This is a genomic window from Staphylococcus cohnii subsp. cohnii (assembly GCF_002902365.1).
Classification (GTDB): Bacteria; Bacillota; Bacilli; order Staphylococcales; family Staphylococcaceae; genus Staphylococcus; species Staphylococcus cohnii.
This window is the reverse complement of sequence record NZ_PPQC01000046.1, coordinates 57,672-115,342: the sequence shown is the minus strand read 5'-3', so window position 1 is coordinate 115,342 and position 57,671 is coordinate 57,672. Positions and strand designations below refer to the sequence as shown.

Genomic DNA, 57,671 nt, shown 5'->3' with positions numbered 1-57,671 from the left:
CTCAGTGGCTTAAATTTGCTTGGAAATTAATTTTAGTATGGGTAATCATATGTTGTATTGGCATGTCTATTGCCTTGATAATAGGTTATTAAGTAGTGATTTGCTAAGTCATTATACTAGCTTGAAATTCATGTTATTAGGAGTAGTCTCGGATATTAAAGGATTAATTAGATATCTGAGATGCTCCTATTTTTTATTTAATCATTAAAGTGTTGAAATATTCAGAAATTACAAATAAGATATGGTATAAGACATAATTATAGAAGGTGAGACAATGCAATATAGACCGTTTATAGAAATACTGCCAAATGTTTCATTAAGACCACCAGACCTTAGAATGGCTGAGTCATTATTTGAAACCATTCAAGAAAATTTTACACATTTATCGAGATTTTTAGATTTTATTACCGAAGATCTCACTGTAGATGCAGAAAAATCATATTTGAAAATGATGATACAACATCAAGCTGAAAGTAAAGGTCAATTATTTCTAATCTATTATGAAGATAAATTGATTGGCACAATAGATTTACATAAAATCGATTTAAAAAATAAAAAAGCAGAAATAGGTTATTGGCTGGCGAAAGGATATACAGGGAAGCGAATTGCGACGGAAAGTGTGGTGTTTATATGTCATTATGCATTTGAAATTTTAGAATTGAATAAACTCACGATTATTGCAGACGTAAGAAATATTGCTAGTAACAAAGTTGCAGAAAATGCAGGTTTTCATTTTGTCGCAACTGATATTCAAGACATGTTTGATGGTGAAAAATATCAGGATATGAATCGATATATTTTATTGAAAAATCATTTTGACTTGGCTGAAAGTAATTAAATGTTAGATTGATTGTCTGTATAGAACATGCTTAACGGTGTTTGGTGTGTCCAAGTCACAGACAATTGTTAGTTAACTTAGTGTATTGACTGATATTAGCTATGATATAAAGCAGACGAAAAATGATATATAAGGGGGATTACAACTTGATGACTAGAGGTATTAATCATATTGGTTTAACTGTACCTGATATTGAAATAGCAACTGCTTTTTTTAAGGAAGCTTTAGATGGTCGTATTGCTTATGATAGTCAAACTAAAATGGATGAACCTAGAGGTGGTCAATTTGTTGAACATGTATTGGGATTGGAGAATGGCGCTGAAATCGTTAAAAAGAGAATGATGGTGTTCAATGATGGACCTAATATAGAGATGTTTGAATTTGTATATGCAAATCAAAAAAGCGCTGTAAATTTACAAGACATAGGTTATACACATATTTCATTTTACGTGGATGACTTTGAAGCATCGTTTAATAAAATCAAGCAAGCTGGGGGACAACCTATTTCTGAACCGCATAGTAATACAAAATATGAAGATACAGATGGTAATCGAACGGTATATGTTAAAACTCCTTGGGGGAGTTTAATTGAGTTGCAAACGATACCAAATGGTTATTATTATCCTAGGGATAGCGAGGCAAGCGTATTTATTCCAGAAGTGTAAGAAATATTGACGCAGGAGGTTGAAAATAATGTTAAATAAAAAGTTAGATGTCGCCAACTTACCCACGCCTATTCATAAGTTAGAACACTTAAGTAAACGTTTGGGCAAAGAAATTTATATTAAAAGAGATGATTATACTGGCACTGAAATATCAGGGAATAAAGTAAGAAAGTTAGAGTATACGATACAATATGTAATTGATCATGGCTATGATACGATTATTACGACAGGTGCAATCACATCTAATCATGCTAGAGCAACAGCAGCACTATGTGCAAAATATCAAATTGAATGTCATCTCGTGTTAAAAGGTACAATGAAATCTTTTGAAGGTAATTTATTCTTAGATGCTATGCTTGGTGCTCATGTACATGTGATTGACGACGATCAGTCTCGAGAAATAGCGATGGCACAATTGAGCCATACACTAGAAAATAAAAACAAAACACCTTTTATGATACCAACTGGCGCATCAGATTGGATAGGTACGCATGGTTATATCAATGCTTTTGAAGAGATTATAGAACAAGAGGCTGAATTAGGTTGTCATTTTGACTCTATTAATGTAGCTGTAGGGTCAGGTGGCACATATGCAGGTTTATGGTTTGGTAAACACAGTCACAACCTACCTACAAAGATAATTGGATATGCAGTTAATGAAAGTGCAGCAGCCTTTAAAAATAAAGTGCAAACAATCATTAAACAGTTAGATGAAAGCATAGATACATTCGATACAATTACCATTAATGATAGTTATATTGGATTAGGTTATGCACAAGCAACTGATGAAGAATTAGCATTTTATATTGATATTGCACAACAAGAAGGTATTGTTTTAGATCCAACCTATACAGGAAAAGCTTTTAGAGGTATGGTTAAAGAAATTCAAGAAGGAAAATATGATGATCAACAAACAATTTTGTTTATTCATACAGGTGGGCTACAAGGTTATACTGAAGAAACGAGAACGCGTATTCAACGATTACTGCCAAATTTCAATAATGATTTGTAAATATATTTAGATATGATGATTACGTGCACATTTGGTAGTCGAAAGCATATAAATTGCGAAGCATGCTATATATGGTGCATAATATTAAACACTTTATAATTAAGGAGGGTGTTCTATATGACTCAAACATTAACTTCCATGGATGAATATCATTCATTTATTAACAAACAACCGCTCGTAGTCATTCATGTAATGAGAGATAATTGCAGTGTTTGCCATGCGGTGTTGCCGCAAATTGAGGACATGTTGCGTGAATTCCCAGGCATACCATTAGGTGTGATTAATCAAAGTAATATAGAAGAAATAGCTGGTGAATTATCTATCTTTACAGTGCCGGTTGATTTGATCTTTCTCAACGGTAAAGAAATGCATCGCCAAGGTAGATTTATTGATATGCAACAAATAGAACACCAATTATCCATGATGTATGAAAGTTTAAAATCATAAATGAATATGAAATAGTGTTGAATTATAAGTACTTAGACATCCTGTTGTTAGTTTATTAACATAAAAGTAATACTAATAATAGGATGTTTCAATTTTTAAAAATTTATAATTAAAAGTAAATTGTCTAAAATAAAAATGAGGTAAATTAAAACACAAGTATCATATATAATAAAAATAATGTATGATAAGATTAATCTATTGAATTGGGGAGGAGTATTTATGCGCATAGAAAGAATATGTCCGAATGAAGCTGAAGCGCTGTATACTTGCATGAAAAAGATTGATCAAGAGACACAATACATGCTCTATTTACCTGATGAAAGAAGTTTTAATAAAGATAGATTCGTTGATGATATTAAACACAACTTCTATATTGGTGTTAAAACTGATGAAAATGACATTCTAGGATATTTATCTGTACATATTAGTAGATTAGCAAAAATCAAGCATATCGGTTATATTGTAACCGGAGTGATAAACGAAAAACATCATCAAGGGTTAGCAACAAAGATGTTTCAAGAAACAATAAAATGGGCTGAGCGTAAGGGGTTAAGAAGACTAGAATTAACTGTCATTACAACTAATACTCCAGCAGTTAAATTTTATGAGAAATTAGGATTCAAAATTGAAGGTATCAAACATGAATCTATTTATATGGATCAAAATTTTTATGATGAATTATATATGTCAATGATGATAAACCAATCATTTTCAATAGATTCAGATATACTCGAGAGCTAACCTAATACAAATTAACATTACATCATTTCGTAATGAAATGTACAATACATATTAATAAAATGAGTTAACTATAATTCAACTTCGCTCTAGTTTTGGAAAATTGTATCCAAAAGGCGTTTTATAGCTTGTTCTTAAAAGGATTACTTGCTATTTTTTGATGTGTGAAATGCACTAATTATACAACTTATTTGAGCATGGCAAGCTTGTGTGTGATGTTTAAGTGCTTTAATAAACTTATGGATGAAGCACAATATAGAGTTTATCTTATTGTTGAGACTAACTCTATAATCACGAATTAATTGTTCACTGGAGGTAATATGAAATGCTAAAAAGAATAGTAAGCATTGCAAGTGTTAGTGTGATAGCTTCATATTTGTACGCTAAGCTTATAGAAAAACGTAGTTATAAAAGCTTTTTGTATGAAATAATGATTAGAGCAACAAAGATGAAACAACCATTTGAAAAGAAAGTAAACGCACAAAAAGCACTTGAATTTGTTAAAGCACAAACACAAGGCGAGTATGAAGGTACGAATTATCACTTTGACAATGCTGTTTATACTAAAAAAATTCACAATGTAACCAATTATATTGTGAATGATAAAGAAGATCGTCAACAAAAAGTAGTGATATACATTCACGGTGGAGCGTGGTTCCAAGATCCACTGCCATATCACTTTGAATATATAGATATGTTGGCAACAGCTATTGATGCAAAAGTAATAATGCCAATATATCCTAAAATTCCGCATGCCACATATAAAGAAACTTTCGAATTACTAGAAGTGATTTATAGACGTGAATTAGAACAAAAAGTGAGTTCAGAACGTGTTGTTATCATGGGAGATTCGGCTGGAGGCCAAATTGCATTATCTTTTGCACAGTATTTGAAAACAGTGAATATGTCACAACCAAGTGATATTGTGATGATTTCACCAGTACTGGATGGTACATTTAGTCATCCTGAAGTTTACAATTATGAAAAAGTTGATCCAATGTTAGGGATTGAGGGCAGTAAATATTTAATTAGTTTATGGGCTGGTGAACTGTCATTAACGGATTGGAGAGTTTCACCAATTTACGGAGCATTCAATGGATTAGGAAAAATGACTATTTCAATTGGCACAAAAGAAACGCTTTATCCTGATGCGGTTAAATTATCACAAGCGTTAAATGCTCAAGGTATTGATCATAACTTTATCCCAGGATACCAGTTATTTCATATTCATCCTATCTTTCCAATTCCTGAAAGAAAAAAATTTATCAATAAGTTGAAAAAAATTATAGACTGATATAATCACGTTCTAACGCGATAAAGAGTATAAAACATAAATCTCAGAAAAATAGCATTCAGATGATTGAATTCAATTCATCTGAATGCTTCTTTTTTTATTCAATATTTTTTATTGTTGGTTCGCTTTCTTTGGGGACGGATTCAACCTACAGTCTTCAACTTGTTCTATTTCCTCAAGCGTCTCTCCCCAATGCGTACATTATTGAATTCGAAAAATGTAGTATAGGTTAGAAAAACAAACACGTCAAAAGTGAACTTGGTTTTGACTTAATAGCACTTGATATAAGAAAGTAGTAGATTAAGGAGATAACTATGATCAAAACAATAATGAAAAAGACAAATTCTATACTTTTTCAATAGAAATTGTCTGTTTTTACTTGTCTCAGAACTTTATGTCCCAGAGTCTTTTGATTTTATACTATTTTATCAAAATTGTATTTATGATTGATTTATAATCATACTTAGTTTGAATTATTTAGGTAAGTTGAGAAGAAATCTGTAAATAAATCAACAAATGTCAGATATATATCCTTTTCTACGTGCTCATCTACTTGGTGTGCTTGACTTACAGCCCCAGGGCCATACATGATAAATGAAAAGTTTTCATCTTTGTCTACTAGTAAATCAGACGCGTCGGTAACACCAGGTGAAGCTTCAGTTGGTAATGTTGTATTTAAATATTTTTCTCCCATTTCAACAGCAAGTTCAGCTAATTGGTTTTGTCCTGTAGTATAAACAGGTGGTCTAGACATGTATGTGTCAATATCAATATCCGTTTGTTCAGTTTCGACTTGTTTTAAGATTTCATTGAAATATGAAATGAACTGTTCGTTATCATGCTCAGGAATCGTACGAATATTAAATTCAGATTCAGCATGTTCAGGAATGGAATTCACCTGATTACCACCGTTGAAAATTGTGGCATTCATAATTGCATTGCCTAATAAATCATTACTTTTAGTGAATTTTTCAAAGCCTTCATCAGCTTTATAAACAAATTTTACTAATGGTGAAATTGCATTGAAACCTAGTTGAGGCATAGAACTGTGTGATGCCTTACCACGGGAAGTGACACGAATATCCATTGATCCTTTATGTGCATAAATAATTCGATCTTGAGAAGGCTCAGCAATCACTAGTGCATCAACATCATCCATATATCCTTTATCTTGAAAAGCTTTTGCGCCTTCACCTACGATTTCTTCACCAGCAGTTGCTAGTAAACGAATTTTCCCATGTTGCAATAAGTTTTGGTCATGAATATCTATCATACTGATTACTAATGCTGCTAAACCTGATTTCATATCAGCTGAGCCACGGCCGTATAGTTTACCATCGACTTCAGTAAGTTTGAATGGATCATACGTCCATTTACTTTCATCGCCCGCAGAGACAACATCCATATGACCGGAGATACCTAATACTGGGCCATCTTTACCGATTTCAGCAACTAAATTTGCACGACTGTCGTTAATTTTAATGATGTCGGATTTTATGTCATGTTCTGCTAATAACTTTTGCAGATATTCACAAACTTCGATTTCATTGTCATTAACTGATTTAATGCTAATCAAGTCTTCTAATATTTGAATTTTTTCTTGATCAGTAAATTTACTCATAGTAAAAACCTCATTTCAGATATAATAAGAAAGCTAATATCTTTATTATATCTGAAAATTCAGACGCTTTGAAATTATACCCCTTTGTAAAAGTGCATAATAATGAGATTTTGAACAAATTGTCAAAAATAGTTTACAAAAAGTTAAACATGGTTTTTAGATGCATCATTATCTAAAGACCATGTTTTTATCGTGTTATATTGATTGATTGTTGGTTGAGTCATGTGTTTAGATTGCAAATGTTTAGGGATAGAGCGGTTTTCTTGTGTAGATGGTTCAGAAGGTTTTGAAGTATTTTTGGTCTCATCTACATTTTCAATATGTCTTGTATTATCTGTATCAAGTACTGCACCACGCATATCATTACCTTGGAAGCTACCTACTAAAATCATGATTAAATAACCACAAGTTATAAGTGCAACAATAATGAGATAAAGCGAAACAGTTAGCTTTACAGGTTTGCTCATGTCCATCCTCCTAGAGTATCTTTAATTCCTTTCATCCTTAAGATAACATTCGAATTTTAATAATGTGTAAATTTCAAGTAAATATTATATTTCATGTTTTCAACCTTTATTATTAATTGATGAAAAATTTTTAAAAAAATTTTTTACTTAAATTTTTTTATTGAAGAAAAATGAATAACGTTGATATGAAAGTATTTCATTTAACCTTTAATATAATTTTACATTGAATGTAAATGTGTATTTACATTCAATTAACAGTTAATTTATAGACTTTATATAAAATCAACAACTACGTGGTAGCATGTCAGTATTGAAAGGTATAAAGATTTGTTTATACACAAAGGCCATTTGTTGTGCTAGATATTTTCACTAGATTAATGATCTTTGCACGCAATTAATAAATACGCAGATGAAAAGAGGGACAGAGTTTGCTACTAATCATAATTTGTATAGGTGTAATTCTATGGTTAGGAATCGTCGAAAAACGAAGACATTCTGACAGATTAGAAAAGATTCCTATACGTATTAATATAAATGGTATTAGAGGTAAATCAACGATTACACGCTTGATTTACAGTATTTTGCGGGAAGATAAATACCGCGTGATTGGTAAAACAACTGGTACAGATGCACGCATGATGTATTGGTTCACACCGAGAGAATATCCTGTATATAGAAAACCTCAAGGTGCAAATATAGGTGAACAACGTGATATCGTCAGAAAAGTTGTGAAGCAAAGAGCTAATGCATTAGTTAATGAGTGTATGGCAGTTAATCCAGACTATCAAATTACATTCCAAAAAGATTTAGTGAAAGCGAATATTGGCGTCATTGTTAATGTAATGGAAGATCATATGGATGTGTTAGGGCCAACGTTAGATGAGGTTGCTCAAGCATTTACAGCAACTATTCCATACAAAGGGCACCTCGTCGTAATGAAGGATGATTATACTAAATTTTTTGCTAAAGTAGCCAAACGGCGTAAAACAAAATTAATTGTTGTTGATAAAGAAGAGGTACCAGAATCATATTTACGAGAATTTGGATATATTGTCTTTCCAGATAATGTAGCAATTGCAATGGGTGTAGCTGAAGCATTAGGCATCGACAGAGATACTGCTTTAAGGGGGATGTTAAATGCGCCACCTGATGTAGGTGCTGTGGAAGTCAAATACTTTAATGCAAATAATACAACTAACGTGTATGTGAATGCTTTTGCAGCAAATGAGCCACAGTCTACTAAAGCCATTTTAAATAAAGTAGAGTCATATAATTACCCATATCAAAGAATTGTGATTATCTTAAATTGTCGTTCAGATAGGGTAGATAGAACTCGACAATTTGCAGAGAATTTCATAAAAGATGTACCGTTCGATACATTAATTTGTACTGGAAAAAGTACTCAAATGGTTACGGAAGTAATGAGAGAATTACCCGATAAAAAATATTTGAATTTTGAAGGTAAAAATATAAATGAAGTTGAACGTGCGCTTTATGCAGAATCACACAATGCTTTGATTTTCTGTGTTGGTAATATTCATGGACCAGGAAAAGAAATCGCACAATATATAGAAGGGATACATTAATATGATAGGTTCAGAGTTATATTTTTCATTATTCGTGGGGATCGTTTTAAGCCTCATTTTTGCCGAGAAATTCGGTATTAGTCCTGCTGGATTAGTTGTACCAGGATATCTAGCACTCATTTTTGATCAACCAATCATGCTACTATCTGTATTAATCATTAGTTGCATTACATATTTTATTGTGAACCATGGTATTAGTCGCTTTGTCATTCTCTACGGGCGCAGGAAATTTGCTGCAATGATATTAACCGGAATGGTATTAAAATTTGTATTTGACTTAATTTATCCCTTAACCCCGTTTGAGATGGTAGAAATGTCTGGTATTGGCGTCGTAATACCAGGTATCATTGCAAATACTATACAAAAACAAGGTGTTGTAATTACTTTATCTACATGTATGTTATTAACATGTATTACATACATTGTTTTATTCTTTTATAGCTTTATTAATTAGTAAGGAGCAGATATATGAAGCAATCTAAACGATTCTCTATCGATGAGCGTGTTTTGAAATGGACAAAACGCCATAAAAGAAGGAATTCCATATATACCGGCTTGATATTAATTATAGCGTTGATTTTGTTAGTATTTGTGTTGAAGCATCAGGATTTTGAGCCTGTTAAAGCTATGAATAAAGGAAAAGATGAAATTAAGCTAACATATCTAGGTAATGTGGAATTAAACAAACATACAAGAAAAAACAATATTAATGATACTTTTAGTGCTGTCGAAAACATGTTGAAAGATAGTGATTATTCTACAGCAAGCTTGAATTTAACCAAGTTTTCAGATGATAGAAAAACAAATATTAATAAAAATTTAGAAAATGTAATGTTTTTAAAAAGTTTAAATATTAAAAGTTTAAATATTATAAATCAAGTTACTGATAACATTACAGCAAGAGATTTTAGTAAAGCTGTTGAGGCTCAAAATGGATATAATTTTTTAACTGGTAATGGTTCTAATCCTATCAACAGTAAAACAGTACAACAAACGGTAAAAGGTAAAAAAGTAGCTAATGTTTCCTTTACAGACGTTGAGTCTGATTACACCGATCCTTTAAAAAACACTACATCCATCAGCTTGGAACCTAATATTTATGTTCCGTTAATAAAAAAATTGAAAGAAAAAAATGATTATGTAGTCGTTAATGTCGACTGGGGTATAACCGATGAAAGGTCAGTAACAACAAGGCAAAAAAAATATGCACACTCTTTAGTAGATGCAGGTGCTGATGTTATCGTCGGACATAACACAGTTGTTCAGGAAATTGAAAATTATAAAGATGCCAGCATTTTTTATAGTTTAGGTAATGTAACTTCAGAAGGTTTTTTATCAAAGAATAAACAAGGTTTAGCTGTCCAACAGAATTGGAACGGTAAAAATTCTAAATTCATGATTACGCCGATCAAATCAGTGGGCGGTAAATTGACTAAATCTACACCTAACAAAATTGAAGAAACAAAATTATTAAATAACATTAAAGGTGACAATATAAATCTTAAAAAAGAGAATGGAGGTTATACGTATGAACATTAAAGATCATTGGGTAAGTATTACAATCATTGCAGTTGTGTTGATAATATTCTTACTAATTGTATTCGCTAGAGCGAACGAAGGTTTAGACCGTTATGAACAAAATGAACTTAAATCTTTACACCATCAATATTTATCTAAAGGAGCTTAGCTATGAGTATTTATAATAAAAAAACGCTCATCGTAATATTACTCCTTACTATTATCATATCCTTTGCATTTTATATGATTACAAAAAAGGATAATTATGATAAAGATGATTTATATGAAAATAAAATTGCGGATCATCAACAAGACATATCGGATAAAAATTACGGTGTAGCTTCAAATAATCCGATTGCTACACGTGTTGGAGAAAAAATATTGAAAGATGGTGGTAACGCAGTTGACGCGTCAATCGGAGTGTCATATGCTCTTGCTGTAACTGAACCACACTCTTCTGGCCTAGGTGGCGGAGGTGCGATGCTGGCTTACGATGGTCAAGAAAATGTTGCACCAAAACAATGGCAGTATAAAGATATTTCTTCTTTTAATTACAAGCAAAAAGATAAAATTGGTGTTCCAGGTTTCGTTCGAGGTCTTGAAGATGCTCATAAAGAAGCAGGGAAAATGGATAGAAAGAAAATCATGAACTATGTTATTCCTTTAGCTGAAGAAGGCTTTGAAGTTGATTCAGAATTAGAAAGAAGTTTGAAACTATATGGTTCAGATGTAGATAGAGATTCACCTTTCTTTGAAGGAGAACAAACCAAAAGAGAAGGTGATGTCATTAAGCAACCAGCTTTAGCTAAAACATTAAAAGGTATCAGAGATAACGGGCCTAATTATTTCTATGATAAAGTTGGTAAAAGTATCACTAAGCAAACGGATGACAAACTGACAGAAAAAGATTTCCAAAGTTATAAAACAGAGAAAAAAGAGCCAGTAAGTACAGACTATTTAAATAATAAAGTTTATGCTGCATCTAATCCTTTAGGAGGATCACTGATGCTACAAGGTTTAGAAATTGATGAAGCTACTAATAATCAAGCAGCTCAAGGTGATCGTTTGGATTATATCACTGGTATTTTAAAATCTAGAGATTTGATGTACCGAAATAGGGATATTGTAAATGGGCAAGATGAAGACTATGATGAATATCTTTCCCAAGATTACCTGTTAGGTAGATTAAATGAAATTAATTTTGAAAGTAATTTCAATACAAATAACATTGATAATACGAGCACAACACACTTTGTGGTTGTTGATAAAGATGGACAGTTGACAAGTACAACGAATACGTTAGCAAGCTTCTTTGGTTCAGGGGAGTATGTAAAAGAAGGATTCTATATGAATAATTCATTAAGTAACTTCTCTTCTAATCCATCTAGTCCAAACTATGGTGCCAAACATAAGCAACCACGCTCATTTACTTCACCGAGCATCGTAGTTGGACCAGATTATTACATGGGTATAGGAACACCAGGTGGTAACAAAATTCCGACTACGCTCAATGAGGTTATTATTGATTACTTACGTAGCGATGGTACACTACAAGAATCTATTGATAAACCACGTTTTTATAACGATGGAGGAAAAATCTTTTACGAAAATGCTACAGATCAGCAAGATATAGACATTTTCAAAAGTTTAGGTTTTGAAATTGAAGAAAAACGTAATGATCCTAACTTTGGAAGTGTACAAGCTGCGCTTTATAATAAAAATGATAAAACAGTAGAAATCGGTCATGATGTGGGTAATAGATAGTCTATTTTCAATAAACCCAATAAAAAAGGTCCAAGACATAAATTGATGTCTTGGACCTTTTTTTGAATTTTAACGGCTGTCATTTATGTACTACGTTTATTGACGAAATTATTATATAACGTACGCACAAAAATGATCACTACAACAATTGCTCCTATATAACCTACAAATGGATATATAATGGATACTAATTCTCCAAAAGGTAATGTACCACAAATAATAAAAACAATACCTAACACAACTGTTACAGGAACGCTAAGTTTTGATGGGAAAATCTTCATAAATTCATTTTTAACTAACCAATACATTGGTGCAGTTGTAGAATAAATCCCTAATAAAATACATACTGAAAATATAAATGCTATAAACGGTGCAATTGTAGTACCTAAATAAAGTACAGGGACTTCTAATTCAAATACATGATCAGAATGTACTAATAAAGCAATAATCATTACAATTACTGTTAACATCAACACAGAGCCTCCAACAATTCCAGTAATACCAGCTTCTTTTCTACTATTTGATTGTTGACCAAGTTGTGAAAAGAAGATACTGCCTGCTAAGATGTTGTAACAGAAAAACAATCCGCCAGATTGCCACCAATGTGTTGTTGGTTGTAAATTTTTAGCGCTTTCTGGTAAATAGAGCATATTAGATAAACTACCGATATTTGAGAAGAAAACAATTAAGCAAATACCAATTGTTAATATCACAATGATCGGTCCAACAGTACCAATAATATCAACTAACTTTTGTAATCCTAAAATAACTGTAATCATTGCGACAATGCCCATACCTAGCACACCCACTAGATTTGGGAGATGGAATTGTTCTGCTACAACAGCTCCTGTACCAGCAATCATGATGACAACAATGCTAAAAATAAAAATAAGTGTAAAATATTCAATTAGTGTACCTAATATATTGCCACAATAGTATTTAAATATTCTGCCTGGCTGTTTTAATTGAAGATCAAATCCCTTCATCATTAAAGTGGAGCCAAGTAAACAGAATAATAATGCGCTAACTAAAGCTCCGAATATACCATATATACCAAAGGATGCAAAAAATTGCATAACTTCTTGTCCAGTTGCAAAACCAGAACCTATGAGATAAGCGATGTAAGCACCGCTAAGTTTTATAACATTTGTGAGTTTTATTTGTTGTTGCATCATTGATCCCTCCAATTTTACCAACCTTGACCAGCAATGTCGTAATTGTCTAATTTTCCAGATGCTAAATCTTCAAGCGCAGATTCTAAGACATTTAATGCTGTATCAAGTTGGTTATACGTTATGACTAACGGAGGTTGAAAACGGAGTACATTTCCAGCTACTGCAATAATCACAACACCATTATCAAAACAGCGATTGCAAATTTTTAATGCGGCTTCCGCATCACGTGTCTTATTTTCTTTATCAGAAACAATATCTATACCAATAGATAACCCTTTACCTCTAACATCTCCAACAGCTTTAAATCGTTCGATCCATGAATCCATACGTTGACGTACATACTCACCTTTATCTGTACTCGCTTGAAGTAAATTTTCGTCCTCTATCATACCAATTGTAGCCAATGCCGCTTCACAGCTCACTGGATTAGCTCCAGTTGTAAATAAATGTGCTGGCGCTTCTAATGTATCCATTATTTCAGCACGACCTACAATTGCAGACATAGGCAGACCGCCGGCTAACGATTTTCCAAATGTAATCAAATCTGGTTCAATATGATAATGTGAAACTGAACTCCATTCACCGGTACGACCAAGCCCTTGTTGGATGTCATCTACTGCTAACAATATGCCGTGTTCCTTGCATAAATCTTGTAAAGCTTTAAAGTAACCATCGACTGGTTCTAATAATCCACCATCACCTTGTATCGTTTCAATCATGATACAAGCTACTTCTTCGGCAGGTACGTATTTTTCAAACATTTCTTTAAGCGGCGCAAGGTATTCATCAATAGTGTTAGCGTTTGGACTACCAAACATACCTCTGTAGCTATCAGGGAATGGAATATGATAGAATCCTGGTAACATTGGGCCGTATTTTTTTCTCATGTTTAAACTTATGGCAGACATCGATAATGATCCATATGTAGAGCCGTGATAAGCATTGACGAAACTGATGATATAAGGTCTTCCTGTATACGCTCTTGCAAGTTTAACGATGCCATCGTTTGCATCTGAACCAGAAAGTCCGAAAAGTACACGCTTTTCATAATCCCCTGGTGCAATTTCACAGAGTTTCTTAGCAAGTTTAACTAAAGGTTCATGATACATATAAGCAGGCGTATAGTGTATGAATTTATCTACTTGTGATTTAATAGCATCTGACACTGGTTGAGGTGCATGTCCTACATTTTGTGAACTAGCACTCGCAAGTAAATCGATATATGTATTGCCATCCATATCAACGAGTGTTGCGCCATACCCATGAGAAATAGCTAATGGATAGTATTTTATCCTTCCCGGTTTCGCAAAATACTGACTATCTTCATTGATTAATTGTGCGGCTCTCTCCATTTTTTCCATAAATTTCAATCCTCCCATGTATTACTTAATATAAGTCGGTTTAATAGTTATACAAATTAAATACACACCTTTTACTTCATATCCCGTTGTTTAAAGAGAAAGGTGTTATTAAATATTTTTCGTTTACTTCATTAATTTTTAAAAATGGAATGAAGTAGTGATACGTATGAATATACTAAGAAAATTCGAAATTGTAAATATATTCTGAAAATTTAAAGTTGAATAACACTTAAAAAATGTAATATAACACATATAATCTTGAGAAATGAATGGTATGATGATAAATATGTATTATCTTTGTTTTTAGAAATGACGTATTGATTTTTATGAAAAATGAGGATAAATGAATATATATAAATGTGAAATGGATAGTTCGTTTTTGAGAAGTTTTTCGTTTATAATATAAATAATAGGAGCTATGTAATACGCTGTAATTGATAATTGTTTTCAATTATAGTATTTTGAGTCTACAATGATGTTATAGCTTAGTTATGTATATTTGTAATATTAATATTTATCGTTATGTGTAAAGAGGGAGTTTTAGATGAATAATAGTAAGATAGAAGTTAAAGATTTAATAAATATAGGACTCTTTACGGCAATATATTTTATTTTTATAGCACCTCCTGGCATTTTAGGTATTATACCTATATTCATGTTATTGCTTCCTGCAATGGTTGGTTTAATAGGTGGCATACCTATTCTATTACTGATATCAAAAGTTCAAAAATTTGGAGCATTGACGATATGTGGTACGATTGTAAGTCTTATTTTAGCTATAATGGGGCATCCATGGATTGCGTTGATATTTAGTATACCAGTTATATTAATTGCAGATGGCTTAATGGCAATGAAACACTATAAAAGCTGGAAATACAATTGTTTAGGCTATATGCTCTTTTCATTTTGGCCTATTGGTACATTTATACCATTTTACTTTATGAGAAATTCATATTTATCTTTTATTCAAGACAAATACGGTATTGAATATGAGAAAACTGTAGCCACTTTATTTTCTGTTGAAATGATACCAGTTATTATTATTACTACAATAATTGGTGCATGGATTGGCGTTTATATAGCAAAATTAATTTTAAAAAAACATTTCAAACGTACAGGTATGATTTAAAATGTATAGTCAAACTATCCCACAGACCCATTTATTAAATTTAGACCCAAGAATAAAAATCGCGTTAATCTTGATGATATCTTTAGTTGCATTAACAGGTGGCGTTACAGGTGTTGAAGTGTATTTAAGAGCAATAATAATACTTGTTCCGGCATTACTATTATTATGTATTAAGAAATACACAATAGGGTTATCCGTTTTGATTTTAACTGTGATAGCGTGGTATGGAGAAGCATTTGTAACGATTGATGGTAACCAAGTTGCTACATTATTAATTTTTGTACCTTCAGGCATCGTAACACGTTTTTTACCTTCACTCGCAATGGGCTATTATATTTTTAAAACTACACAAATTGAAGTGTTAATAACAGGATTGGAACGGATGAAATTGTCAAGAAAAATCACAATTCCAATTGCCGTTATGTTTAGGTTTTTGCCAACAATTAGAGAAGAATCGGCTGCTATAAAGGATGCTATGAAAATGAGAGGTATAACTTTGAAAATCGCCTTCATACATCCAATACAATATGTTGAATATCGTGTTGTCCCATTACTAAACAGTATTGTGAAAATTGGTAACGAATTAACAATTGCTTCAATTACACGCGGTTTGAATTTAACGCATAGACGAACATCAATCATTTCACTTAAAATTCGTTGGTTAGATTGGTTGTTATTAATATTAATACTGTTACTTTGTATCATTTATTATGTAATGTGAGGGTAGAATATGATTCAATTTAAAGATGTATCTTTTAAATACGAAGAAAGCAAAAGCAAGATATTAAATAATATTAACCTTACTATTGAAGATGGTGAGGTTATTTGTTTAACTGGGACTTCAGGCTGTGGAAAAACTACCTTGACGAGGTTGCTTAATGGTATTATTCCTAACTTTTATAAGGGAGATATGGATGGCCAAATTTTAATAAATCATAAAGATACACAACAGCAAGATGTTTATGAGTTAACGCAACAAAGTGGCTCTGTTTTCCAAAACCCAAGATCACAATTTTTTTGTTTGAACACGACAAGTGAACTTGCATTTGAACTTGAAAATTATGGTGTATCAGCTAGTCGGATTATGACACGAATCAAAGAAACCGCTGAACAGTTTAATTTTAAACACCTTTTAGATAGGGATATATTTAATTTGTCTGGCGGTGAAAAACAATTGCTATCTTGCAGTGCTATTCAAGTATATGGTCACGAATTGATTATTTTGGACGAGCCATCGTCAAATTTAGATTTTAATACAATGTTAAAGTTACAACAAATGATCAAAACTTGGAAAGCGGAAGGTAAAACAATTATTATTGCTGAACATCGATTACACTATTTAACTAAAATAGCTGACCGTTTTATGATAATGGATGACGGAAAAATAAGTGCAATTTATGAAAATGAACAATTTAATAAGTTATCAAATAAACAATTAGCAAAGCTAGGATTAAGAGCTATTCATTTAGAACAATTGCAAGTAAAAACTAAAGTGAATAATAAAGTGGGTTACTTAAGTTTACAAAATTACTATTTTAGATATAAAAGAAGGCAAAAATTAACTTTAGATATAGATGATATCAGTATCAGTAAGGGAAAAGTGACAGCGATTATTGGCCATAATGGTTCAGGTAAATCAACATTTGCGCGCTGTTTAACTGGAGTCGAAAAAAAATTTAAAGGGACTATTAATACTGGAGAAAAGTGGGTAACACCACAACAAAGTCTTGCAGAAGCTTATTTGGTATTTCAAGATGTTAACAATCAATTATTTGCTGAAAGTGTGGAAGAAGAACTGAGGTTAAGTAATCCAACTTTAAATGATGAGACAATTAAGCGGTGTTTGCAAAACTATAGTATTTCTGAACATCTAGACAGACATCCTTTGTCACTATCTGGAGGTGAGAAGCAGCGTTTAGCTATTGCTAGTGCAGTAGAAACGAAAAGGGATATATTGATTTTTGATGAACCTTCTAGCGGTTTAGATGGTCACCATATGCGGGAAATGAGTACAATTATTAACCAATTGGCAAATGAAGGACACACAGTATTAGTTATAACTCATGATTATGAAATGTTACTCGCTTGTGCAGATGAAGTGCTTCATTTAGAAAAAGGAAAAGTAAAAAAGCAATATGAAATTAACAACGATACAATTGAATATTTACAATCATTTTTTAATATCATTTGAAAAATACAAGATGTAAATAATTAAACGAGATAGATATTATTGATATCTATCTCGTTTGTCATGTTTTTAATGTATTTTTGATAAATCAAGAATTAATCGGAAACATGATATATTTTATTTCTGATTTTGTAACTGTAATAGTTAGTAAATTATGATAACTATGCATCGTTAACTTAGAAAGTGGAGTATTAGCCTTGTTGATTTGTTCGAGAATTTTGGAATCAATAGCGCTTAAGTCCAGGTTATTTGGGATCAAATGTGAAATGATACCATGATTTTCGTTAAGCACTCGTGTGTAAACTGGAAAATCAGTGATGTAATTATGAACAATATTTGCAATTAGGTCAGATGTTGGTGTTGAATAGTTTAAACTATTAAATAATAGTATGTGAAAATGATGTTTAGATTTACCAATTAAACCATAAGGGAATTTAGCAATTTGCAAATTTAAAAAAGGTTTTAATAAACTGAAAACGTGAACGATTGGCATGGTACTACAATTATGATTAATCAGCATAAATTGTTCATCATCTTCAGAAAAATATGGAAATGCAAAGCCACCAATTAATGTTTGAAAATCAATTAGCAAATGCATCAGTAAGATATGTGGCGAAATGGACATATCTTTATAATAATGTTTTAAATTGGAATGTGTGAGATTATTAAAAACCACTTTTTTGGCAATAGTTGGATGTAATTGGTTTAAAAATAACATAATGGTCTGATGGGTATCAAAAGCATTATCAGCGTTGAACCAGTTTCTTGATATAATGTTTTTTAGTAAATACCAATCTGTATCAATGAAATAAAAATCAGCATTTAATGAACTAATATTTTTTTGAAATCTTGAAAAGTTTCCGCTGTTTTCCAAGATATGTCCAACATTAACCGCACATTTTATAGTGGGGAACTGTTGTTTAAAGTTATCAATTAATCTTTGGTCATTTTTAAATGTTTTATGATTTGTTTCAATAAGTAAACTAACATTTGAAATATGTTCATTAAGCAGCGTTAATGAAGTCAATAGTTTTATAATTTGGTAATCAATTGATTGTGAAAAGGATGGATTATCAACTTTCAAAGTTATTTCAAAACCTTTGATAAGCAATTGTTTGATTGCTGCAAATACATTGTGATGGTCTAATTTGTTTAAATCATCGAAATTAGTGTGAAGTAAAATTAAATTTGGTTTTGAAATTAGCGATAGCATATTAATTGAAAAAGTAGATTGATTAAATGAGATTAACTTATGTAAATCATTAAACGTGATAAAAGTACGTGTCATATTAAATTTCTGAGTATACTTCAGTTTATTCAAGACGATTTGATTAGACGAAATATGTTGATTATGAGAAAAATTATATAATTTGTTGATAGTCTTGCTTAAGTTGGGAGTGCTTAACGAAACTTGGTATAGTGAATTTAAATCATTTTTTCTGAATTGATGAATATAGAATTTTGGCGGCATCTTTATATAGAATTTGAAATTTTTAGAATATGTACTAACATTAGTGAAACTATATTTTAATGCGACGTCGTAAATGCTTTGTTCTTTCTCTAATAAATCAAATAAAGATAATGCAATTTTAAGAGAACTTGTATATTGTTTGAAGTCCATATTTAATATTTTGGAAAATAAAATAGATATATATGATTGTGATATATAAAAAGCATTAGATACTTGTTTTGTAGTTAAAGGTTCATTGATGTGTTTATGTATGTATTGAGTCAAACGTTGAACCAGAGGGTGTTTAGTATACAAAATAGGTAGATATTGATCGTCTAAATCAACTTTTGCTTCTTTAAGTAAAAACTCAATAATATTAGATATATAAAGATGCATACATTTTCTATTTTGAGTATGATTCTGTAATTTTTGCAAAACTAAGTTTCGAAATTGCTCTATATATTTAATTTGTTTGATATCAAACAAAGCATTAGCGATGGATTTATCTTTTTCTATAAATAAAGGTAATGGAATCTTAAGTTCTATTAAATTATCAATATCGATATATTGATAAAGGTCTGCATTATTGATTATACAAGCGTGATCAATAGTTATCATCGATCCATTTAAATTTATTTTACATGATTTATTTATAGGAATTAAAATAATAATTTCATTTATGCATCTTGCCAACTCAGTCATATAATGATTTTTTATTGATAGAGAGCTTATCACAAAGATCACCTTTACTTTATTTTGTTACACTCACAATTAAATGATTAACGTTATTGTACAACTGACACAGACAAAATAGTTAGGTTACAAATAAAGTTTGTTAAAATGATATTAAGAATTAATAATTCGTATTTTGGATATGAGTATAGATAGAAAAATCACTATTTTGGAAAATAAAATGCCTTTTGAAGTAATAAAATGATAGGTTTCTATTTAATTTACTTGAAAATGAAAAAATCTCAATATTTATGATAGCGCTTGCATTTATTGTGGTGAATATATATAATGAATCTAGCTGACATGAATAAGTCGAAGCAAATAACTTAAACGTTTAAGGTGAGTGGCATGGAAAAAAATAAACCTACACTTCATGATGTAGCAAAAGTTGCTGGGGTATCAATTGCGACCGTTTCCAATGTATTGAATAACAAAAGTACTGAATTAGGTAAAAAGACGAGGCAGAAAGTATTAGATGCAATTGATAAATTGCATTATGAACCGAATCAATTTGCAAGAAGTTTAAAAACAGGGCAGTCTAATTTAATTGTTTTTATTGTACCTGATCAAAATCCTTTTTTTACTGAAATACTGACAGAATTAAACAACGAATGTCAAAAACATCAATTGCATGTAGCTGTTGTGTCGTCTGAGGAAAACGAGTTAAGACAACAAGCGTTGATAGAAACATTTATCGCGCAAAATGTAAGCGCTATTATATTAGTTCCAGTGAAGTCTAAATTAAAATTTAAGAAAGAGTGGAGCCAAACACCTATCTTGACTATAGATAGGAAAGTAGATGGTACATATTTACCTTCTATAAGCGTGGATAACAAGAAAGCAGCGTTTGATGCAACTCAGAGAATTATTGATAGTACCTGTAAAAATATAGGGTTACTGTTAGCGAATCCTGATATAAGCACAACGTCAGAACGGAAATCTGGATATGAACAAGCGTTGAAAAAAAATAATATTAAGTTAGATGAGCAACTCATTTATTATAGCAATCAGCAATTGGGTACGGATGCACAAATTGACAGTGGGTATCATGCGACTAAATCATTAATTAACAAACAGGTTCAAGCTGTTGTGGCGACTAATCATTTATTGTTATTAGGTGCTTTACAAGCAATAAAAGAAAGTGGCAAAAAAATTTCTCAAGATATGATTATCATTGGTTTTGATGATAGTTACTGGAATGAAATTTATACTCCAAAATTATCTGTCATTTCACAACCTACAAAAGAGATAGGTCGTGTCGCAGGCGAAATGATCAATCATCTAATTCAAGGGGAAAATGTCTCTTCGATTGAACTAAATACAAAACTAATCATACGTGAATCTTGTTCATTTATAAAAGATAAGTCATTATGATAAAAACAAAAATGTATTCCAAGTCTGATACTTGTTGATTGTTGTTATGATTATATACATTGGAGTAGATATTGTATTATGAATTGTTTAAACAAGACGGGTTTTTGAAATCATTTGATTTTAATCCCGTTAACTTAATCGCTAAAACTTAATCGCTAAAACTTAAACGTTTAAGTTTATTTTAGTTATATTTTTAAATAAGGGGGAAATATTTTGAATAACATTACAATTTCTAAAGATAGTCCAAAAACATGGATGGGAATCCCGAAAATTATTTTTATTGCACTTATAGCTATATTTATTTTTATGACAGGAGATGGGATCGAACAGGCATTTTTATCAAAAAATATTGTTGATATCGGTTTTTCTGGTGGTCAAGCTTCCTTAGTGTTTACAGTATATGGCGTGATGGTAGTTGTGGGTTCTTGGTTAGCGGCCGTTTTATCTGATGTTTACGGTCCTAGGAAAATAATGGCTTTAGGAACAATAATATGGTTAATTTTCCACGTGCTTTTTTTAGTGTTTGGAATATGAATGGAAAATTTGCCTATGATGTTAGTGTTATATGGTATTAGAGGATTAGGTTATCCTTTGTTTTTATATGGTTTCTTAGTATGGGTAACCTATATCACTGATAAATCAAGATTAGCCACAGCAATTGGTTGGTTTTGGGCAATGTTCTCAGTTGGAATGGGGGTAATTGGTACTTATTTACCTAGTTTCACTATTCCATTTATAGGTTTTAATGGAACACTATGGATGTCATTAATATGGATTTTTATAGGAGGTTTAATTGCATTTATCGTTGTAGGAAAACGGGATGTAAAGCCGAATATAACGCTTTCGGTTAAACAAAGATATACTAAAGTATTAAAAGATATCGGCGTAGTTTATAAGAATCCAGAAATTATTAAAGTCTTTATCGTACGCATCATTAATCAATTATCTTTGTTTGGGCTAGTTATTATCTTTCCAGTATTATTCACGGAAACTATTGGATTTTCAATGCAACATTGGTTATGGACATGGGGAACAATGCATGTGACGTGTATCGTTGGTGATGTAGTTTGGGGTATTATTGCTGATAAAATTGGTTGGAAACGTCAAGTGATGTTATTTGGTTGTATCGGTTGTGGCATCACGACATTATTATTTTATTATTTACCAATACTTAGTGGTGATGTGTTTGCAATTGCAATTTTATGTGCAGTATTATTCGGTATTACACAATCAGCCTTTGTACCTATTTTTGCAATTTTTACAGCTTTAGAGCCTGATCATATTGGTGCTACACTTTCTTCACATAATCTTGCTGCTGGATTGAGTAATTTTATTGCACCATTAATTGCCACGCTTATATTACCGTTATTCAACGAAGTTGGCGTCGTATGGGCTTTTGCTATTTGTTATTTCATAGGTGCAGTAATCACTTATTATATTAAAGTTCATCAACCAGGCATTGGGGACGATAAAGTTGAAGCATTAAATGCACAAATTGAAAATTATTAAGAAAGGAAGATGTAAATTGGAACAGGTTGTACTTGGTATAGACCTAGGTACGAGTTCAGTGAAAATTATTGCTGTGAATAAAAGTGGTCATGTTATTGAACAATCAAGTATTCCTTTGAAATTGAGTCAGCCATATATTGGCTACAGTGAACAAGATCCTGAATCATGGGTGGAGGCAGTAAAAGAAGGTATAAAAAAGTTAATAAATACAGAAACAATGACAAATAAACGTATTAGTGCCCTTTCGTTTTCTGGACAAATGCATGGTTTAGTACCACTGGATAAAACATACCAACCTATTAGAAATGCAATACTATGGAATGACACTAGAACTACTAAACAATGCGAGGAATTAGAAAACAAATTTGGGAAGACACTTTTAAATAATCCTATACTTGAAGGTTTTACATTACCTAAACTTTTATGGATGAAACAGAACGAACCAAATTATTGGCAACAATTAGAAGTGTTTTTGTTACCTAAAGATTATGTACGCTATCGACTAACAGGTCATATTGCTATGGAATATAGTGATGCAGCAGGTACGCTTCTTTTCAATCCAAAAACAAATGACTGGGAAAAAGAAATTGGGGACAAGTTGGAACTTGGTGATATATACCCACCGTTAGTACAGTCGCATAGTTATGTAGGTAATGTTACAGAAATAGTTAAAAAAGAACTAAACATTAAAGAAGATATTGCTGTTTTTGCTGGTGGTGCAGATAATGCATGTGGCGCTTTAGGTTCAGGTGTTATTAATGAAGGTCAAACGTTATGTAGTATAGGAACTTCAGGTGTGATTTTATCGTGTACTACAAATAATCAAGTAGATTATGGACATAACATTCACTTCTTTAAACATGCCATGCCTAATATGTCGTATGCAATGGGTGTCACATTAAGTGCAGGTCATAGTTTAAATTGGCTCAAAGAAAAGCTTTTTAAAGCATATTCATTTGATGAAATCTTGAATTTTGCTGAGAAATCTACTATTGGAGCAAATGGTTTGTTGTTTTCACCATACATTCAAGGTGAGCGAACACCACATGGTGATGCATATATTAGAGGAAGTTTCATTGGGATAAATAGTAATACAGAAGAAGCGGATTTTGCACGAGCTACAGTGGAAGGCATTACTTATTCACTATATGAATCCATTGTATATATGAGAGAAAACGGTAGGCATATTGATGAAATTATTTCGATTGGTGGTGGCGCTAGAAGTAGTTTTTGGTTACAAATGCAAGCAGATATTTTCAATACTCAAGTCACTGCATTGAAATATGAAGAAGGCCCAGGTGTAGGAGCAGCCATGTTAGCTGCATATGGATTAGGTTGGTTTAATACAATGCAAGCATGTGCTGAAACATTTATAGCGCTAGGAGAGACATATAAACCTAATATAGAAAATCATAAAAAATATAAACAGTATTTTGAAATTTATAAGAATATATACGCTCAGACCAAAACGATAACAGAAAAATTATTAAAGATTAATTAACTATTAGGAGGAAATTAAAATGAATAATAATATTCCAGAAACTATGAACATTTCAATATTAAATAAACCATTTGAGATGGAACTTAAAGAAGTAGACGTTCCTAAATTAGGACCTACAGATGTTTTAGTAAAAGTGATGGCGGTAGGTGTTTGTGGATCGGATGTTCATTATTATGAACACGGTCGTGTAGGGGAATTTGTTGTTGAAAAACCATTGATTTTAGGACATGAATGTTCAGGAATCGTTGCTGATATCGGCTCAAAAGTAACACATTTTAAACCCGGGGATAGAGTTGCCATTGAACCTGGAGTTCCCTGTGGAGAGTGCGAATACTGTAAGGCTGGTAAATATAACTTATGTCCTGATGTTAAGTTTTTAGCTACGCCTCCTATTGATGGTGCATTTAGTCAATATATAAGTCATCCTGAGGGATTTTTATTCCATATTCCTGATGCACTATCATATGAAGAAGCAACATTAAATGAACCATTTTCAGTTGGCGTACAAGCATGTAAACGTGCAAAAGTTCAGCCAGGTTCCACAGTAGTAATAATGGGTATGGGCCCAGTTGGTTTGATGGCTGTTGTAGCAGCAAAAGCTTTTGGTGCTACAAGAATTATAGTGTCAGATCTTGAACAAATAAGATTGGATGAGGCATTAGAACTTGGTGCAACACATGTTATAAATATTAAAGAAGAAGATGTTATTACCCGTATCAATGAAATAACAAATCATAACGGTGTAGATTATGCTTTTGAAACTGCAGGTAATCCAACAGCCTTACAAAATGCACTAGCGGTCTTGAACAATGGCGGAACTTTAGCAATAGTTGGCTTGCCACAACAAGAAAATATTGAGTTAAATATACCTTTTATCGCTAACCATGAAATTAATGTTGTAGGTATCTTTAGATATGCCAATACTTATCCAATGGGCCTTGAGATGTTATCTTCAACTGCAGCTAATTTAAATACAATGTTTACCGATTCATATGATTTGGAAGATGCACAAGAGGCAATGGAAAGAGCAAGAACCAATAAAAGCGGATCATTAAAAGTTATGGTTTATCCTAATGGGTAATTAAAGTAATAGTATTATAAGAAGATCTAAAATCACTGCCTGAAAGTGATTTTAGATCTCTTTTCAAATGAGCAACTTTAGCACATTTGTTGAGAATGCAGTGCGATACCATTAGTGTTAATGGGTGCATAAAGTTTAATTCTGGGAATGGAATATAACTATGATGATAGATGGCAATAAAAGCCTAGAGATATAGCACGAAACATTCTCTTAGAATATTATATATCTTAAAATGTATTGTTACAATATAAAATTAAAAAAATTAAAATAAATGATATGCGTTATAAATAAAAAATAGGTGCTTATTTGTAGTGATATAAAATTAAGCTTTGAATTAATTGAAGAGCAATGATAATTACTTATTTTTTTGATAAAGTTCAAATGCTTTGTACAGAAATATTAGGGAAGATACAATTAAAAATAAAGTGAATAATCCGTTAAAAATAGGATTGCTGAAAAATTGGAAAATAGTAACTGAACTTAATGATTCTAAAAATACTGAACCGGTTGTTTTTATTTGTAAGAAGTCAAAAGAAAGTAAAATCAAAGTAATCATCAACATGTAACCTACGGCGATAAAAAAGAGGTTTAGTAAATCTAATAGAAACATCCTTCTCATAACAACCAGCTCCCTTCTTACTGTTCTATAACCGATTTGTAGTATAATAAAGCTATATTTAAAGAAATTTACAAAAAATTAATAAACGATAGAGTGAATATCTTTTCAATTGTCCTTATCAATTTACATAAAAATAAAAATGATAATAAACTGTTTGACTTTGTTGAAATGTGATAAAGAATAAGTAAATGCGTGTTTTGAATAGGAGGTTTAAAATGTATAAAGCAATTATTTTTGATGTTTATGGAACACTTTTTGACATGTCCTCTTTAAAAAAAGGTATGACGCAATTTGATGATGAACAAGCAACATCAATTTCAAAGCTGTGGAGAAAAACGCAATTAAATCACATGTTTTTAAAACAAATTATGCAAAGATATATTTCCTTTGATGAGTTAACGAAAGAAGCTTTACGTTATACAATGGATGAACACAAAATACAATATGATCGTGAAGATATAAACAGGTTGTTTGATGCTTTTTTAAATTTAGAGTATTTTTACGAAGTACCTAAAATACTCGCGCAACTTAATAATATGGATATGGATGTTGGTATACTATCTAATGGAAATGATAACATGCTTAGACCATTGATTGATAATTCTGAGTTAGGGGAAAATATTAATACAGTTATGAGCGTTAATGAAATTAAACAATATAAACCCAGCCCTGCAAGTTATGCATTGATTTTGAAATATCATCATCTGAAAAGAGAAGAGATATTATTTGTTTCTTCTAATTCTTGGGACGTAACAGGAGCAACCAATTTCGGTTTTGATACAGCTTGGGTGAATAGACAAAATGGACATTTTGATTATAATGGACAAAATCCTACAATAACAGTTAATAATTTAAATGAATTAATTAATTGGTTAGAGATGAATAAATAAACATTTAAGATTGTCCAGAGAGTATTTACAGTCATTAAAAGTGAAAAATCATCATAGTAATTTGAATGAAAAAAATGGATGTTAGTTTTGAATGTTTATACAATTTACTCTAGTCAAATATATGATGGTAAAATTGAAAATGTTAAATACAAAATGGCTAATCCACTTCGTATGGATTAGCCATTTATAGAGTACGCAGTTTCTGTATTAAGCTTTGTTTAGTGATTGTAAGCGTGTTATATCACGTGCTTAGTGATTTTATTTAGCCGTATTTAAATATTGTGGTAATAACTGGCTATATAAATCTATAAAAGTTAGATAAGCATCTTTATAAACATATTCATCAACTTGATGTGCTTGTCCAGTCTCACCTGGGCCATACATTACAAATGAGAAACTTTCATCTTTATCTTTCATTAAATATGATGCATCTGTAGTTGCAGTAGAAGAAGTCACATCCAGATTTCTATCAAAATAGGAATCACCTAAAGATTTAGCTAATTTTAAGAATGTATTATCTCCCTTAGTATATACAGGATCGCGGTTTACATAAGGGTTAACAGTTATATCAGCGTTACTTTCTTGGTTAACTTGATCTTTTATACTGTTAAATAACGCCTCAAATTTATTATTATCATAATCTGGTATGGTACGCATGTTAAACAGTGACTCAGCATAGGCTGGTATAGAATTGACTTGGTCGCCACCGGATATGATTGTTGAATTCATTGTTGGCGTACCGAGCAACTCACTTTTAATATCAACTTTATTATACGCTTTATTTAAATAATGAATAAAATCGACCAATGGATTAATCGCATTATAACCTAATTCAGGCATTGAGCTGTGTGAAGATTTACCTTTGGATATCACTTGAATATCCATGGTACCTTTATGTGTATAAACAATGCCATCTTGTGAAGGCTCTGCGATTAATAGGGCTTCGACGTCATCCATATAGCCTTTTTCATGTAATAATGCAGCGCCGTCACTCGTTACTTCTTCTCCTGCAGTCGCCATAAATCTGATAGTACCTTGATTTAATGTACCTGCTTCTTTAATTTCTATTAAACTAATTGCTAAAGCGGCTAGTCCTGATTTCATATCTGCAGAGCCACGTCCGTGTAATCTTCCTTGATTATCCTCTGTAAGCTTAAATGGGTCATAATTCCATAAATTTTCATCACCTGTAGTGACAACGTCCATATGCCCTGAAATACCAACCACAGGTTTTCCGTTACCAATTTCTGCAACTAAGTTAGCTCTTGTGTTTTCGCCTTCCAGTTTTTCGATTTTGGTTTGAATTCCGTATTTATTAAATAAATCTTGTAAATAATGTGCGACATCAAGTTCTTTTTCGTTCACAGATTGAATTTCAACAATGTCAGACAATATCTTTACACGCTCATCATTAGAAAATACTGACATACAAACACATCCTTTATATATATTGAATACTTTAGTATCTACCACATTATTAATTTTTAAAACTATAAAAGGATTGATGCAAAAAAATATGCTTTGTTAGATAATGAGTTGTGCTATACTTATAATGAATCGTTTGATTTAGACAAAGGAGCATGCGTGACATGAAAAAATGGGGAAGTAGACTTGTCACATTAATTGGTGTGGCACTCATTATAATAGCAATTTATTTATTTATGAAACCAAAGATTGATAATTATTTTACTCAAAAAGACAATGAAAATAAAATAGAACATTATGACCAACAATCTAAAACTTCTGAAAAAAAGAAAGTAGAAATACCTAAAGATAAGACAAAGATGGCAGGTTATTTATCAATTCCTGATGCAGATATTAAAACACCTGTTTATCCTGGCCCGGCCACGCCGAAACAATTAGATAGAGGCGTAAGTTTTGTGGAATCAAACGAATCATTAGAGGATCAAAATATCGCAATTGCAGGTCATACATTAACGGGTCATTCGGATTATCAATTTTCTAGGTTACCTGAAACGAAAAAGGGAAGCAAAGTTTATTTTAAAGTTGGAGATGAGCGAAGAACGTATCAGATTACTAAAATTTATGATGTGAAACCAGATGAAGTTGAAGTGTTGGACGAACAAGCATCGAATAAGAAGCAACTAACATTAATTACATGTGATAATTACAATGAACAAACAGGTGAGTGGGAAGATAGAAAAATATTTATTGCCGAAGCACTATAACATGCACCGTTAAATAAAAAATCATATAAAAAGTCCGTATTCATTACCAAGTAAAAACATGGGTTTGAATACGGGCTTTTTTAAATGTTAATTTTCAATTGCTTGAATAAATCTTTTGGTGATTTCTTTAGGGCGTGTAATCGCACCTCCGACGACTGTACAATGAACATTTAAGGCTGTAACTTGTTTAAACATTTCAGGTGTGATGACATTTCCTTCAGCTATAACTTTTGCATGAACATGTGAAATCACATCTTTTAAAAATTTGAAGTTATCTTCATACAAAATATGTCCTTTAGTATAAGCAGTATAGCCTCGAAGGGTCGTTCCTATGTAATCAAAACCTAATTTATCAGCATATTGTGCTTCTTCAAGTGTAGAGATATCAGCCATAATTTCTATATTTGGTGCTTGCTGACGTATATAAGAAACAAGTTCTTGTAATGATTCTTCAGGACGCTCCTGCTTTGTAGCATCCAAGGCAATAACTTCACATTTGCTTTCTAGTAATTCATCGACTTCTTTACGTGTTGCGGTGATAAAAACATCAGAATTTGCATAGTCTCTTTTGACAATACCGATGATAGGTAAATTCACCTCTTGTTTTATCGCTATAATGTTTTCTTTAGAGTTTGCTCTAATGCCAACAGCACCACCTTCATATGCAGCTAAAGCCATTTTTGACATGATAAAAGATGAATGTAACGGCTCATTTTCCAAGGCTTGACATGAGACAATTAATCCTTGTGGTAACATAATAATACACTCCGTAACTTTAGTAGATTTAATAAAATACTTTACTATCTAATAGATTCATATTTTTAATATAACACCAAGAAAATAATAATCAATATATTTCATTGTTATGAAAAACATTTTCATTTATACTATAGCTATGATTGGGATGGGAGGATAGATAATATGAAATTTGAAAATCGCGTGCAACGTTATCATCATTTATTTACTAAAACAGATAAACAAATCGTAGCGTATATTCAAAACAATGACTTTGACGACACATTTTCAACAATTAATTCATTAGCATATGCGATTGGTACTTCGCCTGCAACGATTACAAGATTTAGTAATAAATTAGATTATGAGAACTTTCAGGATTTGAAGTTTAATTTACAGCAAGAAATGTCGGAAAGAGTAATAGAAAATAGTCCTTTAATTCAACGTATTCATAAATATCATCAAAATATTATTCAGCAAACAGGAGAATTTATTTCTGATGAAAAAATTCAAAGCTTTGTTAACCAAATTATTCGAAGTAGACAAATCATTTATGCAGGTCTTGGTAGTTCTGGATTATCAGCTACAGAATTTTACTATCGTATGATGAGAATGGGTTTGAAAGGGAATGTGTCTACAGATGCTCATCAAATGAAAATATTTGCTTCTTTGTTATCAGCATCAGATACATTTGTAGCGATTTCAAATAGTGGTGAAACTACAGAGCTTATAGCTGCAGCCAAAGTAGCACATGAACGTGGGGCTTATGTCGTAGTTATAACGAATTATGAAGGAAGTCCAATTACTGAGTGTGCAGATTTAGTGCTCATAACAACTGATCAATCTAGAAATAAAGACACACAATTTATTAATACTCAAATAGCAACATTGTTTTTAATAGATATTGTCAGTTACTTATTATTAGATGATACATATATGCATAATGTATATCAACATACGAAAAAAGTAGTGTTAAATGAATAGAGTCATTGTGAACGTAAACACGTAAATAAATGTTACGAGGTTCGTTAGGCATATAAGTATCCTTGATTAAAACAAAAGCGCCAAATTCTATTGAGATTATATAGAATTTGGCGCTTTTGTAGTCCATGGACATTAATATGGTGGATATATTTCAAAGTATGAAGAAACAAGTAAGTGCTGTGCTCGCTTAATTGTGTTTATTTATGACCGCTTTCTTCGTGTGCAACAGTAAATACCTGCATAAACGAAAAATTGGCTTAATATCAATATTTCTTTGATAGTAGGATTTTTGATGATTTTGGTACATAAAGGACGTAATTTTCATGGCTATAACAGCATAACGTCGTCAATAGCTGTTTTAAAATTTAGAGACTGCGCCATAAAGTGCAGCATGATTCTGTGTACGCGATGTTTGTATATGAGCATGACCGTATTGCTCAGGTAAGTAATGTTCGACTTTAGGTACGATGTATTTTAATAAATTTTGTCCTTGTGAAGAAACACCGCCACCGATCAGAATTAAACCGGGATCATAAATAATCTGTATTTGAGCGATACCTTCTGCGATTGAATCACTCCATTGATTGAGTATAGATAATGCAAGATTATCTTGTTGATCTGCGAGTTCAAATAATTTTGGTACATTGTCTTGATAAATAAATCCTTTTTCTAACATGAGTGTTTTTAAGGCAGTTGTTGAGGCACGTTGTTCAAATGTTTTGTTTGTTTGTCTATCAAAAAGTAAATAACCAATTTCATTAGCACGATTTCGTTCCCCGTTGTATAGTTGGGAATATTTATTATAAAAAGCGCCCCCAATTCCTGTACCTAGTGTTAAGCAAAAAATATTTTGTGCGCTGTAATCATGGAAAACCAATTCCCCTAACAAAGCTGCATTGACATCGTTAAATACGTTCATCTGAGCATTTATTGGTTTAAGCAAACACTTGAAGTCAGTATTTACGTAATTGGGTATGGTTGGACCAGCGTATTCAACTATGCCACGGCGTTCGTCTATAACGCCTGCGCTAGAAATGCCGACATAAAGTGGGGATATTTGATAAGATTTTTGAAACGTCATTACAATGTTATAAATTTTATCCTTAATAAATGTATCTATGTTGTTAGGGGTAGGTGTTTTGATATATTCTATAAAATTTAATGATTGATCAACTACAGCTGCTTTAATTTCTGTACCTCCAATATCAATAGCAATCTTATATGGATGCATATACAAATCCTCCTTAATTTTTAAAAGAAAATCGATATTGAAAAAAATTTTCGCTTATATTGTTTCAAAATGATGTATTTTTTCAAAATTCTATTGCCACACTCTATGATAGCGTTTACAATTTGAACTGTAAATAGAATAAATAAAAGATATTTTTTAAAGCATTATACAGTTATATAAATGATTTTGAATAATAACTTAAATATATAGATGGAGGGTTATACGATGGAAGAGAATTTAAAAGGTTTATATGCAGCATTATTAGTACCATTTGATGAAGATGGTCAGGTTAAAGAGAAAGGATTGGCGCAAATTGCTCAAAATGCCATTGAAACTGAAGGCTTAGATGGACTTTATGTTAACGGCAGTTCAGGTGAAAACTTCTTATTAAATAAAGAACAAAAGAAACAAGTTTTTAAAGTTGCGAAAGAGGCGGTTAATGAAAATGTAAAATTGATTGCTCAAGTTGGGTCGTTAGATTTAAACGAAGCAATAGAGTTAGGTAAATATGCAACTGAATTAGGATATGATGCGATTTCAGCAGTTACACCGTTCTATTATCCATTTTCATTTGAAGAAATCAAAGATTACTATTTTGAATTAATTGAAGCGACACAAAATAATTTAATTATTTATGCAATTCCAGACTTAACTGGCGTTAACATTTCTATAGAACAATTTGGTGAATTATTTAACCATAAAAAAGTGGTTGGCGTAAAATATACAACTCCTAACTTTTTCCTATTAGAACGTATTCGAAAAGCGTATCCAGATAAATTAATACTTTCAGGTTTTGATGAAATGTTAGTGCAAGCAGCTATTTCTGGTGTGGATGGTGCAATTGGATCTACTTATAACGTGAATGGTAGACGCGCAAGACAAATTTTTGAAAAAGCTAAAAGCGGTCAAATTGATGAAGCATATCAAATTCAGCATGATACTAACAACATAATTGAAAATGTGTTGTCTATGGGCATTTATTCTACATTAAAAGAAATTTTAGCGACACGTGGTATTGACGGAGGTTTACCGAAACGCCCATTTAAACCATTCAATGAAAATAACAGAGCTAAATTAGAAACATTAATTAACAAATACGATTTGTAGGTTACCGTATAAGGGGATGAATTAAATGGAACAAGTTGGTTTTGGTACATGGAACTGGGTAGCAGTAGTTATTTACCTTTTAGTTATGCTTTTAGTCGGAGCATATTTTACCAAACGCGCAAGCCAAAGTACAGATAGTTTCTTTACGGCTAGTGGTCGTTTACCTTCATGGGCAGTAGGTTTCTCTATCTATGCAACAACTTTGAGTGCGATTACTTTTATGTCTACGCCAGAAAAAGCATTTTTAACAGACTGGTCATATATTGCAGGTAATATTGCGATTGTAGCAATTATTCCTTTACTTATTTACTTTTTATGTACCATTTTTTAAAAAATTAAAAGTGACGTCTGCGTATGAATATTTAGAGGCACGTTTTGGACCTAGTATTCGTGTTATTGGTTCATTACTATTTGTATTATTCCATATTGGAAGAGTAGCTATTGTCATTTATTTACCTACGTTAGCGATTACATCTGTGTCAGATATGAACCCGTATGTTGTGGCAAGTTTGGTTGGTATATTATGTATTCTTTATACATTTCTTGGAGGTTTCGAAGGTGTAGTATGGAGTGATTTCATTCAAGGTGTCATTCTATTAGGTGGGGCAGCAGCAATTATTATTTTAGGTGTCGTCCACATTCAAGGGGGAATGAGCACCGTTGTCAGTGATGCACTGGAACATAATAAAATCATTAGTGCTGATAACTGGAAATTTAATACTGCCGCAGCAGCAATTCCCATCATATTTTTAGGAAACATTTTTAATAACTTGCATCAATACACAGCAAGTCAAGATGTGGTACAACGTTATCAAGCATCAGATTCTATATCAGAAACTAAAAAGTCTTTATGGACCAATGGGTTATTAGCTTTAATATCAGCGCCCTTATTCTATGGTATGGGAACAATGGTGTACTCATTTTATAGTCATGAAAGTGCATTGCCTAAAGATTTTAATACTTCATCTGTAGTACCATACTTTATACTTACTGAAATGCCACCATTTGTTGCTGGATTATTGATAGCGGCCATATTTGCAGCGGCACAATCAACCATTTCTTCAATTTTAAATTCAATTTCAGCTTGTATTTCTGTTGATATTAACCACAGATTCTTCGGCAAGAAAAATGAAAAAAGCGAAGTAGGATTTGCGAGATGGATGATTATTCTTTCAGGTTTATTTGGATTCGGCATGTCTATATATCTAATTGCAGCAGATTCTAATGATCTTTGGGATCTTTTCTTGTTAATTACTGGATTAGTGAGTGTGCCATTGGCTGGTGTGTTTGCGGTTGGTATATTCACACGGCGTACGAATACATTCGGTGTGCTGATGGGATTAATTTTTGGAATTATTTTTGCTTATATCTTTAATGGTATGGGTGGCGGCAATTCACCATTTTATGTATCAATTATTTCGTTTATAGTAGCCTTTGTTTTCTCTTATATCATAAGTATTATTGTGCCAGGCAAACAAAAAGACATTACTGGTTTAACCATCTATGATATTAAAGAAAAATCTAATTATGTCTCTATAGTCCGTATGAAAGAAGACGATCAAGAAGTCTAAAGCTTTATGTAGTTAGGTATAATAAATGATGCGTTGAATAGTTATAAAACGATTTACTTCTGTTTATCTCAAAATATTTTTGAGAAAATGAATAAGCTATTAAAGGCAGGTAGAATGAAGCATATTGTGTATATGCTTTCTATTCTGCCTCTTTTTTTAATCCTTGAAAACCATGTTATTTACAACATAAAATATGTGATTCATTTTAATTCCTCGAAAATTATGGATATAATGAATTACAGATATAAGCAGAGTATTCGAGGGGATGAAAAGTATGATAAAAGCAATCGCAGTAGATATGGATGGTACATTTTTGAATTCAAAAAAACAATATGATCAAGAAAGGTTTAATCGTATCTTTCAACAATTAAAAAATGAAAATATTAAATTTATAGCAGCAAGTGGTAATCAATATGCAAAATTAAAATCTATTTTTGGAGATAAAGCTATGTTTTTTGTTGCGGAAAACGGTGCGGTTATTTATGAAGACAATACGTTGTATGATTATCAAGCATTTGAAAAAGATGTTTTCCATAATATTGTTAATTACTTAAACATCACGCGTGGTATCAATGAAATAATTGTTTGTGGCGTAAAAAGTGCTTACATATTAAAGAATAATGCACAATCATTTAAAAAAGATGCACATTTTTATTATCGACAATTAAAAGAAATAGCATCTTTGCAAAATTTACCAGAAGATGCATATGTAAAAATAGCCTTAAATATAGATAGAACAACACATCCAACACTGGATGAAGATTTGTCAAATCGCTTTTCACAAGATTTATCACTTGTATCGAGTGGTCGAGATAGTATCGATATCATTCTACCTGGTATGACCAAAGGCAATGCGTTAGCAAGATTATTAAAAAAATGGGGACTAACGGAAGATGAACTCATGGCTTTTGGAGATGCAAATAATGATTTAGATATGCTGCAATTAGCAACACATAGTTATGTAATGGAAAATTGTGAAGATGAAACCTTATTCGAAATTGCAAAGTATGTAGCACCGTCAAATGATAAACAAGGTGTTTTATCAATTATTGAAGATAAAGTACTAAAATGAAAAATTAATATTTAAAATTTTGGCAGTATTACGCTTAAACATATTACTTTCATCCGTCTAACAACCTATTTTATACTAAAAAATATAAGCTACAAATGGAAAGGAAGGCAAACAAGAAATGAATGATATGCAACAGACAATTATAAATGCGTTTAATTTTAGACATGCAACAAAAAGGTTTGATTCAGATAAAAAGATAAGTGAAAGTGAATTTAACACAATCTTAGAAGCGGGTAGATTGTCTCCAAGTTCTCTAGGATTAGAACCGTGGAAATTTATCGTAGTACAAAATTCTGAAATTAGAAATAAGTTAAAAGAAATAAGTTGGGGTGCAAAAGGGCAGTTAGAGACAGCAAGCCACTTTGTAATTTTATTAGCGCGAAAAAACGTAACTTCTAAATCACCATTTGTACAACATATGATTCGAGACATTAAACAATATAGCGAAGACAGTATACCTGCTACAGAAGAAAAATTTGATAATTTCCAAACAATTTTCCATATTAATGATAGTGCGCAGACATTGTTGGAGTGGGCTAAAAAACAAACATATATTGCACTAGGTAATATGATGACGAGTGCAGCATTATTAAATATTGATTCTTGCCCTATGGAAGGATTTGATTTAGATGCTGTTACGCAATTTTTAAGTGATGAAGGTTTGATGGATGAAACGCATTTTGCACCATCTGTAATGGTTGCATTTGGTTATAGAGAAAACGCAGCAAAAGAAAAAGTACGTCAACCTCAATCACATGTAGTAGAGTGGGTTGAATAATAAGCGTTACGAGGACTCAAATATTTAAAATTCATAAAAAAGAAAGCCAATTCATTCATACAATGTATTGAATTATAAACGTCAATTTCTGTTGTCATTACAGAAATTGACGTTTTCTTTGTTTTATGAACTTTAAAAGTGAGTTGGATTATTATACTGATGGCGTGTGATGTCAATGTTTTTAAGTTTTATCAGCAATTAATGACATATTATTGTGTAATCTAATACTTAAACCATCTATAAAAAAAGTTTCTTCAGTATCGATACTTGGTTTATAAATATCGATATGGGCTAATCCATAGCTTGTATCATTTTCAACTCTAGGTAAGCGTGATTGCCAAGTATTTACTGCAATATGGTGATGATAATATTTAGATGACATAAATAGAGCTTGCGGGAAGTTAGAAATATGCTGGAGACCTAGTTGCTCAATGTAAAAATATTGAGCGATGGTTAAGTCGGATGTTTTCAAATGCAAATGTCCAATCTTCGCATTATTTGGCATTTCATCCCAGCCCATCTTTGTTCTTTGATTAAGTAAATCATTCGTATCTACTTGTAACGTATCCATTTTCACTTTATCATTTTCCCACAACCATACAGACTTAGGTCTGTCATAATAAACTTCAATGCCATTACCTTCTGGATCATTAAGGTATAAAGCTTCACTTACTAGATGATCTCCACCACCAACCGGAATGTTTGATTGCGAAATATGAAATAAGAAATTAGCTAAGTCTTTGCGGTCGGGCAGTAGAAATGCTACGTGAAATAGTCCTGCTTCACTTAAAGTAGGCTGACGTCCCTCTGGTATTTCACATAACGTAATTGTATGGCCGCTCAAACCTACTTGCAAAACTGCAGAAGTATCATTTGTTGATACCACTTTAAGTCCTAAAATATGTGAATAAAAATTCAACATCGTTTGTAAATTTTTAATGTTTAAGGTGATATTTGTTACTTGAATTGCTGATTTATCGTGAAAAGTCATCGCCTTGCTCCTTTATATTCGGTTATGAGTTATAGATACAAATTAATGTAAAAAGTATACCAAGTCAATTTAAGTGTCTCATGACGTAGAATTACATAAAGTTTAATATCACTTCTATATTTACATTTAACAACATATGGTAATATGTGAACATGGACAATTTGGAGGATGGAGTGGGGTGAGCGTATGCAAGTTTTTTGGAAATTGGGATGGTTTTTCAAACAACATAAAGGCAGTTATCTTATTGGATTGAGTACATTATTTTTAATTGCTTTAATTGAAATTTTACCTCCACAGATTATAGGTAAGACTATTGACGATATGGTGGGAAACAAATTAACGCCTAAACTATTAATGATTTATCTTTTGGTATTAGTATTGGTAGCAATTTTAACTTATGTATTAAGGTATATATGGAGATTATCAATATTTGGAACTAGTCAAAAGTTGGGGCAAATATTAAGAACATATTTATATAAAAAGTATACAGTTATGAGTGCTATCTTTTATCAAAATCGAAGAACTGGTGATTTAATGGCACATGCAACTAATGATATAAGAGCAGTGCAAAATGCCGCGGGTGCTGGAATATTGATGATTGCAGATTCTTTGATAACTGGTGGAACAGTGGTGATCACAATGGCTGTAACAGTAAGCTGGAAATTAACATTGATTGCAATGATACCACTACCTTTTATGGTATTGTTAACAAGTTTTTATGGATCGTTACTTAGTAAAGGATTTAAAAAAGCACAAGCAGCGTTTAGTAGATTGAACGATAAGACTCAAGAAAGTGTTGCTGGTATCAAAGTAACTAAGACATTCGGTTATGAAGCGAGTGACCAACAAGATTTTAAAGATTTAAGTGATGATGTGGTTGATAAAAATTTAAAAGTTTCGAAAATTGATGCATTATTTGATCCAACAATCACATTAGTGATAGGAATGAGTTACTTTTTATCAATCGTATTTGGTGCAAAATTGGTTTTTAATAATACAATCACACTTGGTCAACTGATTACGTTCACGACATATTTAGGGATGCTCGTTTGGCCATTATTAGCACTAGGACTATTTTTTAATATCGTTCAAAGGGCAAAGGCATCATATGAACGAATTGAAGAAATAGAAAATACCCCTAATGATATAGATACAGATTATAAACTTAACACTAGACCCTTTGGAAATATTGATTTTAATATTAAGGAATTTAATTTCCCGGGTGATTCGAAAGAAGGTATCTATAATGTACATTTTGAAGTTAGGGAGGGTACTACTGTAGGCATCGTTGGAAGAACTGGTTCAGGGAAAAGTACGCTGATTAGATTGCTACTTAGAGAGTATGATACAAAAGAAACGCATGAAATCACATATGGTGAGCATCCTATTCGAGATTATAATGTACAGCTTTTGAGAAATCAGTTTGGATATGTACCACAGGAACACTTTTTATTTTCAACTTCAATTCGTAATAATATTGCATTTAGTAATGAAAAAATAGGTGATAATCAAATATTTGCAGCAAGTCAAGCAAGTGATATTCATGAAGATATATTATCTTTTCCTGATCAATATCAAACAGTGGTAGGTGAAAGAGGCGTATCATTGTCAGGAGGACAAAAACAAAGAATATCCATTGCGAGAGCGCTATTAATAGACCCAGAGGTATTAATACTTGATGATTCCCTTTCTGCAGTAGATGCCAAAACCGAAGAAGTGATACTAAGCAATTTAAAAAAATAAGAAAAGGAAAAACTAATATTATTACTGCGCATCGGATGAGTGCTGTGAAACAAGCGGATGAAATTATTGTTATGGATAAAGGAACGATTGTGGAAAAGGGCACACATTCTACTTTGATGAATCAAAAAGGATGGTATTACGAAACATATCGAGCTCAAGCTTTACAACAAAAGCTCACGCGTAATTTAGATGACTTAACGAAAGGGGACGATACCAATGGTTGAGAAAGTTAATTTAACTGCAAAAGATCAAGCTCAGGCTTTGATTAGGTTATTTAAGTATACGACCCCTTATAAAGGAACTATTGCTTTAGCATTTTTAACGTTAACAATATCAACGATTGCAAGTATGTTGACGCCTTACTTAGTGAAAGTATTTATTGATGATTATCTTACGCCACGCGTTTTTCCCCAACAAGCAATGATATGGCTGATGATTATCTTTATTAGTATTCAAATAATAGGTGCAGTAACAATGTATTTAAGCCAATATCTTTTTCAATATCTTGCTTTTAAAGTGATCCAACAATTAAGAATTGACGCTTTTAATAAATTAGGTAAATTGGGAATGAAATATTTTGATAAGGTATCAGGTGGTAGTATAGTCTCTAGGTTAACGAATGACACTGAGACAATTGTTGATATGATTATAGGCGTATTTTCAACATTTCTTATAGCCTTTTTTATGATGATTTCTAGTTATATAATGATGTTTATTTTAGAGATGAGATTGGCTTTAATATCTTTAATATTTTTACCAGTTATTATATTTATTCTTGCGAGTTATCGTAAATACTCAGCTGTTTTATTTGCAAAATCTAGACAAAAATTGTCCGATTTAAATACAAAATTAGCAGAGTCTATAGAAGGCATGAAGATAATACAGGCGTTTAACCAAGAAAAAAGATTAAACAGTGAATTCAATCGTATTAATGATGAACATTATCAATATATGTTAAAAACTGTGAAACTTGATAGTTTATTATTGAGACCTGCAATAAGTTCTCTAGCTATTTTTGCGGTAGTTATGATTTTGGGATATTTTGGTATCATTAGCTTTACGACAGGTATTACGGCTGGCGTTGTATTTGCATTTGTTCAATATATGGAACGGTTTTTTGAACCAATTAGTCAAGTGAGTCAAAAATTAAATATTTTGCAACAAGCTTTAGTTTCAGCGAGTAGGGTATTTACTTTAATTGATGATGACACATACGAACCTGAACAACAACCTGTACCATCGTACACAATTAAAGAAGGAAAGATTGAATTTAGAGAAGTCAGTTTTAGCTATGACGGAAAGACAGATGTATTAAAGAATATTAATTTTACCGTTAATCCTGGTGAAATGGTAGCTCTTGTTGGTCATACGGGTTCTGGGAAGAGTTCAATTATAAACTTGTTTATGCGTTTTTATGAATTTGAACGAGGGAGCATTAATGTGGATGGACATTCAATAAAAACAATCCCTAAACAAGAATTAAAACAGAAAATAGGGCTAGTGCTTCAAGACGCATTTATATTTTATGGTACGGTTGCATCAAATATTAAACTGTATCATCCAACGATGACATTTGAACAAGTAAAAGCTGCAGCAGAATTTGTACATGCGCATCATTTTATTGAAAAATTGTCAGGTCAGTATCAACATAGAGTGATTGAAAAAGGAAGCTCATTTTCAAGTGGCGAACGACAATTGATAGCATTTGCAAGAACAATTGCTACAAATCCTAAAATACTTATTTTAGATGAAGCGACAGCAAACATTGATTCTGAAACAGAGGAACAAATACAACAATCTTTGAATACAATGAGAAAGGGAAGAACCACTTTAGCCATTGCGCACAGACTTTCTACGATTCAGGATGCAGATAAAATACTTGTATTAAATCACGGAGAAATTGTAGAGCAAGGTACACATGAAACGCTGATTAAAAAAAATGGTATTTATTATAATATGTATGCATTACAAAATGGTTAAATTACCCATTTTTGAACAAAATCAATGAAGTATGGAAATTAACGTTATTACAAAATTTAAATGAAACTAAACAATCAAAAGCCAAAATAAAAGGGGTGCAGTCAAAGAACTATTGAGGTAGCTCTATATTTTATAATTATGGAAGTGCGTTCGTTATGTATTAGAATCGAATGTAGGTTTAAAGAATAAACAAAGCAAATGAGCCTGGGGGACTACTGATTCATCCCAGGCTCATTCAAAATGATGATTTAGTTTAAGATGTTTTATATCCAAATTTATTTTGGACTTTGAAAAGGTTGTAGACACCTAATTAATCTGCATATACATCTTGAAATTCTGGTTTTTTCTCAATAACTGACTTAGCAAAAGGGCATGTCGCGGAGACTTTTAAATTGTTATCACGTGCATAGTCAACTACTGATTTTACAAGTTGTGAACCTAAACCTTGACCACCAAGTTCATCTGGTACACCTGTATGGTCAATGATTATATGGTTGTCACCTTGAGATTGAAATGTAATCTCCGCTTGTGGATTATCTTCGTTATCGCCTACATAAAATTTATTTGTACCTTGTTTGATTTCCGCCATTCTAACACCTCCATGTTATTAACATCATATATATTTAATATCACATTTTGCCTTAAGTTAAACAAATTTTAAAATTAAGCATATATTTCAAACATAAATGATGTTAGTAAAAATTGAAGAATAATAAAAAACCATTGAAAAAATGTGAAAATAAGTTTATAGTTTTAACGGAATAATTTCGATTTGGAGGGGCGTTTTTTGAAAAAAATTATGTTACTTATTCTGACCTGTATATTCATCGTATTGTTAAGTGCATGCGGAAATATAAATTCTGAGAAAAAAGACGTCAGTTCGAACAATAGATTAAAAATATATACGACAGCCTTTGCATTCCAAAGTTTCACTAATCAGATTGGAGGCAAATATGTAGAAGTTGATTCGATTTATCCACCTGGTGCAGATATGCACTCTTTTGAACCGACACAAAAAGAAATGATTAATATCGCTAAAAGTGACTTGTTTATCTATTCGAATGAAGAAATGGATCCCGTTGCCAAGAAAGTTGCAAGTTCAATTAAAAATAATAATTTGAAGTTACCTGTTGCTGCACACCTTGATCACCATGATTTAATTTCAAATCATGAAGCACATGACGATCATGACGAACATGAACATCATGAAACACATGAAAGCCATAATCATGGGGGGGAAGATCCACATGTATGGCTAGATCCGGTGTTAAATAAAAAATTTGCTAAGGTGATTAAAAATGATTTGATCGAGAAGGATCCTAAGCACAAAACGTATTACACGCGTAATTATAATCATTTGATAAAGGATATGAATGAAATTGATCATGAGATGAAGCGAATCACACAACATCCTAAACGTGATACAGCCATAATTTCTCATGACTCTATAGGTTATCTTGCAAATCGCTATCATTTTAAACAGCAAGGTGTTAGTGGCATGAATAATGAAGAACCTAGTCAACGTGAACTCATGAATATCGTTCAAAATATAAATAAAACTAAACAACCTTATGTATTATATGAACAAAATATAACATCTAAAGTTACAAATGTTATTCAAAAAGAATCTAATACAACCCCGCTAAAATTTCATAATATGGCAACCTTATCAAAAGAAGATATAGAGGATAAGCAAATATCTTATCAATCTTTAATGAAAGAAAATATGAAGTCATTAAATAAAGCACTTAATGAGTAATTTTAATATAAAGATAAGAGGTTGAGACAAAAAATTTGTCCCAACCTCTTTTGATTTTGTGATAGAAAGTACCATCATCGTTTTTTAATATACATTTAGTCATTTCAACATGTTTTGTATTTTTCAATAATTAACATTATTAATCATATCTGATGTAAGACACTGTTGTATTATAATATTCTTCAAGCCCACGAATACCATCAGCGCCTCCAATACCTGACTCTCTCCAACCAGCATGATATCCATTCACAACTTCTTCTGCTTCACAATTTGCATAAACCTCACCAAATTTAAGACGTTCAGTTGCTGTCATTACTTCTTTTAAATCTTCTGAAAATATATAAGATGATAAACCGGCATTTGTGTGATTGGCGTGTTCAATAGCTGCTTCAAAATCAGAATATTTAATTATAGGTAGTACAGGGCCGAAAATTTCTTCTTTAAAAGCTTCGTCGTCTGGATTAACTTGGTCTAAAATCGTTGGTTCATAAAAATAACCAGAACGATTTATGATGCTGCCACCTGTAATTAATTGAGCCCCATTTTGAATTGCCTTTTGAACTTTTTCATCTATGCTTGCTAATTGTTTTTGATTGATAATTGCACCGAAATCAGTTTGATCATCGAATGGATCGCCTACATTTAAAGTCTCCATTTTATCTTTTAGTTTGTTAATGAAAGTTTCGTGAATATCATGATGAACAAAGATGCGTTCAGGACAAGTACATACTTGTCCTGCGTTATTAATTCTAGCAGCCACAATGTAATCAACTGCCTTATTTAAATTGGCATTTGGTGTCACTATTACAGGCGCATTACCGCCAAGTTCAAGATTAACTTTTTTAACCGTTTGGGCACTTTTGGCATAAACGGACTTACCCGCGCGCATACTACCTGTGATTGATATTAATTGTATATCTGGATGTTCTGCTAATTGTGTACCTACCGTTTCTCCTTTACCAGGAACAATTTGAATAAGACCCGCAGGAATCGTTGATTGTCGGAACAATTCTGCAATTTTTAAAGTTACTAATGATGTTTCTTCACTAGGTTTTATTGTTACAGAACAACCTGAGATTATAGCAGGAATGACCTTTCTCATTAATACCATGATGGGTGCATTCCATGGTACGATACCTGCTGTCACACCAATAGGTTTTTTAGTTAATTGTATCGTCTCATTTTCACGACTATTTTGAATCACTTCACCTTTGCTATTCATACTTTGACTTGTCATATAATCTATAAAGTGTATTGCCTTGTTTATTTCACCGATTGCTGAATTGAGTGTTTTACCTTGTTCTTGAACATATAATTTTGCAATTTTTTCTTTATGTTCTTCTAATAACGGAATTAGCATTTTTACATGGTCAGCACGTGTTGGTTGAGGGACCTTTTCCCATTCTAATTGTGCATGTTTAGATTTTCCACAGCTGAATTTACTTCGTCTTTAGTCGCAAATGTAATTGTGTCTATGATTTCTTCTGTCGCAGGATTAATGACATTCATTGTGTCATTAGACTCACTTTCTACAAATTGGTTGTTTATAAATAATTTATTCATTACGACACCTCCACACTATTATATATACCACTTATTTGAGCAGAAGAAACGGTTTGAGAAATAATCATAAAACTTTGGTTTTGTTAAGTAATCGGATGTTAGTATATTTTTTATACTTAATGTGTTGACTTATGTTCAAAAGGGTATTATAATTTATCTCGAAATCGAAATAAATTGAAAGTTGGTGATGCAATGAATCGTACTAAAGAGTCATTGAATATCTTTATTGGTTTAAATCGAACCGTAGATCATTTAGAACAAATCGTCAGAAATGATATTCAACGTTATGGTTTGAATATAACGGAGTTTGCAGTTTTAGAGTTATTATATAATAAAGGTGATCAGCCGATACAACGTATTGGTGACAGAGTTTTAATTGCGAGTAGCAGTATCACTTATGTCGTTGATAAGTTAGAAGCAAAAGGATATGTAGTAAGAATTCGAAATATACAAGATAAGCGCGTAACGAATGCTTCAATTACAGAAGAAGGACATGCATTGATGAATGATATATTTCCAGAACATGCAGCTACGTTAGAATCAACTTTCTCAGTATTGTCAAACGAAGAATTAGCAACATTGCAACAAGCTTTAAAAAAATTAAGTGCTCAACCTATCAATAAGTCGTAGCACTTAAAAATTTTATTCAAAATTACTTCGAAATCGAGATAAATATAATGGAAAAAGGAGTTTTATTATGACAAACACTCAATTATTAGGAATACACCATGTAACAGCAATCACAGATGATGCTGAACGAAACTATAAATTTTTTACTGAAGTATTAGGAATGAGACTTGTGAAAAAGACTGTAAACCAAGATGATATATATACTTATCATACATTCTTTGCAGATGATGTTGGTTCTCCAGGTACAGATATGACATTTTTTGATTTTCCTAATGTTCCTCAAGGGCATTCTGGTACAAATTCAATTACACGTCCGTCATTTCGTGTGCCTGATGATGCTGCGTTAGCATATTATGAACAAAGATTTAATGAATATAATATTAAACATGAAGGCATTCAAACATTATTTGGTAAAAAGGTATTGCCTTTTGAAGAAGCAGATGGACAAAGTTATCAATTAATCTCAGATGAAAACAATAAAGGTGTGGCAGCTGGTCAACCATGGAAAGAAGGCCCAGTACCAACAGATAAAGCGATTTATGGTCTAGGCCCAATTGAAATAACTGTTAGTTATTTTGAAGACTTTAAAAAGATTTTAGAAGATATATTTGGTATGACAACAATTATAGAAGAAGAAAACGTTGCAGTATTAGAAGTAGGTGAAGGTGGTAATGGTGGCCAAGTCTTTTTAAGAAAAGATGCAACTGGACCAGAAGCAAGACAAGGTTATGGTGAAGTGCATCATGTTTCATTCAGATTAAAAGATCATGAGGCAATATCTAAATGGTTAGAAAAATATGAACAGTATGGTATTGGTAACTCAGGCTTAGTAGATAGATTTTATTTTGAAGCATTATATGCACGTATTGGTCATATTTTGATTGAAGTTTCTACAGATGGACCTGGATTTATGGGAGATGAACCATATGAAACATTGGGCGAAAGCCTTGCATTACCACCATTTTTAGAAGAAAAACGTGATTATATAGAATCAGAAGTGCGTCCATTTGATACAAGACGTTCACATTAAATTGTGAGATTGCTTAAATCTTAATATTAAAAAGTGAGAGGGTAGTTATTTTATGGAAGATATTAGTCATATTCATCATATTTCGGCGATTGTAGGTAATCCAGAAGAGAATATTCAATTTTATAGAAATATACTCAATTTAAAATTAATTAAGAAAACAGTGAATTTTGATGATCCTTCCACGTACCATCTATATTTTGCGAATGGCAATGTGGATAATGGAACAATATTGACATTTTTTAATTGGCCCAACAATTATAAAGGACGTATCGGTTCTGGTCAGGTTCAACGTATAGCATTTCGAGTGCCTAAAGGATCATTGGAAGATTGGGAAAAACATTTGCAATCACATGGGATAGAAACTGCGAGAACACAATTATTTAATAAAGCTACGGTCGAATTTTCAGATACACATGCGTTACCATTAGCACTTGTGGAAGCTGATGAAGCGCATACGTACGATAGTCGAGAAAATATTATAGGTTTTCATGGTGTTAGCATGCTATCAATTGAGCCATATCAAACAGTACGAACATTAAATGAGGATATGGGGTTAGAGCTAATAGATGAAAATGAGCGTCATATTCACCTTGAAACTAAAGGAGAATGGCGACACCATGTGATAGTTCAAAAAGAAGTTACCGATGTGCGTGTACGATGGGGTGTTGGTGTCGTGCATCATATTGCATGGTCAGTACCTAATGATGAGGAACACAAAGCTTGGCAAATGAAAATGAAAGACAAGGGCTATCATGTAACGGAAGTGAAAGATCGCAATTATTTTAATGCTATTTACATGAAAGAACGTGGTGGCATTATTTTTGAGTTTGCTACTGAAGGACCAGGATTTACGATAGATGAACGATTTGAAGACTTGGGTACACATCTTATGTTACCGCCACAATATGAGGAACAAAGAGAAGCATTATTGAAATTATTACCACCTATTCGAATATAAGTATATTAAAAAGGAGATGATAAATAATGGAACACATTTTTAAACAAGGTGATTTAAACGGTCCAACTTTTATTTTATTACATGGCACAGGTGGAGATGAACATGATCTTTTACCTTTAGCACAAGCATTAAATGCAAGTTATAATGTACTAAGTGTAAGAGGAGAAGTTTCGGAAAATGGTATGAATCGTTTCTTCAAGAGATATGGTGAAGGACAATATGATGTTGAAGATTTGAAATATAGAACAAACAATTTAATACGATTTTTAAAAGAAGCGGCTAAAACGTATCATTTTGATTTGACCCAAGCTATACCAGTAGGCTTCTCTAATGGTTCTAATATTGCGATAAGCATGATGTTACACCCAGATATTTCATTTAACAAAGCACTACTTTACGCACCTTTATATCCTTTAGAGTCAGTAAATGACAAAGATTTATCCAATTCTAAGGTATTATTATCAATGGGTGAAAATGACCCTATCGTTTCTGTTCAGGATAGTCAACATGTGATTGATATCTTTAATCAAGCTGGCGCAACAGTTAAACAAATATGGGTGAATAGTCACGAGTTGACACGTGAAGGCATTATTGCGGGCCAATCATTATTAGAAGATGAATAAATAACAATTTAATTAGATATAATGATATGTAAGTGCTGCGATAGCAAAATAAAAAACCTCTAGACCAACTCAATATTATGATTGAATGATGATAATATTGAAACTCTCGTCTAGAGGTTTTTGTTATGATGAATGTGATTTATAAAAGATACCTTTGATTAATATAGGAATTAACAAAATAAAACCAAAGAGTCCCATCAATGGAAATACTTTTCCAATTAACTCAATAAAACCGACAAACGTAGTAGCAAATGTAATAATTGCAATAATTATAATTAAAATATAATAATTTTGTTTATACGGTTCTGTGAAACGAGAGGCAAATGCATACATTAATCCCACAACTGTATTATAAATCACTAATACCATGATAATGGCCATAAAATGACCAATCACAGGTGAAATTTGTTTTGCCAATAATAGTGACGGTAACGCTACATTTGTTATTTTTGTAAATTCTGTGACCATACCAAGGTTTAACATTAATAATAAAAACGTTATGACCATGCCACCTAAAATACCACCTAAATATGTTGCCTTTTCAGATTTTATACGTCCCCCCATAACAGAAAGAAAACTAAACGCAGCTGCAACTTGCAAACTGCCATAATTAATTGCATCAAACCACCACCATTTATCTGTACGTGTGCCACTATTGGCATATTGCGACGCTGAATCAAAGTCAAAACTTCCAGTAGTGAAATAATAAATAGCAATTATTGATACAATAATAATTAAAAATGGTGTAACCATGCCTAAAACAGTGATTAAACGATCAAATTTTAAGCATAAAGTAGCCAAGATAATAATGACTAAAATCAAAGCGCTAATAGCATAAGGTATATCAAAATTTTCATGAATCGTTGAAACGCCACCAGCTGTCATTATCATAGCTAATGCAAGTAAAAACAGTGTTAAAATCATATCAAAAATTGTCGCAATTGTTCGAGGTAGGTAAAACTTTATGGGCTCAGTATGGCTGTGTGAACGCAATCGGTAGCCTGTATTTAATACAAATACACCAGCTATGGTAATGATAAATCCGGTGATAATAACGCCTAAAACACTAAATTTACCATTGCTAGTAAAAAATTGGAAAATTTCTTGGCCCGTCGCAAAGCCGGCACCCACAACAACACCTACAAACGCAAAAGCAACGATGATACTTTCTTTTAAACTAGACATATAATTGGAATCCTTTCTTGCCATACATATGGTAATCATACTTATTTAATAAACATCACAATGATTTATTTTATCTTAAACGAAACGAGAAATAAATCATAAAGTTCATATCATATATACATTTGTATTTTTTGAGAGAACGGAACAGCTCTAAGGTTGAGTAAACAAATTGAAAATATTCATAAAGGCAGAACCTAAAAAAACTAGGCTGCATACCCATGGAATTTAGGGATTAACAGCCTAGAAAATGGTGCTTTGATTAAGTTTACAATTTAAGAGAACGGCGTTTATAAATATTGTCGTTTTCTATATTTTTATGAAACAACGTAGCATTCGCCGCGTTGTTTTTTTGAACTTTTAGTCACTGAATACTGCATCATTTCATTATCATTTTATGAAGAAGTCATGGATAAAATTAGTTGACAAATCGGTCATGCATCAATACTTTTAACACATCAATTTTTTCTTGTATATCTTTACCAGTATTAGTATCACGTATTTTTTTACGTTTTAACTCTTTGTCTACCACGCGTCTTATAGAAAGCTCGTCAGCCCCATTGAGCAAGACATGTTTTTTAGAATTAAAGTGTTGGTGTGCTACAAGCTGCATTCCAAAAGAATTATAGAGTAAAGTATAGCCGGCAATACCAGTTGTAGATTGGTAGGCTTTTGAAAATCCACCGTCGATGACAATCATCTTACCATTTGCTTTGATTGGGTTTTCGCCGTCAATTTCTTTAACTGGTGTATGGCCATTGATTATATGTCCTTCTTCTGGATCTAAACCGAAATCTTTTAACATTTTTTTGCACATATTTACGTCTTCACGTAAATAGTAATAAGGGTTTTTAGTTTCTTTATGTGCTGATTTATCATTAATAAAATAACGTTCAAATGTTGTCATTGCTCTTTTTCCAAATAAGGACGAATACTTACCTGTCCATAGATACCAAACAAGATCCGTTGCTAGATCATCATGTATGTCTTTATGGTCAAATGCCTCTCTTACAAAGTATTCGAAATGGTCAAGCAAATCTCTGCCATAGCATTTTTCACCATCAATAACCATAGATTCCATTTCTCCATTTTCATCCACAGGAATACAACCATGAATTAGCAAATTGCCATTATAAGGAAGGTAAAGTTTCCCTTTTTGCATTAAAAATGTCATGTGACGTTTTAATTTTTCAGATTGTTGCACTGATAATAATAATTTTTCTATTACTTCGTGTTCATCTTCAGTTAATGCGTTAGGGTTGCTTGGATCAATTGTTTGGAAACAAGTATGTTCTAAAGCATAAGTTTTACCATAAAGTGTGGCTGTATGATTTTCATAGTCGATGCTTTCCAACACTAATCGTTCTTCCATTTCAAAGTTAGGTCTACGCTTAATGATAGGTGCTTCTAGTTTGAATTGGATGATTGCGATTGCTTGGTGAATTTTAGTGATTTGTTCTATTTCGGATTGAGACAGTCCTTCAGCATTTTTAGGTTTGAAAGCAGGATTGTCACCTGAATAATATTTTTCAGCAAGTGTTAATAATGGACGTAAATTAATACCATAAGCATCTTCAATAATGTCTAAGTTATCATAACGCGCACAAATTCTGAGTAAATTTGCTAAGCACACTTTAGAACCAGCATAGGCACCAATCCACAAGACATCATGATTTCCCCATTGTACATCAACAGAAGGATAGTCAATTAAGGTGTCCATGATTTTATCAGGTTCTGGACCACGATCATAAATATCACCTACAACGTGTAAATGGTTCACCACGAGATGTTGAATTGTAAAGGACAGACCGATAATCAGATCATCTGATTGTTCGAGTTCAATAATTTGATTCATTAGTGTCTGATAATATGAATGTTTATTATTATATTTATTACTTTTATATAACAACTCTTCTATTATAAAAATATAATTTTTAGGTAAAGTTTTGCGTAATTTTGTTCGTGTATATTTAGAAGAAGCATAAGTGACTAATTTGATAAGACGATTAATCGTTGTGATATACCATTCATCTAAGCGCTCTTTTGAGGTGAAACTATTTTTAATTAATTTTAATTTTTCTTCTGGATAATATACAAGTGCCGAAAATTCATTTATTTCTTGGCGTGTCAAAGTATCTTGAAATATATCACTGATTTTAGAACGAACATTTCCTGAACCATTTCTTAATACATGTTGAAATGCATGGAATTCTCCATGTAGGTCGCTGACGAAATGTTCCGTGCCTTTTGGAAGTTCTAAAATAGACTCAAGATTTATAATTTCAGTTGCTAATTCCTCTCTGTTATTAAATTGTTGAGATAATAAATCTAAATATTTTTCTTTTACACTTTTTTCTGTTGCATCATGCATTATTTATGTCACTCCAATTAGGTAGTTTTGTTACTCATTCTATTTAATAAAACGTTTCCATTGTATGTGTAATATTGTAGCATTAATTTTGGGGTGAGTGTCTAGTATTGATTACATTATTTATACTATCTTTTAATTAATGGAAATGGCTTCATTTTTTTGTCAAAAAAGCGGTAAAATTGTTAAAAATAACGATGTTACTCAAATAAACAAATTCTCATATAAATGTAAATGTTGTAGGGAACATACATTTTTTGAAATAGAAAAATAAGTATTTAACTCTATAATTGTAAAAATACACATATTATTTAAAACGATAAAAACAGCTTAATAACAATTGTTTTGAGCGTTTTGAAGGTGATTTGGAATGTATTTGCAAAAACTATTTTTTAAATAGCGGTTTAAAAATTTTTAAAATTTTGTATAATAAGTGCATGTAACAAAATTATACAAAGGGAGTTTATTTTATGTTTACTTTAGGAGCATCGTTATCGAGTCAAGTAAATCCAAACTGGCAGACATATATTATGCTTGGTGCGTATTTTGTTGTGCTATTAGTCATTGGATATTACGGTTATAAGCAAGCGACAGGTAATATCAGTGAGTATATGTTAGGTGGTAGAAACATAGGACCTTATGTTACAGCATTATCTGCTGGAGCATCAGATATGAGTGGTTGGATGATTATGGGATTGCCCGGTGAAGTTTATACGACAGGGTTATCAGCTGCATGGTTGGCAATCGGTCTGACTATTGGTGCATACATAAATTATCTCGTTGTAGCCCCACGATTACGTGTGTATACAGAAAAAGCTGGAGATGCAATAACATTACCTGATTTCTTTAGAAATCGTTTAGATGATCAATCAAATGTGACTAAAATTATATCAGGTGGTATTATTGTCGTGTTCTTTACACTGTATACTCATTCTGGAATGGTTGCAGGTGGTAAATTATTTGATAGTGCTTTTGGTTTAAACTACCATTTTGGATTATTATTAGTTGCTATTATTGTAATTGCGTATACTTTCTTCGGCGGATATTTAGCCGTGTCGTTAACAGACTTTTTCCAAGGGGTAATCATGTTAATTGCTATGGTCATGGTACCAATAGTAGCGATGATGCAATTAAGTGGATTGGATACTTTATCGCAAGCGGCAGATTTGAAACCGACAAACCTTGATTTATTTAAAGGTACAACGGTTATTGGTATCATATCATTCTTTGCTTGGGGATTAGGTTATTTTGGACAACCACATATTATTGTGCGTTTTATGTCTATTAAATCAGTGAAACAATTACCGACAGCAAGACGTTTTGGCATAGGTTGGATGGCAATTAGCTTACTGGGTGCAGTTGGTGTAGGTCTTGTAGGTATTACATTTGTCAATCGTGGTGGTGTAACACTTGAGGATCCAGAAACATTGTTTATATTAATGGGTCAAATATTGCTCCATCCACTTGTGGGCGGTTTCTTACTTGCAGCTATTTTAGCAGCGATTATGAGTACGATTTCGTCACAACTATTGGTGACATCAAGTTCATTAACTGAAGATTTTTATAAATTGTTCCGTGGTGAGGAAGCAGCAAAAAAACATGAAAAGGAATTTGTTTTTGTGGGACGTATGTCAGTTGTTTTAGTTGCAATTGTTTCAATTATCATTGCATGGTCACCTAATGATACAATTTTAAATCTTGTAGGTAACGCTTGGGCAGGTTTTGGTGCTGCATTTGGACCACTTGTATTAATGAGTTTATATTGGAAAGGTTTAAGTCGTACTGGTGCAGTCAGCGGAATGATTTCAGGTGCAATTGTTGTAATTGTTTGGATTGCGTTTGTTAAACCATTAGGTGAAATTAATGATTTCTTTAATTTGTATGAGATTGTTCCAGGATTTTTAACAAGTTTAATTGTTACTATTTTAGTTAGTAAAATGACGAAGAAACCTCAAATTGATGTAGAAGGCGATTTAGAAGAAGTTCGTCAAATAGTAAAAGGTAATAAGTAATCATTATCATAGTAGTTTGATAAAGGGGTAGTATTTTGATTATATAAATATTAAAAGCGCACATAAGTAATAGAAAATTTTCTGCTCAAAATTTTAGGGAGAAATTAAAGATCGTGAAAGACTAACTTCAAAGGGGGAAGTTAGTCTTTTTTTATAAAAAAATCAGACAAAAACCCTACGGATTTTGTCTGATTGCTAAGATAGATATCAGTTATACGAGCAAATGACGTAAAAAGTTTTAAACTAAAGCAAAGCGTACACTTATTGATGTGTGCGATTCTTTTTGTAGATACGAATAAAGAGATATACGACAGCTATAGCGATGATGACATACATAATATATGAATAAGTGTGTAAGCCATTCATTAACGTATCAAAACTGTTGCTCAACATGCTACCTAAGAAGATGAGTGCAATGTTCCAAATTGTAGTACCTATTAACGAAAGAATAGTAAATAATACAATATTCATTCTATTAATGCCTGCTGGTATGGTGATTAATACGCGTAAAACAGGAATAAAGCGACAAAGAAAGACTGCAATAGCACCGTATTTTTTAAACCATTCATTAGCGCGAGCAATATCTTTTCCTTTGAGTTTGATCCATTTTCCATATTTATCAACAAAACGATATAAACGTGCTTCAGAGACGATACTACTGATGTAATAAAGTATGATTAAACCGATTAACGATGAAATGGTAGATATGATAAAAAGTAAAGGTATGGATAAATCAGATTTAACTGTCATCAGTCCTGCAAATGTCAAAATAATTTCAGATGGAATAAAAGGTAATATATTTTTAATAGGATTAATATTGCAATAGCAGTATAACCCCATGAATTTATAAAGTTTGTCAGTATTTGTTCCATGGTGATAAGTGTCGCTCCTTTTCTTAATCAAACATGATGGTATTTTTTAATTACTTCTGTATTATAATCTAAATTAATGTGTAATGCATATTTAAGGTAATATAAAGATAATTAATAAATTTGTTGCCTTGAAATTTCAATGCACTGAGGGATTTAAGAAAAACTTATTTCAACTAATATTATAGTGAAGATTTAGGTTTTTAAAGAACTGGTGTTAATACCTGTCACATAAACTGTGTACGCTGTTCATAAGAATGAATAAGGTATTATCATAAAATGAAAAAAGTAGTTGTAAGCGATTTCATATTGTGGTATATCTAGGCACACAATAGGTCATATGATGACTAGTGAAATAGGGAGAGAGTGTGGGTAAAAAAATGGAACAAAAAAGAACAAATATAAGATGGTATTTTGCTATTACGTTTTTCATTATAGGTGTAATTGCTTATATGGATAGGTCAAATATTTCCATTATTGCAGGACCTATGATGGAAGATTTACATTTGACGAAAACACAGTTTGGTTTATTAGCATCATTTTTCTCGTTAGGGTATGCGTTGATGCAAGTACCTTCAGGTTTTTTGGCAGAAAAATTTGGCTCTAAAAAAATGTTAACAATTGCGCTCGTATGGTGGAGTGCTTTCACGATTTTAACTGGTGTTGTTAAAAATCATGGTTTATTATATGCTGTACGTTTTTTATTTGGTATAGGTGAGGCACCTATGTATCCTTCGAATGCAGTGTTTAACTTATTTTGGTTTGCTAAAGGTGAAAAAGGACGTGCTTCGAGTGCATTGTTAGCGGGTTCATATTTTGGACCAGTGATTGCACCTGTAGTTACGATTGCTATCGTTAATATGTTTGGATGGCAAGCTGTATTTTATATTTTTGGTGCTATTGGTATTGTCATTGCATTATTATGGATTATTATTTCAAAAGATTTACCGGAACAACATAAAATGGTAAATGAAGCAGAAAAAAATATATTATGGAAAACCGTGATATCATAAAAACTGAAAAAAGTAACGCGCCGTGGAATATCTTCTTAAGAAGATTTAGCTTTTATGCATTGGCTGCACAATATTTTGTTGTACAATTTGTTGTGTCACTATTCTTAATATGGTTACCTACATATCTAACGGAACAATATAATGTCAAATTAACCGACCCTGATATGGCTTGGGCAGCAGGTGCACCATGGATTGCTATGTTCTTATTAATATTATGTGGCGGTGCAATCTCTGATAAGCTATTACAAAATGGAAAATCAAGATTTGTTGCGAGAGCGTCCATTGCAATCATCGGTTTTGTGGTATTTTGTATCTCATTATTCATGTCAATTCAAACAAACAATTTAGTAGCAAATGTGCTGTGGTTGTCATTATGTTTAGGCGGAATAGGAATTGCTACAGGAATGAGTTGGGCGGCAGCTACAGATTTAGGACGTAATTTTTCTGGTTCAGTATCTGGCTGGATGAATTTATGGGGCAATATCGGTGCTTTGCTGAGTCCTTTATTAGCAGGTATGATGGTTGATATTGTTGGTTGGACAGTGACATTAGAATTAGTTATTATCCTAGTCGTGTTTGCAATAATTATGTGGTTTTTTGTTAAACCGGATCAACCGTTAATCATTGAAAAAGAAGAACTTTAATACTCTTATAAACAAACTTTGCAAGAGCGATTATCTCAGGAGGTTATATATGATTTTAGTAACTGCAGTAATGAAGATTAAATCAGAACATAGAGAAAATTATTTAGCAGAGGTTGAACGCTTAGTCATTGCAGCAAATCAAGAAGCAGGTGCATTATATTATGCGCACTTTGAAAATACAAATGAACCTCAAACTTTTGCTTTTATAGAAAAATATAAAGATCAAGCTGCATTAGAAGCACATAATCAATCTGAACATTTTCAAACATTTTTTAAAGAAGTAGAAACTTATTTACTTGAAGCGCCTAAAATAGAAGTTGCTACAATTAAATAATTAATAAAATAAGCGTATAGAAGATAAACATCTATGATTAACGCATAAGCGCCCGTTTCAAATTCAATTGAATAGAAACGGGCGCTTTCATTTTTTTGAAATATTGAAGCGTATTAACTGAATATTTTCCTATGATGGATGTCATCTTGGTAAAACGAAGTTGACGTTTATTTATAGTTTGAATCGATATATATAAATGAAATCAAAGTGTGTTTTATCATAGTTTTAAAATAAAGCATATAAGGTTGATATCGAGAAATATTTAGGTTTCATTAATGCTTTGTGAGCACAAAGTTATTGAAAAACACAATTATATTGTATAATAATATGTTGTGAATTATTGTGAATAGTGAAATTCTTTAAAAAAGATACTGATATAAGGAGAGAAAATATCATGCTATATCAACATGGCACGCTCGGTACATTGATGGCTGGATTATTAGATGGCACTATGGAAATGAATGAAATTTTAAAACATGGTGATTTAGGTATCGGTACGTTAACAGGATCAGACGGTGAAGTTATTATATTAGATGGCGTCGCTTATCATGCTGATGCACATGGTAATTTCAAACAACTAGAAGGTAGTGAAATGACCCCTTTTTCTACGGTCACACCATTTCAACCGGATGTTAGTTTTGAAGTGAGACATATTACTGATTCTGAATATGTATTAAATCAAACCAAAAGCCACGCTGCCAGTGAAAACTTATTTTTTGCGGTTAAAATATCTGGGAAATTTGAAAACGTACATGTTAGAATGATGCCAAAACAAGAAAAACCGTATACTAAACTAATTGAATCGGCTAAACAACAACCAGAGTTTCATTATGATCAAATTGAAGGTACGATCGTTGGTTTTTATGCACCAACACTTTTTCATGGCATAGCTGCCGGAGGTTTCCATTTACATTTTGTAGATAGAGATAAAACAATAGGTGGACATGTATTGGATTTTGAAATGAATCATGGCGATGTAGAAATAAGTAATATTGAAACACTTGAACAACATTTCCCAGTAAATAACGCGACATTTTTAGAATCTGATATTGATTATTCAACAGTGCACGAAGACATCAAACAATCAGAATAAAATTACTCGTTAAAGTAGAATATAGTAATGATTAAACATATTCATTATAACGATTTGTAGGAAATGCCCTAGCAGAAACCAATAAAAGTGTTAAAATAGTTTAGTAATCGTTAATTAAAATGTATCTGATTTCTCAACCAAAATTTGTGAAATGAACTATTTTACAATGTACTTCCCCAGTTGTAGATTTATGTATTTGATAAAGTGAGCTGAAGGATAAATTAAATATCTTTAATATTGTATAAAAGCAAAG

General features: G+C 32.0%; 45 protein-coding genes and 6 pseudogenes (1 of these 51 only partly in view). 37 read left to right on the top strand and 14 right to left on the bottom strand.

Translation table 11 applies throughout. From position 1 onward, the window contains the following. From CD032_RS08305 to CD032_RS08275, 7 genes are all read left to right on the top strand, one after another. On the top strand, positions 1-92 hold the 3' portion of the coding sequence (locus tag CD032_RS08305; RefSeq protein ID WP_071562137.1) for a YfcC family protein. Its footprint begins 1,303 nt before the window's first position; 92 of the gene's 1,395 nt are visible here — the last part of the coding sequence; its start codon lies off the left edge, out of view; it ends in the stop codon at positions 90-92. 182 nt (positions 93-274) lie between these two features. Continuing rightward, on the top strand, positions 275-838 hold the full coding sequence (locus tag CD032_RS08300) for a GNAT family N-acetyltransferase (RefSeq protein WP_019470020.1): 564 nt from the start codon (positions 275-277) through the stop codon (positions 836-838). A 149-nt stretch (positions 839-987) separates the two neighbouring features. Next, positions 988-1,503, top strand: a complete 516-nt coding sequence (locus CD032_RS08295) for a VOC family protein (RefSeq protein WP_019470021.1) — start codon at positions 988-990, stop codon at positions 1,501-1,503. A 28-nt stretch (positions 1,504-1,531) separates the two neighbouring features. Beyond that, positions 1,532-2,515 carry a D-cysteine desulfhydrase family protein gene (locus CD032_RS08290; protein ID WP_040029759.1) on the top strand — a complete coding sequence of 328 codons (984 nt, stop codon included), beginning with the start codon at positions 1,532-1,534 and terminating at the stop codon, positions 2,513-2,515. A 117-nt stretch (positions 2,516-2,632) separates the two neighbouring features. Continuing rightward, positions 2,633-2,962 carry a thioredoxin family protein gene (locus CD032_RS08285; RefSeq protein ID WP_019470023.1) on the top strand — a complete coding sequence of 110 codons (330 nt, stop codon included), beginning with the start codon at positions 2,633-2,635 and terminating at the stop codon, positions 2,960-2,962. A gap of 219 nt (positions 2,963-3,181) precedes the next feature. Beyond that, the gene (locus CD032_RS08280) at positions 3,182-3,703 is read left to right on the top strand and encodes a GNAT family N-acetyltransferase (RefSeq protein ID WP_019470024.1); all 522 of its coding nucleotides are present in this window, start codon (positions 3,182-3,184) and stop codon (positions 3,701-3,703) included. A gap of 322 nt (positions 3,704-4,025) precedes the next feature. Beyond that, positions 4,026-4,994 (top strand): alpha/beta hydrolase fold domain-containing protein, encoded by a 969-nt coding sequence (locus CD032_RS08275; protein WP_019470025.1) that lies wholly within the window; start codon positions 4,026-4,028, stop codon positions 4,992-4,994. 463 nt (positions 4,995-5,457) lie between these two features. Here the strand turns inward: CD032_RS08275 and CD032_RS08270 are convergent, their stop codons facing one another. Beyond that, positions 5,458-6,615 carry an ArgE/DapE family deacylase gene (locus CD032_RS08270; RefSeq protein ID WP_019470026.1) on the bottom strand — a complete coding sequence of 386 codons (1,158 nt, stop codon included), beginning with the start codon at positions 6,613-6,615 and terminating at the stop codon, positions 5,458-5,460. Positions 6,616-6,758: 143 nt separating this feature from the next. Further along, positions 6,759-7,082, bottom strand: a complete 324-nt coding sequence (locus CD032_RS08265; protein ID WP_019470027.1) for a hypothetical protein — start codon at positions 7,080-7,082, stop codon at positions 6,759-6,761. Positions 7,083-7,510: 428 nt separating this feature from the next. Here CD032_RS08265 and pgsB point away from each other — a divergent pair, with 428 nt between their 5' ends. The 5 genes from pgsB to CD032_RS08245 are packed head-to-tail and all read left to right on the top strand — an operon-like array spanning position 7,511 to position 11,950. Beyond that, positions 7,511-8,668, top strand: coding sequence for a poly-gamma-glutamate synthase PgsB (gene pgsB, locus CD032_RS08260; RefSeq protein ID WP_019470028.1), 1,158 nt, complete (start codon positions 7,511-7,513; stop codon positions 8,666-8,668). A gap of 1 nt (position 8,669) precedes the next feature. Next, on the top strand, positions 8,670-9,122 hold the full coding sequence (gene pgsC / locus CD032_RS08255; protein ID WP_019470029.1) for a poly-gamma-glutamate biosynthesis protein PgsC: 453 nt from the start codon (positions 8,670-8,672) through the stop codon (positions 9,120-9,122). Positions 9,123-9,136: 14 nt separating this feature from the next. After that, on the top strand, positions 9,137-10,207 hold the full coding sequence (locus CD032_RS08250) for a CapA family protein (protein WP_040029764.1): 1,071 nt from the start codon (positions 9,137-9,139) through the stop codon (positions 10,205-10,207). After that, a complete protein-coding gene (locus CD032_RS13120; protein ID WP_172459295.1) occupies positions 10,197-10,355 on the top strand; it encodes a hypothetical protein in 159 nt (52 codons plus the stop codon). Before CD032_RS08250 ends, CD032_RS13120 begins: the two co-directional genes overlap by 11 nt. A 2-nt stretch (positions 10,356-10,357) precedes the next feature. Then, a complete protein-coding gene (locus tag CD032_RS08245; protein ID WP_019470032.1) occupies positions 10,358-11,950 on the top strand; it encodes a gamma-glutamyltransferase in 1,593 nt (530 codons plus the stop codon). An 83-nt stretch (positions 11,951-12,033) separates the two neighbouring features. Here the strand turns inward: CD032_RS08245 and CD032_RS08240 are convergent, their stop codons facing one another. Beyond that, a complete protein-coding gene (locus tag CD032_RS08240; RefSeq protein WP_230620673.1) occupies positions 12,034-13,125 on the bottom strand; it encodes a YkvI family membrane protein in 1,092 nt (363 codons plus the stop codon). A gap of 14 nt (positions 13,126-13,139) precedes the next feature. Continuing rightward, positions 13,140-14,477, bottom strand: a complete 1,338-nt coding sequence (locus CD032_RS08235; RefSeq protein ID WP_026034833.1) for an aspartate aminotransferase family protein — start codon at positions 14,475-14,477, stop codon at positions 13,140-13,142. Between the two features lie 553 nt (positions 14,478-15,030). Between CD032_RS08235 and CD032_RS08230 the strand changes: the two genes are divergently transcribed. The 3 genes from CD032_RS08230 to CD032_RS08220 are packed head-to-tail and all read left to right on the top strand — an operon-like array spanning position 15,031 to position 17,806. Continuing rightward, on the top strand, positions 15,031-15,615 hold the full coding sequence (locus CD032_RS08230; protein WP_019470035.1) for an MptD family putative ECF transporter S component: 585 nt from the start codon (positions 15,031-15,033) through the stop codon (positions 15,613-15,615). Between the two features lies 1 nt (position 15,616). Beyond that, positions 15,617-16,336: an energy-coupling factor transporter transmembrane component T gene (locus CD032_RS08225; RefSeq protein WP_040029765.1), complete on the top strand. Its 720-nt coding sequence runs from the start codon at positions 15,617-15,619 to the stop codon at positions 16,334-16,336. A 9-nt stretch (positions 16,337-16,345) separates the two neighbouring features. Continuing rightward, positions 16,346-17,806, top strand: a complete 1,461-nt coding sequence (locus tag CD032_RS08220) for an ABC transporter ATP-binding protein (protein ID WP_019470037.1) — start codon at positions 16,346-16,348, stop codon at positions 17,804-17,806. 85 nt (positions 17,807-17,891) lie between these two features. On the opposite strand, the gene CD032_RS08215 is transcribed toward CD032_RS08220, so the two are convergent. Further along, positions 17,892-19,871, bottom strand: a complete 1,980-nt coding sequence (locus tag CD032_RS08215; protein WP_126116934.1) for a helix-turn-helix transcriptional regulator — start codon at positions 19,869-19,871, stop codon at positions 17,892-17,894. Between the two features lie 462 nt (positions 19,872-20,333). Here CD032_RS08215 and CD032_RS08210 point away from each other — a divergent pair, with 462 nt between their 5' ends. The 5 genes and pseudogenes from CD032_RS08210 (at position 20,334) to CD032_RS08185 (ending at position 26,959) form a co-directional block, all read left to right on the top strand. Further along, the gene (locus CD032_RS08210; RefSeq protein WP_019470039.1) at positions 20,334-21,359 is read left to right on the top strand and encodes a LacI family DNA-binding transcriptional regulator; all 1,026 of its coding nucleotides are present in this window, start codon (positions 20,334-20,336) and stop codon (positions 21,357-21,359) included. A 255-nt stretch (positions 21,360-21,614) separates the two neighbouring features. Then, positions 21,615-22,868 (top strand): annotated as a pseudogene (locus CD032_RS08205) (MFS transporter). A 16-nt stretch (positions 22,869-22,884) separates the two neighbouring features. Then, positions 22,885-24,369 carry a xylulokinase gene (xylB, locus tag CD032_RS08200; RefSeq protein WP_019470042.1) on the top strand — a complete coding sequence of 495 codons (1,485 nt, stop codon included), beginning with the start codon at positions 22,885-22,887 and terminating at the stop codon, positions 24,367-24,369. Positions 24,370-24,388: 19 nt separating this feature from the next. After that, complete coding sequence (locus tag CD032_RS08195) at positions 24,389-25,450, top strand: NAD(P)-dependent alcohol dehydrogenase (protein WP_019470043.1); 1,062 nt, start codon at positions 24,389-24,391, stop codon at positions 25,448-25,450. A gap of 834 nt (positions 25,451-26,284) precedes the next feature. Continuing rightward, complete coding sequence (locus CD032_RS08185) at positions 26,285-26,959, top strand: haloacid dehalogenase type II (protein ID WP_019470045.1); 675 nt, start codon at positions 26,285-26,287, stop codon at positions 26,957-26,959. A gap of 258 nt (positions 26,960-27,217) precedes the next feature. Here the strand turns inward: CD032_RS08185 and CD032_RS08180 are convergent, their stop codons facing one another. Further along, a complete protein-coding gene (locus tag CD032_RS08180) occupies positions 27,218-28,387 on the bottom strand; it encodes an ArgE/DapE family deacylase (RefSeq protein WP_040029770.1) in 1,170 nt (389 codons plus the stop codon). Between the two features lie 161 nt (positions 28,388-28,548). Here CD032_RS08180 and srtA point away from each other — a divergent pair, with 161 nt between their 5' ends. Continuing rightward, the gene (gene srtA, locus CD032_RS08175) at positions 28,549-29,148 is read left to right on the top strand and encodes a class A sortase SrtA (protein WP_019470047.1); all 600 of its coding nucleotides are present in this window, start codon (positions 28,549-28,551) and stop codon (positions 29,146-29,148) included. Between the two features lie 87 nt (positions 29,149-29,235). On the opposite strand, the gene CD032_RS08170 is transcribed toward srtA, so the two are convergent. Then, a complete protein-coding gene (locus tag CD032_RS08170; RefSeq protein WP_103211367.1) occupies positions 29,236-29,904 on the bottom strand; it encodes an N-acetylmannosamine-6-phosphate 2-epimerase in 669 nt (222 codons plus the stop codon). A 165-nt stretch (positions 29,905-30,069) separates the two neighbouring features. Here CD032_RS08170 and CD032_RS08165 point away from each other — a divergent pair, with 165 nt between their 5' ends. Next, positions 30,070-30,867 (top strand): MurR/RpiR family transcriptional regulator, encoded by a 798-nt coding sequence (locus CD032_RS08165; RefSeq protein WP_019470049.1) that lies wholly within the window; start codon positions 30,070-30,072, stop codon positions 30,865-30,867. A gap of 358 nt (positions 30,868-31,225) precedes the next feature. Here the strand turns inward: CD032_RS08165 and CD032_RS08160 are convergent, their stop codons facing one another. Continuing rightward, positions 31,226-32,098 carry an ROK family protein gene (locus CD032_RS08160; RefSeq protein WP_019470050.1) on the bottom strand — a complete coding sequence of 291 codons (873 nt, stop codon included), beginning with the start codon at positions 32,096-32,098 and terminating at the stop codon, positions 31,226-31,228. A gap of 225 nt (positions 32,099-32,323) precedes the next feature. Here CD032_RS08160 and CD032_RS08155 point away from each other — a divergent pair, with 225 nt between their 5' ends. The 4 genes and pseudogenes from CD032_RS08155 to CD032_RS08140 all read left to right on the top strand — a co-directional run bounded on the left by CD032_RS08155 (position 32,324) and on the right by CD032_RS08140 (position 36,626). Continuing rightward, a complete protein-coding gene (locus CD032_RS08155; protein ID WP_019470051.1) occupies positions 32,324-33,205 on the top strand; it encodes an N-acetylneuraminate lyase in 882 nt (293 codons plus the stop codon). Positions 33,206-33,230: 25 nt separating this feature from the next. Next, positions 33,231-34,776 (top strand): annotated as a pseudogene (locus tag CD032_RS08150) (sodium:solute symporter family protein). 274 nt (positions 34,777-35,050) lie between these two features. After that, positions 35,051-35,848, top strand: a complete 798-nt coding sequence (locus CD032_RS08145; RefSeq protein WP_019470052.1) for a Cof-type HAD-IIB family hydrolase — start codon at positions 35,051-35,053, stop codon at positions 35,846-35,848. Positions 35,849-35,966: 118 nt separating this feature from the next. Next, complete coding sequence (locus tag CD032_RS08140) at positions 35,967-36,626, top strand: NAD(P)H-dependent oxidoreductase (protein WP_019470053.1); 660 nt, start codon at positions 35,967-35,969, stop codon at positions 36,624-36,626. A 181-nt stretch (positions 36,627-36,807) separates the two neighbouring features. On the opposite strand, the gene CD032_RS08135 is transcribed toward CD032_RS08140, so the two are convergent. Further along, a complete protein-coding gene (locus tag CD032_RS08135; protein WP_040029772.1) occupies positions 36,808-37,617 on the bottom strand; it encodes a VOC family protein in 810 nt (269 codons plus the stop codon). A gap of 186 nt (positions 37,618-37,803) precedes the next feature. On the opposite strand from CD032_RS08135, the pseudogene CD032_RS08130 reads away from it, so the two are divergent. Both CD032_RS08130 and CD032_RS08125 read left to right on the top strand, forming a co-directional pair. Then, positions 37,804-39,584, top strand: a pseudogene (locus tag CD032_RS08130) (ABC transporter ATP-binding protein). Further along, positions 39,577-41,340, top strand: a complete 1,764-nt coding sequence (locus CD032_RS08125) for an ABC transporter ATP-binding protein (RefSeq protein ID WP_019470055.1) — start codon at positions 39,577-39,579, stop codon at positions 41,338-41,340. Before CD032_RS08130 ends, CD032_RS08125 begins: the two are co-directional and overlap by 8 nt. A 310-nt stretch (positions 41,341-41,650) precedes the next feature. Here CD032_RS08125 and CD032_RS08120 read toward each other — a convergent pair whose 3' ends face one another. Then, on the bottom strand, positions 41,651-41,929 hold the full coding sequence (locus tag CD032_RS08120; RefSeq protein ID WP_019470056.1) for a GNAT family N-acetyltransferase: 279 nt from the start codon (positions 41,927-41,929) through the stop codon (positions 41,651-41,653). A 198-nt stretch (positions 41,930-42,127) separates the two neighbouring features. On the opposite strand from CD032_RS08120, the gene CD032_RS08115 reads away from it, so the two are divergent. Next, the gene (locus CD032_RS08115; protein WP_019470057.1) at positions 42,128-43,099 is read left to right on the top strand and encodes a metal ABC transporter solute-binding protein, Zn/Mn family; all 972 of its coding nucleotides are present in this window, start codon (positions 42,128-42,130) and stop codon (positions 43,097-43,099) included. A 139-nt stretch (positions 43,100-43,238) separates the two neighbouring features. Here the strand turns inward: CD032_RS08115 and aldA are convergent. Further along, a pseudogene (gene aldA / locus CD032_RS08110) lies at positions 43,239-44,662 on the bottom strand (aldehyde dehydrogenase). A 192-nt stretch (positions 44,663-44,854) separates the two neighbouring features. On the opposite strand from aldA, the gene CD032_RS08105 reads away from it, so the two are divergent. From CD032_RS08105 to mhqD, 4 genes are all read left to right on the top strand, one after another. Beyond that, positions 44,855-45,292, top strand: a complete 438-nt coding sequence (locus CD032_RS08105; protein WP_026034835.1) for a MarR family winged helix-turn-helix transcriptional regulator — start codon at positions 44,855-44,857, stop codon at positions 45,290-45,292. Positions 45,293-45,359: 67 nt separating this feature from the next. Next, positions 45,360-46,322, top strand: a complete 963-nt coding sequence (gene mhqE / locus CD032_RS08100) for a ring-cleaving dioxygenase MhqE (protein ID WP_019470059.1) — start codon at positions 45,360-45,362, stop codon at positions 46,320-46,322. A gap of 52 nt (positions 46,323-46,374) precedes the next feature. Then, the gene (locus tag CD032_RS08095; protein ID WP_019470060.1) at positions 46,375-47,280 is read left to right on the top strand and encodes a VOC family protein; all 906 of its coding nucleotides are present in this window, start codon (positions 46,375-46,377) and stop codon (positions 47,278-47,280) included. 26 nt (positions 47,281-47,306) lie between these two features. Beyond that, positions 47,307-47,903: a methylhydroquinone degradation carboxylesterase MhqD gene (gene mhqD / locus CD032_RS08090; RefSeq protein WP_019470061.1), complete on the top strand. Its 597-nt coding sequence runs from the start codon at positions 47,307-47,309 to the stop codon at positions 47,901-47,903. 123 nt (positions 47,904-48,026) lie between these two features. Here the strand turns inward: mhqD and CD032_RS08085 are convergent, their stop codons facing one another. After that, positions 48,027-49,088 (bottom strand): YkvI family membrane protein, encoded by a 1,062-nt coding sequence (locus CD032_RS08085; protein ID WP_019470062.1) that lies wholly within the window; start codon positions 49,086-49,088, stop codon positions 48,027-48,029. Positions 49,089-49,503: 415 nt separating this feature from the next. After that, positions 49,504-51,456, bottom strand: coding sequence for a fructose-bisphosphatase class III (locus tag CD032_RS08080; protein ID WP_040029774.1), 1,953 nt, complete (start codon positions 51,454-51,456; stop codon positions 49,504-49,506). A 467-nt stretch (positions 51,457-51,923) separates the two neighbouring features. Here CD032_RS08080 and putP point away from each other — a divergent pair, with 467 nt between their 5' ends. Next, a complete protein-coding gene (putP, locus tag CD032_RS08075; RefSeq protein WP_019470064.1) occupies positions 51,924-53,465 on the top strand; it encodes a sodium/proline symporter PutP in 1,542 nt (513 codons plus the stop codon). 261 nt (positions 53,466-53,726) lie between these two features. On the opposite strand, the pseudogene uptA reads toward putP, so the two are convergent. Further along, positions 53,727-54,337: pseudogene (gene uptA, locus CD032_RS08070) on the bottom strand (undecaprenyl phosphate transporter UptA). 377 nt (positions 54,338-54,714) lie between these two features. Here uptA and CD032_RS08065 point away from each other — a divergent pair. From CD032_RS08065 to budA, 3 genes and pseudogenes are all read left to right on the top strand, one after another. Then, positions 54,715-55,991, top strand: a pseudogene (locus CD032_RS08065) (pyruvate MFS transporter). A gap of 49 nt (positions 55,992-56,040) precedes the next feature. Beyond that, entirely contained in the window at positions 56,041-56,325 is a 285-nt protein-coding gene (locus CD032_RS08060; RefSeq protein WP_019470065.1) for a putative quinol monooxygenase, read from the top strand. A 394-nt stretch (positions 56,326-56,719) separates the two neighbouring features. Next, on the top strand, positions 56,720-57,418 hold the full coding sequence (gene budA, locus CD032_RS08055) for an acetolactate decarboxylase (protein ID WP_019470066.1): 699 nt from the start codon (positions 56,720-56,722) through the stop codon (positions 57,416-57,418). Positions 57,419-57,671 lie beyond the last annotated feature (253 nt).

Coding starts and splice junctions, on each gene's coding strand:
- srtA (WP_019470047.1), top strand. CDS start 28,549: ATGAAAAAATGGGGAAGTAGACTTGTCACATTAATTGGTGTGGCACTC.
- CD032_RS08300 (WP_019470020.1), top strand. CDS start 275: ATGCAATATAGACCGTTTATAGAAATACTGCCAAATGTTTCATTAAGA.
- CD032_RS08080 (WP_040029774.1), bottom strand. CDS start 51,456: ATGCATGATGCAACAGAAAAAAGTGTAAAAGAAAAATATTTAGATTTA.
- CD032_RS08275 (WP_019470025.1), top strand. CDS start 4,026: ATGCTAAAAAGAATAGTAAGCATTGCAAGTGTTAGTGTGATAGCTTCA.
- budA (WP_019470066.1), top strand. CDS start 56,720: ATGCTATATCAACATGGCACGCTCGGTACATTGATGGCTGGATTATTA.
- CD032_RS08170 (WP_103211367.1), bottom strand. CDS start 29,904: ATGTTACCACAAGGATTAATTGTCTCATGTCAAGCCTTGGAAAATGAG.
- CD032_RS08105 (WP_026034835.1), top strand. CDS start 44,855: ATGAATCGTACTAAAGAGTCATTGAATATCTTTATTGGTTTAAATCGA.
- CD032_RS08120 (WP_019470056.1), bottom strand. CDS start 41,929: ATGGCGGAAATCAAACAAGGTACAAATAAATTTTATGTAGGCGATAAC.
- pgsC (WP_019470029.1), top strand. CDS start 8,670: ATGATAGGTTCAGAGTTATATTTTTCATTATTCGTGGGGATCGTTTTA.
- CD032_RS08185 (WP_019470045.1), top strand. CDS start 26,285: ATGTATAAAGCAATTATTTTTGATGTTTATGGAACACTTTTTGACATG.
- putP (WP_019470064.1), top strand. CDS start 51,924: ATGTTTACTTTAGGAGCATCGTTATCGAGTCAAGTAAATCCAAACTGG.
- CD032_RS08085 (WP_019470062.1), bottom strand. CDS start 49,088: ATGTCTAGTTTAAAAGAAAGTATCATCGTTGCTTTTGCGTTTGTAGGT.
- CD032_RS08225 (WP_040029765.1), top strand. CDS start 15,617: ATGTATAGTCAAACTATCCCACAGACCCATTTATTAAATTTAGACCCA.
- CD032_RS08235 (WP_026034833.1), bottom strand. CDS start 14,477: ATGGAGAGAGCCGCACAATTAATCAATGAAGATAGTCAGTATTTTGCG.
- CD032_RS08210 (WP_019470039.1), top strand. CDS start 20,334: ATGGAAAAAAATAAACCTACACTTCATGATGTAGCAAAAGTTGCTGGG.
- CD032_RS08135 (WP_040029772.1), bottom strand. CDS start 37,617: ATGACTTTTCACGATAAATCAGCAATTCAAGTAACAAATATCACCTTA.
- CD032_RS08155 (WP_019470051.1), top strand. CDS start 32,324: ATGGAAGAGAATTTAAAAGGTTTATATGCAGCATTATTAGTACCATTT.
- CD032_RS08125 (WP_019470055.1), top strand. CDS start 39,577: ATGGTTGAGAAAGTTAATTTAACTGCAAAAGATCAAGCTCAGGCTTTG.
- CD032_RS08230 (WP_019470035.1), top strand. CDS start 15,031: ATGAATAATAGTAAGATAGAAGTTAAAGATTTAATAAATATAGGACTC.
- CD032_RS08240 (WP_230620673.1), bottom strand. CDS start 13,125: ATGATGCAACAACAAATAAAACTCACAAATGTTATAAAACTTAGCGGT.
- CD032_RS13120 (WP_172459295.1), top strand. CDS start 10,197: ATGAACATTAAAGATCATTGGGTAAGTATTACAATCATTGCAGTTGTG.
- CD032_RS08160 (WP_019470050.1), bottom strand. CDS start 32,098: ATGCATCCATATAAGATTGCTATTGATATTGGAGGTACAGAAATTAAA.
- CD032_RS08165 (WP_019470049.1), top strand. CDS start 30,070: ATGAAATTTGAAAATCGCGTGCAACGTTATCATCATTTATTTACTAAA.
- CD032_RS08140 (WP_019470053.1), top strand. CDS start 35,967: ATGAATGATATGCAACAGACAATTATAAATGCGTTTAATTTTAGACAT.
- CD032_RS08220 (WP_019470037.1), top strand. CDS start 16,346: ATGATTCAATTTAAAGATGTATCTTTTAAATACGAAGAAAGCAAAAGC.
- CD032_RS08295 (WP_019470021.1), top strand. CDS start 988: ATGACTAGAGGTATTAATCATATTGGTTTAACTGTACCTGATATTGAA.
- CD032_RS08290 (WP_040029759.1), top strand. CDS start 1,532: ATGTTAAATAAAAAGTTAGATGTCGCCAACTTACCCACGCCTATTCAT.
- CD032_RS08270 (WP_019470026.1), bottom strand. CDS start 6,615: ATGAGTAAATTTACTGATCAAGAAAAAATTCAAATATTAGAAGACTTG.
- CD032_RS08265 (WP_019470027.1), bottom strand. CDS start 7,082: ATGAGCAAACCTGTAAAGCTAACTGTTTCGCTTTATCTCATTATTGTT.
- CD032_RS08215 (WP_126116934.1), bottom strand. CDS start 19,871: ATGATAACTATTGATCACGCTTGTATAATCAATAATGCAGACCTTTAT.
- CD032_RS08250 (WP_040029764.1), top strand. CDS start 9,137: ATGAAGCAATCTAAACGATTCTCTATCGATGAGCGTGTTTTGAAATGG.
- CD032_RS08095 (WP_019470060.1), top strand. CDS start 46,375: ATGGAAGATATTAGTCATATTCATCATATTTCGGCGATTGTAGGTAAT.
- CD032_RS08285 (WP_019470023.1), top strand. CDS start 2,633: ATGACTCAAACATTAACTTCCATGGATGAATATCATTCATTTATTAAC.
- CD032_RS08245 (WP_019470032.1), top strand. CDS start 10,358: ATGAGTATTTATAATAAAAAAACGCTCATCGTAATATTACTCCTTACT.
- CD032_RS08145 (WP_019470052.1), top strand. CDS start 35,051: ATGATAAAAGCAATCGCAGTAGATATGGATGGTACATTTTTGAATTCA.
- CD032_RS08180 (WP_040029770.1), bottom strand. CDS start 28,387: ATGTCAGTATTTTCTAATGATGAGCGTGTAAAGATATTGTCTGACATT.
- CD032_RS08195 (WP_019470043.1), top strand. CDS start 24,389: ATGAATAATAATATTCCAGAAACTATGAACATTTCAATATTAAATAAA.
- mhqD (WP_019470061.1), top strand. CDS start 47,307: ATGGAACACATTTTTAAACAAGGTGATTTAAACGGTCCAACTTTTATT.
- CD032_RS08060 (WP_019470065.1), top strand. CDS start 56,041: ATGATTTTAGTAACTGCAGTAATGAAGATTAAATCAGAACATAGAGAA.
- mhqE (WP_019470059.1), top strand. CDS start 45,360: ATGACAAACACTCAATTATTAGGAATACACCATGTAACAGCAATCACA.
- CD032_RS08280 (WP_019470024.1), top strand. CDS start 3,182: ATGCGCATAGAAAGAATATGTCCGAATGAAGCTGAAGCGCTGTATACT.